Annotated in this window: 40 protein-coding genes (1 of these 40 only partly in view); 13 read left to right on the top strand and 27 right to left on the bottom strand. The window is 74.1% G+C overall.

The window, feature by feature from the left end:
- Window positions 1-73: 73 nt before the first annotated feature.
- The 3 genes from AC1WTP_RS09420 to AC1WTP_RS09410 form a co-directional block, all read right to left on the bottom strand.
- Window positions 74-1,741, bottom strand: coding sequence for a fumarate hydratase (locus AC1WTP_RS09420; RefSeq protein ID WP_447134106.1), 1,668 nt, complete (start codon window positions 1,739-1,741; stop codon window positions 74-76).
- A gap of 67 nt (window positions 1,742-1,808) precedes the next feature.
- Window positions 1,809-3,254 (bottom strand): outer membrane protein assembly factor BamB family protein, encoded by a 1,446-nt coding sequence (locus AC1WTP_RS09415; RefSeq protein ID WP_481648825.1) that lies wholly within the window; start codon window positions 3,252-3,254, stop codon window positions 1,809-1,811.
- Window positions 3,255-3,330: 76 nt separating this feature from the next.
- Window positions 3,331-3,819 (bottom strand): Lrp/AsnC family transcriptional regulator, encoded by a 489-nt coding sequence (locus AC1WTP_RS09410; RefSeq protein WP_481648824.1) that lies wholly within the window; start codon window positions 3,817-3,819, stop codon window positions 3,331-3,333.
- Window positions 3,820-3,963: 144 nt separating this feature from the next.
- Between AC1WTP_RS09410 and hppD the strand changes: the two genes are divergently transcribed.
- From hppD to hisC, 4 genes are read left to right on the top strand one after another with little or no spacing between them, the layout of a single operon-like run.
- Window positions 3,964-5,169 (top strand): 4-hydroxyphenylpyruvate dioxygenase, encoded by a 1,206-nt coding sequence (gene hppD, locus AC1WTP_RS09405; RefSeq protein ID WP_481648823.1) that lies wholly within the window; start codon window positions 3,964-3,966, stop codon window positions 5,167-5,169.
- 10 nt (window positions 5,170-5,179) lie between these two features.
- Window positions 5,180-5,971, top strand: a complete 792-nt coding sequence (locus AC1WTP_RS09400; protein ID WP_481648822.1) for an RDD family protein — start codon at window positions 5,180-5,182, stop codon at window positions 5,969-5,971.
- Window positions 5,968-6,897, top strand: a complete 930-nt coding sequence (locus AC1WTP_RS09395; protein ID WP_481648821.1) for an RDD family protein — start codon at window positions 5,968-5,970, stop codon at window positions 6,895-6,897. The genes AC1WTP_RS09400 and AC1WTP_RS09395 overlap by 4 nt, the downstream gene beginning before the upstream one ends.
- On the top strand, window positions 6,894-7,997 hold the full coding sequence (hisC, locus tag AC1WTP_RS09390) for a histidinol-phosphate transaminase (RefSeq protein ID WP_481648820.1): 1,104 nt from the start codon (window positions 6,894-6,896) through the stop codon (window positions 7,995-7,997). Before AC1WTP_RS09395 ends, hisC begins: the two co-directional genes overlap by 4 nt.
- Window positions 7,998-8,058: 61 nt before the next feature.
- Here the strand turns inward: hisC and AC1WTP_RS09385 are convergent, their stop codons facing one another.
- From AC1WTP_RS09385 to AC1WTP_RS09360, 6 genes are all read right to left on the bottom strand, one after another.
- Window positions 8,059-8,202 carry a hypothetical protein gene (locus AC1WTP_RS09385; protein ID WP_481648819.1) on the bottom strand — a complete coding sequence of 48 codons (144 nt, stop codon included), beginning with the start codon at window positions 8,200-8,202 and terminating at the stop codon, window positions 8,059-8,061.
- A 59-nt stretch (window positions 8,203-8,261) separates the two neighbouring features.
- Window positions 8,262-9,515 (bottom strand): outer membrane protein assembly factor BamB family protein, encoded by a 1,254-nt coding sequence (locus tag AC1WTP_RS09380; RefSeq protein WP_481648818.1) that lies wholly within the window; start codon window positions 9,513-9,515, stop codon window positions 8,262-8,264.
- Between the two features lie 95 nt (window positions 9,516-9,610).
- Entirely contained in the window at window positions 9,611-10,093 is a 483-nt protein-coding gene (locus AC1WTP_RS09375; RefSeq protein ID WP_481648817.1) for an SRPBCC family protein, read from the bottom strand.
- 161 nt (window positions 10,094-10,254) lie between these two features.
- Window positions 10,255-10,455 (bottom strand): DUF397 domain-containing protein, encoded by a 201-nt coding sequence (locus AC1WTP_RS09370; RefSeq protein ID WP_481648816.1) that lies wholly within the window; start codon window positions 10,453-10,455, stop codon window positions 10,255-10,257.
- Between the two features lie 178 nt (window positions 10,456-10,633).
- Window positions 10,634-11,833 (bottom strand): fumarylacetoacetase, encoded by a 1,200-nt coding sequence (fahA, locus tag AC1WTP_RS09365; RefSeq protein ID WP_481648815.1) that lies wholly within the window; start codon window positions 11,831-11,833, stop codon window positions 10,634-10,636.
- 151 nt (window positions 11,834-11,984) lie between these two features.
- Window positions 11,985-12,854, bottom strand: coding sequence for a hypothetical protein (locus AC1WTP_RS09360; protein ID WP_481648814.1), 870 nt, complete (start codon window positions 12,852-12,854; stop codon window positions 11,985-11,987).
- Window positions 12,855-12,949: 95 nt separating this feature from the next.
- Between AC1WTP_RS09360 and AC1WTP_RS09355 the strand changes: the two genes are divergently transcribed.
- Entirely contained in the window at window positions 12,950-14,116 is a 1,167-nt protein-coding gene (locus tag AC1WTP_RS09355; RefSeq protein WP_481648813.1) for a homogentisate 1,2-dioxygenase domain-containing protein, read from the top strand.
- A 298-nt stretch (window positions 14,117-14,414) separates the two neighbouring features.
- Here AC1WTP_RS09355 and AC1WTP_RS09350 read toward each other — a convergent pair whose 3' ends face one another.
- The 4 genes from AC1WTP_RS09350 to AC1WTP_RS09335 are packed head-to-tail and all read right to left on the bottom strand — an operon-like array spanning window position 14,415 to window position 17,187.
- Window positions 14,415-15,440 (bottom strand): tetratricopeptide repeat protein, encoded by a 1,026-nt coding sequence (locus tag AC1WTP_RS09350; RefSeq protein WP_481648812.1) that lies wholly within the window; start codon window positions 15,438-15,440, stop codon window positions 14,415-14,417.
- Between the two features lie 10 nt (window positions 15,441-15,450).
- Entirely contained in the window at window positions 15,451-15,933 is a 483-nt protein-coding gene (ispF, locus tag AC1WTP_RS09345) for a 2-C-methyl-D-erythritol 2,4-cyclodiphosphate synthase (protein ID WP_481648811.1), read from the bottom strand.
- A gap of 16 nt (window positions 15,934-15,949) precedes the next feature.
- Window positions 15,950-16,645: a 2-C-methyl-D-erythritol 4-phosphate cytidylyltransferase gene (gene ispD, locus AC1WTP_RS09340; protein WP_481648810.1), complete on the bottom strand. Its 696-nt coding sequence runs from the start codon at window positions 16,643-16,645 to the stop codon at window positions 15,950-15,952.
- Between the two features lie 56 nt (window positions 16,646-16,701).
- Window positions 16,702-17,187 (bottom strand): CarD family transcriptional regulator, encoded by a 486-nt coding sequence (locus AC1WTP_RS09335; protein ID WP_007073334.1) that lies wholly within the window; start codon window positions 17,185-17,187, stop codon window positions 16,702-16,704.
- 328 nt (window positions 17,188-17,515) lie between these two features.
- Between AC1WTP_RS09335 and AC1WTP_RS09330 the strand changes: the two genes are divergently transcribed.
- Window positions 17,516-18,178, top strand: a complete 663-nt coding sequence (locus tag AC1WTP_RS09330) for a hypothetical protein (protein ID WP_481648809.1) — start codon at window positions 17,516-17,518, stop codon at window positions 18,176-18,178.
- A gap of 25 nt (window positions 18,179-18,203) precedes the next feature.
- Here AC1WTP_RS09330 and AC1WTP_RS09325 read toward each other — a convergent pair whose 3' ends face one another.
- The 4 genes from AC1WTP_RS09325 to AC1WTP_RS09310 form a co-directional block, all read right to left on the bottom strand.
- The gene (locus tag AC1WTP_RS09325) at window positions 18,204-18,839 is read right to left on the bottom strand and encodes a hypothetical protein (protein WP_481648808.1); all 636 of its coding nucleotides are present in this window, start codon (window positions 18,837-18,839) and stop codon (window positions 18,204-18,206) included.
- Between the two features lie 38 nt (window positions 18,840-18,877).
- Entirely contained in the window at window positions 18,878-19,930 is a 1,053-nt protein-coding gene (locus AC1WTP_RS09320; RefSeq protein WP_481648807.1) for a type III polyketide synthase, read from the bottom strand.
- A gap of 85 nt (window positions 19,931-20,015) precedes the next feature.
- Complete coding sequence (locus AC1WTP_RS09315) at window positions 20,016-21,185, bottom strand: acyl-CoA dehydrogenase family protein (protein ID WP_481648806.1); 1,170 nt, start codon at window positions 21,183-21,185, stop codon at window positions 20,016-20,018.
- A 44-nt stretch (window positions 21,186-21,229) separates the two neighbouring features.
- Window positions 21,230-21,979, bottom strand: coding sequence for a methyltransferase domain-containing protein (locus tag AC1WTP_RS09310; protein WP_481648805.1), 750 nt, complete (start codon window positions 21,977-21,979; stop codon window positions 21,230-21,232).
- Between the two features lie 46 nt (window positions 21,980-22,025).
- On the opposite strand from AC1WTP_RS09310, the gene AC1WTP_RS09305 reads away from it, so the two are divergent.
- The 4 genes from AC1WTP_RS09305 (at window position 22,026) to disA (ending at window position 26,631) form a co-directional block, all read left to right on the top strand.
- Entirely contained in the window at window positions 22,026-22,865 is an 840-nt protein-coding gene (locus tag AC1WTP_RS09305) for a UbiA family prenyltransferase (protein WP_481648804.1), read from the top strand.
- A 139-nt stretch (window positions 22,866-23,004) separates the two neighbouring features.
- Window positions 23,005-23,766, top strand: coding sequence for a hypothetical protein (locus AC1WTP_RS09300; protein ID WP_481648803.1), 762 nt, complete (start codon window positions 23,005-23,007; stop codon window positions 23,764-23,766).
- An 89-nt stretch (window positions 23,767-23,855) separates the two neighbouring features.
- On the top strand, window positions 23,856-25,307 hold the full coding sequence (gene radA / locus AC1WTP_RS09295; protein ID WP_481648802.1) for a DNA repair protein RadA: 1,452 nt from the start codon (window positions 23,856-23,858) through the stop codon (window positions 25,305-25,307).
- A gap of 142 nt (window positions 25,308-25,449) precedes the next feature.
- Window positions 25,450-26,631, top strand: a complete 1,182-nt coding sequence (gene disA, locus AC1WTP_RS09290) for a DNA integrity scanning diadenylate cyclase DisA (RefSeq protein WP_447134079.1) — start codon at window positions 25,450-25,452, stop codon at window positions 26,629-26,631.
- Window positions 26,632-26,673: 42 nt separating this feature from the next.
- On the opposite strand, the gene AC1WTP_RS09285 is transcribed toward disA, so the two are convergent.
- The 3 genes from AC1WTP_RS09285 to AC1WTP_RS09275 form a co-directional block, all read right to left on the bottom strand.
- Window positions 26,674-27,381 (bottom strand): hypothetical protein, encoded by a 708-nt coding sequence (locus AC1WTP_RS09285; protein ID WP_481648801.1) that lies wholly within the window; start codon window positions 27,379-27,381, stop codon window positions 26,674-26,676.
- Between the two features lie 162 nt (window positions 27,382-27,543).
- The gene (locus AC1WTP_RS09280) at window positions 27,544-28,128 is read right to left on the bottom strand and encodes a peptide deformylase (protein ID WP_481648800.1); all 585 of its coding nucleotides are present in this window, start codon (window positions 28,126-28,128) and stop codon (window positions 27,544-27,546) included.
- A complete protein-coding gene (locus AC1WTP_RS09275) occupies window positions 28,125-28,637 on the bottom strand; it encodes a glycine cleavage system transcriptional repressor (RefSeq protein ID WP_481648799.1) in 513 nt (170 codons plus the stop codon). Before AC1WTP_RS09275 ends, AC1WTP_RS09280 begins: the two co-directional genes overlap by 4 nt.
- Before the next feature lie 96 nt (window positions 28,638-28,733).
- On the opposite strand from AC1WTP_RS09275, the gene AC1WTP_RS09270 reads away from it, so the two are divergent.
- On the top strand, window positions 28,734-29,636 hold the full coding sequence (locus AC1WTP_RS09270; RefSeq protein WP_481648798.1) for an HhH-GPD family protein: 903 nt from the start codon (window positions 28,734-28,736) through the stop codon (window positions 29,634-29,636).
- 308 nt (window positions 29,637-29,944) lie between these two features.
- On the opposite strand, the gene AC1WTP_RS09265 is transcribed toward AC1WTP_RS09270, so the two are convergent.
- The 3 genes from AC1WTP_RS09265 to lysS form a co-directional block, all read right to left on the bottom strand.
- On the bottom strand, window positions 29,945-32,476 hold the full coding sequence (locus AC1WTP_RS09265) for an ATP-dependent Clp protease ATP-binding subunit (RefSeq protein WP_481648797.1): 2,532 nt from the start codon (window positions 32,474-32,476) through the stop codon (window positions 29,945-29,947).
- Window positions 32,477-33,053: 577 nt separating this feature from the next.
- The gene (locus tag AC1WTP_RS09260; protein WP_481648796.1) at window positions 33,054-33,398 is read right to left on the bottom strand and encodes a histone-like nucleoid-structuring protein Lsr2; all 345 of its coding nucleotides are present in this window, start codon (window positions 33,396-33,398) and stop codon (window positions 33,054-33,056) included.
- A 112-nt stretch (window positions 33,399-33,510) separates the two neighbouring features.
- On the bottom strand, window positions 33,511-35,019 hold the full coding sequence (gene lysS, locus AC1WTP_RS09255) for a lysine--tRNA ligase (RefSeq protein WP_481648795.1): 1,509 nt from the start codon (window positions 35,017-35,019) through the stop codon (window positions 33,511-33,513).
- Between the two features lie 91 nt (window positions 35,020-35,110).
- Between lysS and AC1WTP_RS09250 the strand changes: the two genes are divergently transcribed.
- The gene (locus AC1WTP_RS09250; protein ID WP_481648794.1) at window positions 35,111-35,851 is read left to right on the top strand and encodes a class I SAM-dependent methyltransferase; all 741 of its coding nucleotides are present in this window, start codon (window positions 35,111-35,113) and stop codon (window positions 35,849-35,851) included.
- A 16-nt stretch (window positions 35,852-35,867) separates the two neighbouring features.
- Here the strand turns inward: AC1WTP_RS09250 and AC1WTP_RS09245 are convergent, their stop codons facing one another.
- Window positions 35,868-36,626, bottom strand: a complete 759-nt coding sequence (locus tag AC1WTP_RS09245) for a type III pantothenate kinase (protein ID WP_302920649.1) — start codon at window positions 36,624-36,626, stop codon at window positions 35,868-35,870.
- Between the two features lie 119 nt (window positions 36,627-36,745).
- Here AC1WTP_RS09245 and AC1WTP_RS09240 point away from each other — a divergent pair, with 119 nt between their 5' ends.
- Entirely contained in the window at window positions 36,746-37,837 is a 1,092-nt protein-coding gene (locus AC1WTP_RS09240) for a hypothetical protein (RefSeq protein ID WP_481648793.1), read from the top strand.
- 71 nt (window positions 37,838-37,908) lie between these two features.
- Here AC1WTP_RS09240 and nadC read toward each other — a convergent pair whose 3' ends face one another.
- The 3 genes from nadC to AC1WTP_RS09225 form a co-directional block, all read right to left on the bottom strand.
- Window positions 37,909-38,805 (bottom strand): carboxylating nicotinate-nucleotide diphosphorylase, encoded by an 897-nt coding sequence (nadC, locus tag AC1WTP_RS09235; protein ID WP_481648792.1) that lies wholly within the window; start codon window positions 38,803-38,805, stop codon window positions 37,909-37,911.
- Window positions 38,802-40,511 (bottom strand): L-aspartate oxidase, encoded by a 1,710-nt coding sequence (locus tag AC1WTP_RS09230; protein WP_481648791.1) that lies wholly within the window; start codon window positions 40,509-40,511, stop codon window positions 38,802-38,804. The genes nadC and AC1WTP_RS09230 overlap by 4 nt, the downstream gene beginning before the upstream one ends.
- A gap of 103 nt (window positions 40,512-40,614) precedes the next feature.
- Window positions 40,615-41,445 carry the 3' portion of a septum formation family protein gene (locus AC1WTP_RS09225; RefSeq protein WP_481648790.1) on the bottom strand. The gene runs 66 nt beyond the window's last position, so 831 of the gene's 897 nt are visible here — the last part of the coding sequence; the start codon falls outside the window, past its right edge; it ends in the stop codon at window positions 40,615-40,617.

The following is a 41,445-nucleotide window of genomic DNA, read 5'->3' as shown; positions in this document are numbered from 1 at the left end:
TTGCGTCACAACATGATCCTGGATGCCCTCTCTTCATACCCAGACATCGACCCCTGACATCGGAACTACTCGTCTAGCGGCGGCCGACCGTCAGCACCGGCTTGGTGACCTCGGCGAAGAAGTCGTTGCCCTTGTCGTCGACCACGATGAAGGCCGGGAAGTCCTCGACCTCGATCTTCCAGACCGCCTCCATGCCGAGCTCCGGGTACTCCAGGACCTCGACGTGCTTGATGCAGTCCTGGGCCAGCCGGGCGGCCGGGCCGCCGATCGAGCCGAGGTAGAAGCCGCCGTGCTGCTGGCAGGAGCGGGTCACCTGGGCCGACCGGTTCCCCTTGGCCAGCATCACCTGGGAGCCGCCGGCGGCCTGGAACTTCTCCACGTAGGCGTCCATCCGCCCGGCCGTGGTCGGGCCGAACGAGCCGGAGGCGTAGCCCTCCGGGGTCTTGGCCGGGCCGGCGTAGTAGACGGCGTGGTCCCGCAGGTACTGCGGCATCGGCTCACCGGCGTCCAGCCGCTCGGCGATCTTGGCGTGCGCGATGTCCCGGGCCACCACCAGCGGGCCGGTCAGCGAGAGCCGGGTCTTCACCGGGTACTTGGACAGCTCGGCGCGGATCTCGTCCATCGGCCGGTTGAGGTCGACCCGGACCACCTCGGTCGCGTCCAGTTGCGCCTCGGTGACGTCGGGCAGGAAGCGCGCCGGGTCGGTCTCGAGCCGCTCCAGCCACACGCCCGACGGGGTGATCTTGGCAACCGCCTGGCGGTCGGCGGAGCAGGAGACGGCGATCGCCACCGGGCAGGACGCGCCGTGCCGGGGCAGCCGGACCACCCGCACGTCGTGGCAGAAGTAGCGGCCGCCGAACTGCGCGCCGATGCCGAAGTTGCGGGTCAGCTCCAGCACCTCGGCCTCCAGCTCCAGGTCCCGGAAGCCGTGCGCGGTCATCGAGCCGGAGGTGGGCAGCGCGTCGAGGTACTTGGCGCTGGCGTACTTGGCGGTCTTCAGCGCGTACTCGGCGGAGGTGCCGCCGATCACGATGGCCAGGTGGTACGGCGGGCAGGCGGAGGTGCCGATCAGCCGCAGCTTCTCCTCCAGGAACTGCATCATCCGCGTGGGGTTCAACAGCGCCTTGGTCTCCTGGTAGAGGTACGACTTGTTGGCCGAGCCGCCCCCCTTGGCCATGAAGAGGAACTTGTACGCGTCCGGGTGGCCGTCCGGGTCCTCGGCGTAGAGCTCCACCTGCGCCGGCAGGTTGCTGCCGGTGTTGCGCTCCTCCCACATGGTCAGCGGGGCGAGCTGCGAGTAGCGCAGGTTCAGCCGGGTGTACGCCTGCCAGACACCGCGGGAGATCGCCTCGGCGTCGCTGCCGTCGGTGAGCACGTGCCGCCCGCGCTTGCCCATCACGATCGCGGTGCCGGTGTCCTGGCACATCGGCAGCACCCCGCCGGCGGCGATGTTGGCGTTGCGCAGCAGGTCGAGCGCGACGAACCGGTCGTTCGGCGAGGCCGCCGGGTCGTCGATGATCGAGCGCAGCTGGGCCAGGTGCGCGGGGCGCAGGAAGTGCGCGATGTCGTGCATCGCCTCGGCGGTCAGCGCGGTGAGCGCGGCCGGCTCCACGGTGAGGAACCGGCGGCCCCCCGGGCCGTTGACGACGTCGACGCCCTCGTCGGTGACCAGGCGGTACTCCGTCTGGTCCGGACCGGTCGGCAGCAAGGGAGCGTACGAGAACGCGGCGGCACTGCTCATGACCGGCAAGCCTAGGGCAGAGCGGTCGATCGGTCCCACCCGCCGGGTAGGTGCTGGGACGCCGCTCTCACCCGTCCTTGCCGCGGTCCGGGTCCGGGCAGAGTTCCCGCTTCGGGCCGCAGCTGTCGGCCGGCTCCGGGCCCACCTGACCGGTGCTGCCCGGGCCGGGGATGCCGCCGTCCCGGGTCGGCGGCGGTGCCCCCGCCGCGCCGCTGAAGCGCACGTATGCGATCTCCCGTCCCTCGCCGACGATCATGCCGTTCGGGCCGACCGCCAGCGCGTTCGCGGCGGTCCGTAGGACGGCCAGTTCCCGCCCGGTCCGCGGGTCGAGGGCGACCAGCCGGGACGGCTTCTCGTCGGCGACCAGCGCCGCGTACGGGGTGAGCGCGGCACCGGCCTTCGCGCCGGCCGACCGCCGCCACTGCACCTTGCCGCCGGCCAGCTCGCGGGCGACCACCGCGCCCTTGTCGGCCGTCCGGGCCAGCGCGTAGCGGTCGTCGACGGCGAGCAGCTTCTCGCCCCCGGCGCCGACCCAGAGCAGCCGACCGTCGTACCCGTCGAGGACCGCCTCCCGGCCGTCCGGGGCCACCCCGATCAGCACGTTCCGCGCCCCCTGTGGATCCTCCCGCTGCGCGCAGCCGGCGCTGTCGGCGGTGCGCAGGTTGATCCCGGAGCGGTGCCAGGTCTCCTGGCCGGTCGCCGGGTCCCGGCCGGAGATGGCGAAGTAGCAGCTGCCGTCCTGCGACCGGGCGGTGATCCGCAGCAGCCGGCCGCCGACCACGGAGAGCCGCTCGTCCCGGCCGGGTTCGACATTCTGCAGCACCCGGCCGGTGGCGGTGTCCACCACGTGCACCCGGCCGTCCACCGGGAAGCCGAGCAGCGGCGGCACCGGCTCCGGCCCGGCCACCTCCTCGTCGATCCGCACCGCGTCCAGCCGGCGGGTGCCGAGCAGACCGGGATTGTCCCCGAGCAGCCCGCTGCGCACCCCGGGCATGAAGGCCGTCCAGAGCGGGGTGGTGCCGCGCGGGTCCCAGGCGCTCAGCGTGCAGTCGGTGGCGTCTGCACAGTGCGCGTCCAGCAACAGGTTGCGGTACGTCCACACCGCCACCGCGTCGTCGTCGCGCCGGCGGGTGGCCCCGGTGACCGGGTCGAGCACCTCGTACCCCTTGACCAGCAGCTTGCCCACGACGACGACGGCGTCCCGGTCGCCGCCGGCCACCGCCGACCAGTCCGCCTTGCGCTCCCACAGCTGCGCGCCGGTGGCCAGCGCGCGGGCCTCGACCCGGGTGCGCTGCTCGACCACCACGGTGTCGCCGGCGAAGGTGACGCTGCGCGGGGTACCGCCGATCCGCTGCTGCCAGACCACGTCCGGCTCGGCGATCGGCTCGCTCCGGTCGACCCAGTCCCACAATCCGGGGAACGGGTTCCACACCCCGGTCGCGGCGAGGACCACGACCGCGATCAACGCGAGCAGCAACCCGCCGCGCACGCCGAGGCCGCTCCCCTTCGCCACACCGGACACGGTAGCCACGATCACGGAACTCCCGGGTCCCCGCGCCGCGTGTCGCCGGGCTTTCTCGACCGACCGGTCAGCGGCGGGCGGCGGAGCGGACCAGCGGCAGGGTCCGGTAGGGGATCTGCTCGGCCAGGGCGATGATCGTCGAGGCGCGGGTGATGCCCTCGTAGGAGACGATCTGGTCGATCACCCGCTGGAGGTCGGTGTTCGAGCGGGCCACGATCCGGCAGAGCAGGTCGCTGGACCCGGTGATGGTGTGCGCCTCCAGCACCTCGGGGATCGCGGCCAGGTGCGCGGCGACCGGGTCGTGCCCGTGCCGCTGGCTGATCTCCAGGGTGACGAAGCTGGTCACCGCGAACCCGATGGCGGCCGGTGAGATGTCCGGCCCGAACCCGCCGATCACCCCGCGCTCGACCAGCTTGTCCAGCCGGGCCTGGACGGTGCCGCGGGCCACGCCGAGCCGCCGGGAGCACTCCAGCACCCCGATCCGGGGCTCCTCGGCGAACAACTCGATCAACCTGGCGTCCAGTTCATCTAGCTGTACACCCTGACCATCATTCATGGGTTAGCACCCTACTGAATGCGCAACCTGACCAGCGTTCCCGTCGCCAGTTGCCCAGTGACGCCGGCCACCGCGATGCTCGGCGGAGGAACCATCAGTACGGCGACGGCCCACGAGGCCGGCCGGTACGCAAGGGAGGCCACCATGACCCAGGCGATCGACCGACCCGCCCCGACCGAAGAGGTCGACGTCGACGCGCTCGTCGGCGCCGTCGACCACGACATCAGCCGCGACCCGTTCCCGGTCAAGGGCCTGGACCACGTGCACTTCCTGGTGGGCAACGCCAAGCAGGCCGCGCACTACTACTCCACCGCGTTCGGCATGACCTGCGTGGCGTACCGCGGCCCGGAGCAGGGCTACCGGGACCACGCCCAGTACGTGCTGACCAGCGGCTCGGCCCGGTTCGTGCTGACCGGCGCGGTCCGTCCGGACGCCGAGGGCGCCGAGCACGTCGCCCGGCACAGCGACGGTGTCTCGGACATCGCGCTGGAGGTGCCGGACGTCGACGCCGCGTACGCGCACGCCACCGCGCAGGGCGCCACCGGCCTGGTCGAGCCGCACGACGTCAGCGACGAGCACGGCACCGTCCGGCTGGCCGCCATCGCCAGCTACGGCGACACCCGGCACACCCTGGTCGACCGGTCCCGCTACCGCGGCCCGTTCCTGCCCGGCTTCGTGGCCCGCGGGCCGATCGTGGACCGGCGGCCGATGATCGAGGCCGGCCTCCAGCCGAAGCGCTTCTTCCAGGCGGTCGACCACGTGGTCGGCAACGTCGAGCTCGGCCGGATGGACGAGTGGGTGGAGTTCTACAAGCGCGTCATGGGCTTCACCAACATGGCGGAGTTCGTCGGCGACGACATCGCCACCGACTACTCGGCGCTGATGAGCAAGGTGGTCGCCAACGGCACCCGCAAGGTGAAGTTCCCGCTGAACGAGCCGGCCGTCGCCCGCAAGAAGTCGCAGATCGACGAGTACCTCGAGTTCTACCAGGGCCCGGGCGCCCAGCACATCGCGGTGGCCACCAACGACATCCTGGCCAGCGTCGACGCGATGCGGGCGGCCGGCGTGGAGTTCCTGGACACCCCGGACTCCTACTACGACGACCCGGAGCTGCGCGCCCGGATCGGCGAGGTGCGGGTGCCGATCGAGCAGCTGAAGGCCCGCAAGATCCTGGTCGACCGGGACGAGGACGGCTACCTGCTGCAGATCTTCACCAAGCCGGTGCAGGACCGCCCGACCGTCTTCTTCGAGCTGATCGAGCGGCACGGCTCGCTCGGCTTCGGCAAGGGCAACTTCAAGGCGCTCTTCGAGGCCATCGAGCGGGAGCAGGAGAAGCGCGGCAACCTGTAACACTGTCGGCGTGACGCAGCCTCCGACGTACCCGATGCCGCCGGCGGGTGGGCCCGTGCCCCCCGCCGGCGGCTTCGCGCCGCCCGCCGGTCCCGCCAGTCAGGGGTACCCGGCGCCGCCGCAGTTCGCCCCGCCGGGACACCCGCCGCCGGGCTGGGCGCCGCCGCCAGGCTGGGCGCCACCGCCGGGCTGGGCGCCACCGCCGGGCTGGGCGCCACCGCCGGGCTGGGCGCCGCCGCCGGGCTGGGTGCAAGCGCCGGGTCACGCCGGGCCGCCGCCGACGCTCACCCCGGCGGGTCAGCCGCTCGCCAGCTTCAGCGACCGCCTGCTGGCCATGCTGATCGACACCGCGGTCTTCTACGTGGTCGGCCTGGTGCTCGCCGTGCCGGCGTTGATCATCTTCTTCGCGGTCGTCATGCCCGACCTCGTCCGGATCGAACCCGACGGCAGCGTGCCGCAGCCGGATGTCGTCAAGGACCTCCTGCTGCCGTTCCTCTGGATGGAACTCGCGATCATCGCGATCTCGTTCGTCGTGGCCTACGTCTACCACGTCGAGATGATGTTCCGGACCGGCCAGACCTACGGCAAGAAGGTCATGAAGCTACGGGTGGTGCCGCTGGATCCGGCCCGTACCCTCGACCGCCGGATCGCCGTCCGGCGGTTCCTGGTGCAGAACGTCGTCGGTCTGGTGCTTCTCGGCTTCAGCTACCTCGACGGGCTCTGGCAGCTGTGGGACAAGCCCTGGCAGCAGTGCCTACACGACAAGTTCGCCGGCACCGTCGTCGTTAAGGTTGCTCCGTGAGCGTCGAACCCGGCTGGTACGTCGACCCCGCCGACCCCGAGACCCGGCGGTACTGGGACGGGGAGGGGTGGATCGGCGCGCCGATCCCTGTCGACGCTGCGGTCCCCGAGGGTCCGCCGCCGGCCGAGCCGGCTCCCGCCGCGCCGCCCATCCCGGCCGCCCCGGTCAGCGCGCCGGGTGCGCCGGTCAGCGCGCCGGGTGCGCCGGTCTCGGCGCCGGGCACGCCGTCCGGCGTGCCGCATCCCGGGCCGGGACACCCAGGGCAGGCCTACCCCGGCGCCGGCCTGCCGCCGGGCTGGGGACCGGGACACTGGCCCGGCCGGCCGCCCGAGCCGCGCCCGCACGGGCTGCCGCTGGCCGGCTTCGGCTCGCGGCTGGTCGCCCGGCTGATCGACTTCGGCATCGTGTTCGCGCTGAACGCGGTGGTGAACGGCTGGTTCGTCTGGCGGCTGATCGAGGAGGTCACCCCGTACTGGCGGGAGGTGTTCCGGCGGGCGGTGGCCGGCGACACCTCGACCGAGGGACTGCCCCAGCCCAGCGAGCAGGCGGGCGGGTTGCAGATCGTCATCCTGCTGATCGCCACCGCGCTCTGGCTCGCCTACGAGGTGCCGACGACGGCCTCCGGCGGGCAGACCTTCGGCAAGCGGGTGATGGGCGTCAAGGTGGTGCCGCTGGCCGGCGACGAGCCGCTCGGCTTCGGCCGGGCGCTGCGCCGGTGGAACACCCTGGGCCTGCCCACCCTGCTCTGGTACTGCTGCGGCCTCGGTCTGCTGCTCCAGCTCGTCGACGCGCTCTCCCCGCTCTTCGACCACCCGCTGCGTCAGGCGCTGCACGACAAGCGCGCCCAGACCGTGGTGGTCCAGGTGCCCCACGCCCCCCGCCCCACCCCGAACGACCGCACCACACCCCCGGGAGACACCCCATGACCGACACCGGACGCCGCCAGCCGGCGGTGCGACTGACCCGCGCCGACCTGGACGCGCTGCCCAACTACGTACCCGGCCGCAGCCCGGCCGACCTGGCCCGCGAGCTGGGGCTGCCCGAGGCGATCAAGCTGGCCAGCAACGAGGTGCCGTACGGGCCGCTGCCCGGCGTGGTGGAGGCGGTCACGGAGGCCGCCGCCGGGGTGCACCGCTACCCGGACATGGGCGTGGTCGCGCTGCGTGAGGCACTGGCCGAGCGGTACGGCGTGGCCGCCGACCGGATCGCCACCGGCTGCGGTTCGGTGGCGCTGGCCGAGCACCTGGTCCGGGCCACCTGCCTGCCCGGCGACGAGCTGCTCTACGCGTGGCGCTCGTTCGAGGCGTACCCGATCATCGCGGCGACCAGCGGCGCGACCAGCGTGCGGGTGCCCAACGACGCCGGGCACGGGCACGACCTGGCGGCGATGGCGGCGGCGGTGACCGACCGGACCCGGATGATCCTGGTCTGCAACCCGAACAACCCGACCGGCACCGCGGTCCGCCGGGCGGAGCTGGACCGGTTCCTCGACGCGGTCCCGGACGACGTGCTGGTGGTGATCGACGAGGCGTACCGGGAGTTCGTCACCGACCCCGAGGTGCCGGACGGGCTGAGCTACCTCGACCGGCCGAACGTGGCGGTGCTGCGCACGCTGTCCAAGGCGTGGGGTCTGGCCGGCCTGCGGATCGGCTGGTTGGTCGCCCAGCCCGAGGTGGCGGCTGCGGTGCGCAAGGTGGTCACCCCCTTCTCCACCAGCATGGCCGCGCAGGCCGGCGCGCTCGCCGCGCTGGCCCAGGCCGCCGAGGTGGAGCGGCGGTGCGCCCTGGTGGTGGCCGAGCGGGACCGGGTCACCCAGGCGCTGCGCAAGCTCGTCCCGGACGTCCCGACCAGCCAGGCGAACTTCGTCTGGCTGCCGCTGGGCGACCGGGCGGTGGACTTCGGCAAGGCGTGTGAGGCGCGCGGGGTGATCGTCCGGCCGTTCCCCGGCGACGGGGTCCGGGTGACCATCGGCACCCCGGCCGAGAACGACGCCTTCCTCGCCGCCGCGGAGTCGGCGCTGGCCTGAGCCCGGGGCCGGTCCGGTCCGCCATCCCCCCGCGGACCGGACCGGACGTCCCGGCCGGCCGTCACCGGCTGCCGCTCTCCGGCACCGTGATGTCGGCCCCGACCGTCCGGGACGACTCGACCGTCCGGGCCGGTGCCGCGGCATCGACCGGCGACGGGGTGAGCAGGATCAGGATCGCGCCCAACAGGGCAGCCAGCAGTCGCACGAGTGGGACTATAAATAACTTATGTCCGTTTTGTCGAGTAGCCGGGAGGCTTCGGCGGGTCACGTCGCGGCGAGGATCACCGGCTCCGACGTGAGAAAGTAGCGCTGGTCGTCGCCGTCCGGGTCGACCGGCCTGCGGAGCCGCTCGACGGCCACCCAGCCGTCCACCGCGTACGCCGCGCCGGGCGCCCAGCCGGTGCCGTCGGCACCGGCGGTCATCGGGAACCGGGACAGCTGCACCCCGGTCGCCGAGTCCAGCGTCACCAGGTCGTTCGCCTCGGTCAGGAAGTGCACCCGCAGCGGCTCGACCGCGATCACCCGGCCCGGCCCGAGGTCGGGCCGGCGCCACAGCTCGGCGCCGCTGCGGGCCGGCCGGCCGACCAGCACCCCGTCGACCACCGCCACCGCCTGCTCCCCGACCAGCTCGGCGTCCGGCCGGTCCAGCTCGGGAGCGGCGACCGGCTCCCCCGCCCCGAGCAACCAGCCCCGCCCGCCGCCGTCCCCCGGCCCGGCGGTACGCAGCCCGGTGCATCCGGACCGGCCGGTCCGGCAGCCGAGCGGCGTCACCACCAGCCGCTCACCGGCTCCGGCCGGACGCCAACGGCTGGCCACCGCCCCGGTGCCGGCGTCCCGGAACTCGACCGCGGCGGGCCCGGCGCAGGCGTCCACGGTGACCAGGTGGCCGCTGGCGGTCGCGCCCACGAAGTCCCGGCAGCTCGGGTCGACCTCGGCCCGCCACAGCTGCCGGCCGTCGGTCAGCCCGACTCCGCGTACCGCGCCGTCGCCCGAGGCCACCACCACCTCGCGGCCGTCGGCGGCGCGGGTCACCACCAGGCCACGCGGGTTCCAGACCACCGCCGCCCCGGTCCGCCGGACCGTGTGCTCCCCCACCGGCTCCGGTCCGTCGGCGCGCCAGATCACCCGCCCGGTACGCGCGTCCAGCGCCACCAGCCGCCCGTCCGACCAGCGGCTGACCACCGTGGTCCCGCTCGCCACCACCCCGTCCAGCTCGGCCGGCCAGCGCCGGTACGACCAGAACGGCGTGGTGCGGTGCCGCCCGTCGACCGGGCGGTCGGCGTAGACCTGCCGGTGGCCGGCGTACACCCGGAGCCGGCCGTCCACGATCAGCGGGGCGACGGGCAGCCGGCCGACCACCCCCACGGTCGGCCCGGGGGGCGGCGGATAGTCGGCTCGGGCGACCGTACTGACCTCGGCGGGGGCGAGCACCCGGTAGACCGTCACGGCGACCGCGGCGACGACGAGCAGCGCCGCGACCACGATCACGATCCGCCGCCGGCCCTTCGCCAACCCCATGCCGCACCTCCGCCCGGCACCCTACCCAGCGGAGCTGGTGGCAGCCTGGTCAGGTTGCCGGCCGGCGACGACCACAGCACTCGGCCCGGTCGGCGTCAGGCGGCCTCGGCCGAGCCGGCGGTGGCCGCCGCGGCGGCGAGATCGGCGAGGTCCCGCCGCAGCGCCCCCTCGACCGCCCGGGCGGCCAGCCCGCCGAGGAGCAGCGCGAGCACCCGGCCGTACGGCGCGGTCGGCACCGCCTCCTGCTCGACGGTGACCGCGGTGCAGCCCCGGCGGCGCCGCTCGACCTCACGCAGCGTCCAGGTGATCCGGTAGTCGACCCCGGCGCCGGGCGAGCTGAGCACGAGCCGGCGGGGCGGCTCCGCCTCGACCACCACGAACTCCTCGACCAGCGCGCTGCCGTCGGGCTGGCGGCGGGACTCCCGCCAGGCGGTGCCCGGCCCGAACCCGCCGGAGGTGAGCAGCTCGACCGGACCGGCGGCGCCGGTGCGGGCGGTCCGCAGCCGCAGGTCGGTCAGGAGGCGCCAGACGTCGACGGCGTGCGCCTCGATGAACTCGGTAACCGCCACCGTCGACATGCCAACCTCCCGTGGCGTCGACGGTACGCCGGGTGAGCGCGGAACGGGGACTCCCCGGCGAAACTTTCACCACCCGCGGCCCGGACGGCCGGATCAGGTCGATGTCGGCGACCCCGCCGGCGGCCCGGCCGGCGCGGCCACCCGACCCCGCGGTCCGCCGGTCAGGGCCGGAACTGGCCGGCCCGAATCGCCTCGACGAACGCCGTCCACCCCGGCGGGCTCACCGCGAGCGTCGGCCCGGCCTGGTCCTTGGAGTCGCGCACCCCGACCACGCCGACCAGGTTGTCGGCCACCTCCACGCAGAGCCCCTGGTCGTTGGAGCGGCTGCTGGTCCGCCAGACCGCGCCCGCGAACTCGTTCATCGTCGTCATCTCCCTTGCCTCGACGGGACGCCGTGCCGCGCCGGGACCGGGGCCGGAAGGGGGCGCCGGCCCGGCCCGGCGCGGCACGGCGACGGAATCCGGGACGATCAACGCGACAGTGACGGGCCCCGGTCGCACACTCGGTGCGACCGGGGCCGGGAAAGATCGAGAGGGCCGGTCAGCGGGCCGGGAGGATCGTCCCGGTCACCTCGCCCAGCGCCACCGTGGTGCCGTCCGGGCCGGGCGCGGTGGCGGTGACGGTCACCGTGTCCCCGTCCTCCAGGAAGGTCCGGGTCTCGCCACCGGCGAACTTCACCGGCTCCGCGCCGCCCCAGGTGAGTTCCAGGAACGAGCCGACCTGGTGCCGCTCCGGGCCGGAGACGGTGCCCGAGGCGTACAGGTCGCCGGTGCGCAGCGAGGCGCCGTTGACGGTCAGGTGGGCCAGCTGCTGGGCGGGCGTCCAGTACATGGTGGCGAACGGCGGCTCGCTGACCTGTTCGCCGTTCCACCGCACCGACAGCCGCAGGTCGAGCCCCAGACGCGGCACGTCGCGCAGGTAGTCGGCGACCGGCGGGTCCTGGTCCGGGGCCGGCACGAACGCGTCGCCGAGCGCGTCCAGCGGGGTGACCCAGGCGGAGACGGAGGTGGCGAAGGACTTGCCCAGGAACGGGCCGAGGGGCTGGTACTCCCAGGCCTGGATGTCCCGGGCGGACCAGTCGTTGACCAGCACCACGCCGAAGACGTGGTCGGCGAAGTCGTCGACGCCCACCCGGCTGCCCAGCGGGCTCGGCACGCCCACCACGAAGCCGACCTCGGCCTCGATGTCGAGCCGGACGCACGGGCCGGTGACCGGCCCCTGCGCGCTGGCCCGCTGGCCGGTGGGGCGGACCACCGGGGTGCCGGAGACCACCACGGTGCCGGCCCGGCCGTGGTAACCGATCGGCAGGTGCTTCCAGTTCGGCAGCAGCGGCGGCTGGCCGGGACGGAAGATCTGCCCGACGTTGGCCGCGTGGTGTTCCGAGGAGTAGAAGTCGACGTAGTCGGCCACCTCGAACGGCAGCTGCATCCGCGCCTCGTCCAGCGGGACCAGCAGCGGCTCCACCTCCGGCCGGTGCGCGGCGTCGGTGAGCAGCTCGGTGACCCGCTGCCGGACCGCCGTCCACTGCGGACGTCCGAGCGCCATGAACTCGTTGAGGGTGGGCCGGCCGAGCGCCCCGGCGGCCAGCACCAGGCCGGCCGCCTCCGCGCCGGCCAGGTCCAGCACGAAGTCCCCGATGCGTACGCCGATCCGCGGCTCACGCCCGTCGTGGCGGAACACCCCGTACGGCAGGTTGTGCACCCCGTACGGCGAGCCGTCGGCACCCGTCACCCAGCTCATGCCGGCCCTCCGCTGCGCCGAACGGTCCGAGTCCCGGCCGCGTCGGTGGATGCCGCAGCATCGACACGGCCTCGGCCGGGGGTCGGACTGTGAGCAGTGCCGCCATGAGGCACCACCGGCCTGCGACGATCGTTCGCTCGCTGACGCTCGCTCATGCGTCGATGCCCCCGTTCACCAGCCCCAGCCGGATCAGATCGGTCAGTGGTTCCAGGATGCTGCACGATCCGTAGCCGATCCACAGCGGACGCGCGGTGTCCAGCCGCGCCTCGGTCCACTGCACCAGCGGGCGCGGGTCGGCGGCGGTGAGCAGCTCGGCGACGGTCCTCGTACCGGCGCCCTCGGCCGCGGCGAGGGTGGCGGCCAGCACGTTGCCGAAGCCGTGGTGGGTGAAGCCGGTCTCCGGGTCCAGGTGCCGGACGGCCTGGTGCAGCCCGGCGGTCAGCTTGAACGGCAGCTGGCGGTCGCGGCAGGCGCAGATCACCGCGGCCAGCTCGGCCGGGGTGGGGAACAGCTCGGCGGCCAGCCCGCCGGTGCGGAACTTGGCGGCGATCGGCACCCCGTCCGCCCGGGCCGCGGCGAGCGCGTCCAGCGCGTCCATCAGCCCGAACGTCAGCGGCAGCTCGGCGTAGACGGCGTCCACGCCGGCCAGCTCGTCCGTGACCCGCAGCAGGTCGGTCAGGCCGGGCAGTGGGTCCTCGCCCCGTTTGGCCACCGCCACCTCGACCTGGCGGGCCGTCACGCCGTCCGGTGCCAGGAACGACAGCGCGAAGGGGAGGCCCTCGATCCCGGTGTCACCGATCACCCCGACCACGAAGCCCTCGGCCGGATCGACGAGACCGCTCAGCTCGCCCGCCGCGACGGCCGAGGCCGGGACCAGGAGCGGGCCGACCAGGTCGGCGTACCAGGAGGCGCGGTGCCGCCGGTGCGCGGCCACGGCGTCGGGCAGCGACGCGCTGCCGGGCGGGAAGACTGCGGCGTCGTCGACCAGGCCGTCGAGGAGCGCGGGCACCTGCGTTGACACGAGACAAGAATGTACGGGACGCTACAAGGAACGGACAACAGCGTCCGATTATCGGACGCTGACCGGCCGGTGAACGGACGAATCCGGGAGGCGAGATGCCGTACTACCGCAGCGTCGGCGAGGTGCCGCGCAAGCGCCACACCCAGTTCCGCCAGCCCGACGGCAGCCTCTACGCCGAGGAGCTGATGGGCCAGGAGGGCTTCTCCTCCGACTCGTCCCTGCTCTACCACCGGCACGCGCCCACCGCGATCGTGGCCGCCGAGGAGTTCACCCCGCCGGCGTTCACCCGCACGCCCAACCTGCCGCTCAAGCCCCGCCACCTGCGCACCCACAAGCTCGACGGCACCGGCGCCGACCCGGTGCTCGGCCGGCAGTACCTGCTGGCCAACGACGACGTCCGGATCGCGTACGTGCTGGCCGACCGGCCGTCGCCGCTGTTCCGGGACGCCACCGGCGACCACTGCCTCTATCTGGAGTCCGGCGCGCTGCGGGTGGAGTCCACGTTCGGCGTGCTCGACGCGGTGGCCGGCGACTACGTCATCATCCCCACCTCGACGGTGCACCGGCTGGTGCCGACCGGCGACGAGCCGGCCCGGCTGCTCGCCATCGAGGCGGCCGGTCACATCGGTCCGCCGAAGCGCTACCTCTCGGTGCGCGGCCAGTTCCTGGAGCACTCGCCGTACTGCGAGCGGGACGTCCGCGGACCGGACGCGCCACTGCTGGTCGACGGCGAGGAGGCGGAGGTGCTGGTCCGGCACCGCCGGGGCTGGACCCGTCATGTGTACGCCCACCACCCGTTCGACGTGGTCGGCTGGGACGGGCACATGTACCCGTGGGCCTTCTCCATCCACGACTTCGAGCCGATCACCGGCCGGATCCACCAGCCGCCGCCGGTGCACCAGACCTTCCAGGGCCCGAACTTCGTGATCTGCTCGTTCGTGCCCCGCAAGGTCGACTACCACCCGGACGCCATCCCGGTGCCCTACAACCACCACAACGTCGACTCCGACGAGATGCTCTTCTACACCGGCGGCAACTACGAGGCCCGGCGCGGCTCCGGCATCGAGCAGGGCTCGATCTCGCTGCACCCGTCCGGCTTCACCCACGGCCCCCAGCCCGGCGCGGCCGAACGCTCGATCGGCGTCGACTACTTCGACGAGCTCGCCGTCATGGTCGACACCTTCCGCCCACTCGACCTCTGCGACGCCGGCCGGTCCTGCGAGGACGACGGCTACGCCTGGACCTGGGCGCGCCGCGGCTGAGGCACACCCGTCAGCCGCCAGCCGGCGTGATCGCGGCCTGACCACCGGGCCACGATCACGCCGGCCGCGCTGACGACCGGCCGCCGGCGACATCCTGCCGCGCGTCGCCGCCGTCCAACTGGGCGGCGTCCTACGGCTGCGGCTCGCGGAGACGCTGCGCCTGACGCTGGCGGGTCACGGCAACGACGAGATCGCGCGGACCGTCACCGCAGACGTCCGCACCGCCTTCGCCGACTGGAGCCCTCCCTCGGCGACTACGCCGTTCGTCCCGCCCCTGACCCGGCGGGGCCATGGGGGTTCAAACCTGGGTGCGGGTGAAGACGGCGAACACGGCCGCCGCGGCGGTGGCGATGGCGAGGACCAGCGGCCACGGGGTGCCGACCAGGGCGTAGAGCAGGATCAGCAGGGGCGCGCCGGCGGCCGCGTAGACGGCGAGGGCCAGCATCCGGTCGGAGCGGAGCAGGCTGGGCAGGATGGTGCGGGTCAGGCCGGGCAGCTTGGCGGCGAAGCGCCAGACGACGATGCCGCCGCCGGCCGCCGCCAGCACCGCCGCGAACCGGGAGAACCCCTCGCTGCCCGGGGCGAGGCAGGCGATCGCCACGGTGGCGATCATCGTCCAGCCAGCCCCGTAGAGCACGAGCCGGCGTACGCCGGCCGAGATCGTGCGGCCGGAGTCGACCCGGCCGGGGCTTATCGCGGCCGCCTCGGCCAGGTGCTCCAGCGCGTCGCTCCAGCGCCGCTGCTCCAGCCGCAGCACGCCGATGTCGTGCCGCGCCTCGGCCAGCTGCGGGTCCAGCCGCAACGCCTCCCGGTAGGCCCGCTCGGCCAGGTCGAACAGCTGCATGTTGGCGGCGACCAGACCGAGCACCAGGTGCGCCTGCGGCTCCTCGGGAGCCAGCTCCACCCCGCGCCAGGCCGCGTTCAGTGCCGGCTGCCCGTTGCGCGAGCCGGCCAGGATCGCCGCCGCGCTCCGCTGGGCGTACGCGTCGTCCGGGCCCAGCGACAGGATCTGGTCGGCGGTCCGCGCCGACTCGGCGTACCGCTCCAGGTCGCCCAGCGCCAGGCCGCGGGCGACCAGCGGCGGGACGGCGTTCGGGGCGGCGGCCGCCGCGGCGTCGGCGGCGGTGAGCGCCTCGGCCGGCCGGCCGGCGGCGAGGTGCACCCGGGCGAGCATGGTCAGCGCCGCGGGGTTGCCCGGTTCCAGGGCGACCGCGTAGGCGATCTCCGCGGCGGCCTCGTCGTAGCGGCCGAGCTCGGCGAGGAGCTGGGCGCGCTGGAGGTAGCCGTCGGCGGCGGACTGGTCGGAGGCGGCGTCGCTGGACATCGCGGCGAGCCTAGGCGGCCGACGCCGGGTACACCAGGGCCACCGCGATACCGGTGAGCCCCTCGCCGCGGCCGGGGAAGCCGAGGCCGTCGGTGGTGGCGGCGGAGACGCTGACCGGCGCGCCGACCGCCGCGGAGAGCACCTGCTCGGCCTCGGCACGGCGCGGCCCGATCTTCGGCCGGTTACCGACCACCTGCACCGAGACGTTGCCGATGGCGAACCCGGCGGCCCGCACCCGGCGGGCGCTCTCGGTGAGCAGGGCGACGCCGGACGCGCCGGCCCACTCCGGCTCGGCCACCCCGAAGTTCGACCCGAGGTCGCCGAGTCCGGCGGCGGAGAGCAGCGCGTTGCAGGCGGCGTGCGCGACCACGTCGGCGTCCGAGTGGCCGGCCAGGCCGTCCTGGTCGGGCCAGAGCAGGCCGGCCACCCAGCACGGCCGGCCGGGCGCGAAGGCGTGCACGTCCGTGCCGATGGCCACCCGGGGAACGATCATGGAAAGAGGGTACGCGTCAGCCGCCGGTGGCCAGCAGGTGCTCGGCCAGCGCCAGGTCGAACGGACGGGTGATCTTCAATGCGTACTCGGAGCCGGGGACGCAGCGCACCGGCACGCCCTGCTTCTCGACCAGGCCGGCGTCGTCGGTGAGCGGGTCGCCGGCGGCGGCGTGCGCGGCGGCCAGCACCGCGCGGCGGAAGCCCTGCGGGGTCTGCACCGCCCGCAGGGCGGAGCGGTCGACGGTGCCGAGGACCACCTCGTCGGCGCCGACCTCCTTCACCGTGTCGACCACCGGGAGCACCGGGATCACCGCGTCGTGGCCGGCCCGGACCGCCGTCGCGACGGATTCCACCAGCTCGGGCGGGGTGAGCGCGCGCGCCGCGTCGTGCACGAGGACGATCTCGGGACCGGCGGGCACCGCGGCCAGCGCGGCGGCCACCGAGGCCTGCCGTTCCGCGCCGCCGGGCACCACGGTCACCGGGGCGACCGGAGCGAGCAGCGCGCGGACGGCGTCCACCTCGGCGGCCGGGGCCGCCACCACGATGGTGTGCACCGACGGCGCGGCGGCGAGCCGGCGGACCGCGTGCACCAGCAGCGGCTCCCCGGCGAGCGGGCGCAGTGCCTTGGGCCGGCCGGGACCGAGGCGTACGCCGGCACCGGCCGCAGGCACGAGGACCGCGACGTCACCGCGCGGATTGAGCTGCGCGGTCACGTCGCGGTCCTCGGTGGTTTCTTCGCTACGAATCGGGTACGACGATGCTGTGGGGACTAGGCCTCGGTGAGCACCTTGTCGAGCAGCGTCTCCGCCTCGTCCTTGGTGCTCTTCTCGGCCAGCGCGACCTCGCCGACGAGAATGTCGCGGGCCTTGGCGAGCATGCGCTTCTCGCCCGCGGAAAGACCCCGCTCCCGCTCCCGGCGCCACAGGTCGCGGACGACCTCGGCCACCTTCAGCGGATTGCCGGAGGCCAGCTTCTCCAGATTCGCCTTGTAACGCCGCGACCAGTTGGTCGGCTCCTCGGTGTGCGGAGCCCGGAGAACGTCGAAGACCTTGCCCAGGCCCTCTTCGCCGACCACCTCGCGCACACCCACGATCTCGGCGTTCTCAGCGGGTACCCGGACCGTCAGGTCACCCTGCGCGACCCTCAGGACGAGGTACTGCTTAGGCTCGCCCTTGATGACCCGAGTCTCGATTGCCTCGATGAGTGCGGCCCCGTGGTGGGGGTAAACAACGGTCTCGCCGACACTGAAAACCATAGGTTCGAAACCCCTTTCGCTGTGTCTAGGGTAACACGCTCAGGCACCGATGTCTCACCGCTGTCCTGACCGTTGGCGCAGCTCAGGGGCCCTGTGAGAGGTATTTCTTCAGCTTGACAGGCCGTCAAACCGATGGTTTGAACACGCTCCGTGAGGTGTGGATGACGTCCCGGTACGGATGACGCGAACGTCGAGATCAAGGGCTATGCGCTCGTCCCATGGTATCCCGCTGGGCCCCGGCGCGCCCAGGTGTAGCGGCAGGAGGCCCGGTGCGGGACGCTGGAGGGACGAGCCGCTGTCCGCTCCCGAGCCGTTTCAGGGGGGTCCGATGGGCAAGCCTGACGCCGAGGGCCCCGGGCTGCCCGACCTGCCCCCGGAGTGGGGCCGGGTGGTCGTCCCGGACGACGCCTCCGCGCTCGCCGAGGAGGCCGCGCGGATCCGCCGCGAGCTGCGCCGGGCCGGCCGCGCCCACCCCCCGCTCGCCTTCCCGCTGCTCGTCCTGCTGGTCGCGGTGCTCACCACGGTCGCCGGGCTGTTCGTCGTGACCTGGCCCCGCTCGGCCCGCACCGACCAGCCGACCGTGGCGCCCCGGCCGACGCCGGCCGACCTGACCGGCCGCTCCCTGCCGGCGCTGGACCTGGTCGACGCCGGGCAGTCACCGGTGCCGCTGCGGGGCCTGCTGCCCGCGGCGATCGTCCTGGTCGACGGGTGTGCCTGCCCGGACCGGGTGGCCGAGGCCGCGGCCGCCGCGCCGGCCGGGGTCACCGTGGTGAGCGTCGCCGGCGGCCTGGCCGGCACCCCGCCGCCCGCCCCGGGCGTCCGCCCGCTCGCCGACCCGGCCGGCGGGCTGCGCTCGTTCCTGCATCTGCCGGCCCGCCCCGGCACCGCCAGCGTGCTCCTGGTGGACCGTTCCGGCGTGCTGGTGCGGGTGGTGCCCGAGGTCCGGTCGGTCGAGGACTACCGGGCCGACCTGGCCCGCCTCGCCCGCTGACCGCTCCCGGCCGGTCGGGCGCCGGTCAGGGCACCACGACCAGTCGCGCCTCGACCCGGACCGGTTCGGCGCCGGCGGTCGAGAGGGTGACCCGGAGCGGCCCGCCCCGGCCGGTCACCTGGGTGGTGACCAGCGAGCCGTCGCAGCCGCTGGTCAACGGGTCGCCAGCCCGTGCGCCGATGACCGAGACCAGCAGCTCGCCCGGCCCGGTGCAGCGGAACTGGAGCACGTGGCGGGCGCCGTACTGGCCGGCGGTCTGCCGGGTGACCGGGCGCTGCGGGGTGAGGGTGGCCCGCTCCCGCCAGACGAGGTCGTCGGGCCGGTCGAGCCAGCCGTCGTCGTCGTAGCTCGGGAAGGGTTCGACGGGGCCGACGGCCGACCGGCGGTCGACGGGTAGGGCGGCGCCGGTGGCCGGGTCGACCCGGAAGGTGAGTGCGCGGTCCGAGTCCCGGACCACCACCTGACGGCGGGAGTCGGACGCGGCGGCCGGCGCCGTGGCCGGCGCGGGGTTGGCCGGCTCGTTCGCCCGCCACCACCAGGCGCCCGTGATCAGGGCGGTCACCGTCAGACCGGCCAGCACGCCCGTCCGCAACCGGTCGCCGAACCCGGCCGGGGGCCGGTGGCCACCCTCCGCCGGCCGGTGCTCCGCCTCGGCGTCCATGCGGCGAGGGTAACCGTCGCCCGCCCGGCTCGTCGCGCTCAGTCCCGCCGTTCGAGCAGGGCGGCGTAGAGGGTCAGGCCCGGTCCGAACGCCAGCATCAGCACCCGCCCCGGCGGCACCGCCGCCCGGTGCAGCCGGTCCAGGATCAGCAGGACGGTCGGGGACGAGCAGTTGCCGTGCTCGTCCAGGGTGGCCCGGGAGGCGGCCAGCCCCGCCGGGGGCAGCGCCAGCTCGCGCTCCACCACGTTGAGGATGCGTGGCCCGCCGGGGTGCACGGCCCAGCCGTCCACCCCGGACAGCGTCGCGCCGTGCCGGTCCAGCAGGTCGTCGACCAGCCCCCGGACGTGGGTGGAGAGCACCTGCGGCACCTTCGGCGACAGCCCCATCCGGAAGCCGGTGTCGGTGACGTCCCAGGTCATGTGGTCGGCGGTCGAGGTGTCGGTGACCGAGGTGACCTCGCGCACCGCGTACCCCCGGCCGTCGGGCACCACCACGGCGGCGACCGCCGCGTCCGAGAAGAGCGCGTGCGAGACGATCTGCTGGGTGTCCACCCGGGCGCTGGAGGGCTGGATGTGCAGGCTGGTCAGCTCGGCGCAGAGCAGCAGCGCCGGCCGGCCCCGGGCGGTGACGAAGTCGCTCGCCGCGCCCAGCCCGGGCAGGGCGGCGTAGCAGCCCATGTGGCCGACGAACATCCGCTGGGTCTCCGGCGCCATGCCCAGGTCGCGGGCGAGCAGGATGTCCAGCCCCGGGGTGGCGTAGCCGGTGCACGAGCAGACGATGAAGAGCCCGACGTCGCCGGCGGCGAGCCCGGCCGCGGTGAGCGCCCGCCCCACCGCCTCCTTACCCAGCGGCAGCGCCTCCACCTGGTAGCGGCGCATCCGGCGTTCGGTCGGCCAGTCGGAGACGTCCTCGAGCAGCGGGTTGACCGCGGCCTGCCGCCGGCTCACCCCGGAGTGCGCGAAGATCCGCTGCGCCAGCGCCCGGGTGGTGCCGGTGAAGTGCCGGGAGAAGAACCCGTCCCACAGCTCGTCCTGCGCGGCGGACGGCGGCTGCGCCGTACCGAGACCCGCGATCACTGGCACGGCCACCATGCTCCACCTCTCGTCGTGGTCCCCTGCACGTCCACCATGGCGTCCCCGGTCCACGCCGCGCGCCGGGCCGGTGAACTCCTCGTGTTCACCAACGAGGCGCCGACCCGTCGCGGTCCGGGTCGCCGCCGAGCGCCGCGATGCCGAGCCAGTCGGCGCACACGTCGGAGGTGGCCGGGTGCAGCGACCCGCACCGCGCGTCCCGGTAGAGCCGCTCCAGGGGATGGCCGCGGCGGGTGGCCGAGGTGCCGGCCGCCTCCAGCATGGACGCCGCGACGTCGGCGGCCGTGGTGCCGGCGAGCAGCTTGGCCCGCCACACCCAGCGGTTGGTCTCGGCGTCGCCCGGCGCCTCGTCCACCCGACGGGCCGCCTCGGCGACCACCAGCTGCGCCGCCGCCACCGCGGCGTCGGCCCGGCCGAGCCGGGCGCGGACCGCGGGCAGCCCGGCCAGGTTGCGGGCGTTGAGGTGCTCGGCCGCCGCCTCGACCGCCGCCCGGGCCACCCCGACGTAGACCGCGGCGTAGCTGGCCACCAGCCAGTGCGGCATGAGCTGGGCGACCACCAGGGCCAGCCCCTCCACGCCGCCGAGCAGCCGGTCGGCCGGCACGGTCACGTCCAGGTGCAGGTCGTGCGAGGCGGTCGCGCGCATGCCGAGCGAGTCCCAGCTCGGCTCCACGGTCAGGCCGTCCGGCCCGGCCGGCACCAGGAACTGGGAGACCACCGACTGGTCCCCGACGGCGCGCGCGGCCACCAGGTAACCGTCGGCGTGCCCGGCGCCGGAGCAGAACGTCTTGCTGCCCTTGATCCGGTAGCCGCCGTCGACCGGCTCGTAGACCGTGGCCAGCTGGGAGAGGCGGGCCCCGGCGCCGCGCTCGCTCATCGCCACCGCGTACCAGGAGCTCTGGGCGGCGGCGGAGAGCAGCCGGTCGCGGGCGGCCAGCGCCTCGTCCGGCACCCCGAGCGCCGCGGCCAGCTCCTCGGTGACCGCGCCGAGCGCGCCGGTGACCGAGGCGTGCATGTTGAACACCAGGGCGGTGGCGCCGTTGCCCCGGGCCAGCTCCGTGGCGACCGCGGCGTACTCGGCGAACGTGGCGCCCATCCCGCCCAGCTCGCGGGGGACCATCAGGCCGAAGAGCCCGGCCTCCCGCAGGTCGTGGAAGTCCGCGACCGGGAACGAGCCGTCCCGGTCGTGCTCCCCCGCCCGAGCGGCGAACCGCGGCGCCAACCGCCGGGCCGCCTCCAGCGCGTGCAGCGTCATACCGCCCCCTCCTCGGCCCTGTCCATACCCCCGTACGGACCGGGCTACCCGCTTCGTGTTCCACGCCCCTGGTAGAGCACCGCCGTGGACCAGGTCGGCACGATCCGGGGCGGCCGACCGGCGTCCGTCGCGTCCGGACGGTCGCCGGCCCGCATCCGCCGCAGCAGCCAGCCGAGCAGGCCGCCGATCGCCGGCCGGACGCCCCGCAGCCGCAGCGCCACGCCGTGCCGGGCGCACTCCGCCACCAGCGCGCGGGCGTCCACGAACAACCGTGGGTCGTGGATCCCGCGCGGCACCGTGGGCAGCCGCTCGGCGATCCGGACGGCGAGCAGCCGGCTCAGCGCGGTGTCGTTCAGGGTGTCCAGCACCAGCAGGCCGCCGGGCCGGAGCAGCCGGCAGGCCTCGGCCACCGCGCGCCGCCAGTCCGGCACGTGCTCCAGCAGCTCACCGGCGGCCACCACGTCCGCGCAGCCGTCGGCCAGCGGCACCGCCGTCGCGTCCCCCTGGACCACCGTCACGCCGTGCTCGGCGGCCTGCGTCAGGGCGGAGCGGGTGAGGTCCACCCCGACGTGCCGGTAGCCCTTGCCGGCCAGGTGCGGGGCGAGCAGCCCGGCACCGCAGCCCAGGTCGACCAGGAGCGCGCCGGACCGGGCCGCCGGCGGCACCAGCGCGGCCCGGGCCTCGGCCAGCCAGTGCAGCATGGCGAACGCGCCGTCCGGCCGCCACCACTCGCCGGCCAGGTCGTCGTACTGGCGCGGATCGTTGCGCGGCAGGGTCCGACCCGCGTCTCGCATGGCTCCGAGCGTGGCACGACTCACCGGTAACGACCAGACTTCCGTTATGTCGTCAACGGTGTTAGGGCTGGTCAGGGCGAGCCATCCGGAACCGGCCGCGGCGGTCACCACAGTGGCCGGTCTGCTGGCCGCCGGGGTCGGGCACCGGCCGTCCGGGGTGGTCGCGGTGGTGCTCACCGTGCTGGCCAGCCAACTCGCGGTCGGCTGGGCCAACGACGCGCTCGACGCCGACCGGGACGCCACGGTGGGGCGTACCGACAAGCCGGTCGCCGCGGGCGCGGTCGGCCGGCGCGCGGTCGCCCTGGCCGCGACGGCGGCCGCGCTGGCCACCCCGGCGCTGGCCCTGGCCACGAACCCGGTGGCGGCGCTCTGCGCCACCGCCGGCCTGGTCTCCGCGCTGCTCTACGACTGGCCGTTGAAGTCCAGCCCGCTCTCGGTGCTGCCCTACGCGGTCTCCTTCGGGTCGCTGCCCGCCTTCGTGGTGCTGGCGCTGCCCGGCGCGCCGGCGCCGCCGGGCTGGCTGGTCGCCGCCGCGGCCTGCCTGGGCGCCGGCGCGCACTTCGCCAACGTGCTGCCCGACCTCGCCGACGACGCCCGGACCGGGGTGCGCGGGCTGCCGCACCGGCTCGGGCCGGCCGGCAGCCGGGTGGCCGCCGCCGGGCTGCTGCTCGCGGCGACCGCCACCCTGGTCGTCGGGCCGCCCGGGCCGCCGTCGGGGGTCGGCCTCGCCGCGGTCGCGGCCGCCGTCGTGGTGCCGCCGCTGAGCTGGTACGGCGGGCGCGCCACGGCCCGGGCCGGCGGCCGCCCGGTGGCCGCCTTCCGGGCGGTCATGCTGGTGGCCCTGATCGACGTGGTGCTGCTGGTCAGCAGCGGTCGGGTGGTCTGAGGATCCGCCCGGCAGGTGGCATCCCCGGGTCGGCGTGCGGGCCTCGATCAGCCCCAACTACCCTGGAGCGCGGTCTGCGCGGGCAGGGCCACCGTGCCCGGGCACAGGACCGGGTGGGATCGTGACGAGGAGGACCGACGTGACGCGCTCGATCAGGGGTTCCCGGCGGGCGGCCCTGCTGCTGTCCGGGATGGCGGCGGCGACCGGACTGCTGCTGTCCGGGTGCGGCGCCGGCCAGGTCTCCGAGACCGCCAACAAGGAGCCGTCGGTCCAGGGCGTCAACCTCTCGGCCGGCAACGGCGAGTACGCGGTCCGTGGCCTGCTGGTCGAGTACCCCGGCGTCGAGGGCTACAAGGCCGGCGCGAACGCGCTGCTCAACGCCGTGATCTACAACGACTCGCCGAACCCGGTCACGGTCACCGTGCACAGCCAGGACGCCCGCGAGGTGGTGATCACCGGCGACGGCGCGGCGGCCAGCCCGTCCGCCACCCCGTCGGAGGAGGCCCACCCGACGGCCACGCCGTCGGAGACCGGGTCGGCCAGCCCGTCCGGCTCGGCCAGCCCGTCCGGCTCGGCCTCGCCGTCGGAGTCGGCGTCGCCGTCGGCGACCCCGTCCGCCCCGGCCGGCCAGCCGGCCCGGATCGAGATCCCGCCGCTGAGCTATGTGCAGCTCAACACCGAGGCGGACCAGATCCTCCAGCTCATCGGGCTGGACGAGGCGCTCCGTTCCGGGCAGAACGTCTTCGTCACCTTCGACTTCGGCAACGGCGTCGCCATCACCGGCCCGGCGCCGATCGCCGTGCCGCTCACCCCGGCGGCGCCCCCGTCGCCGATCATCGAGCGCGAGGGCGGCTACGAGGGTCAGGAGAACGGCGGCGGTCACGGCGGCTCCGACCACTGACCGCTCCCAGCAGGATCGCCGGACACCGGCGGCGTGGCGACCACCACGCCGCCGGTGTTTTCGTCGTACGGGGGGACTAACGTCCCGGTGTGACCACCTCCCGATCGACCTCACCGCGCGCCGGGGCGGCCGGGCGCGGCCGCGGGGCCGCCCGTGAGCCCCGCCCGGCCTACGAGTGCGACGCCTGCGGACACCAGCCGCCCAAGTGGGTCGGGCGCTGCCCGGAGTGCGGCGAGTGGGGCTCGGTGGTCGAGTGCACGGTGACCGGCCCGACCGTCTCCGGGCGGGTGGTCAGCTCCCGGATGCCGGCCGAGCCGGCCCGGCCGATCGCCACCATCAGCGCCGCGCCCGCCCGGGCCCGGCCGACCGGCGTGAGCGAGCTCGACCGGGTGCTCGGCGGCGGCCTGGTCCCCGGCGCGGTGGTGCTGCTCGCCGGTGAACCGGGGGTCGGCAAGTCCACCCTGCTGCTCGACGTGGCCCAGCAGTGGGCGGCCGGCGCGGGCAGCCCGTCGCTGGTGGTCAGCGGCGAGGAGTCGGTCAGCCAGGTGCGGCTGCGGGCCGAGCGGATGGGCACCCTGCACGACCAGCTCTACCTGGCCGCCGAGAGCGACCTGGCCGCGGTGCTCGGGCACCTCGACGCGGTGCAGCCCGGCCTGCTGGTGCTCGACTCGGTGCAGACCATCTCGACCACCGGCACCGAGGGCGTGCCCGGCGGGGTGACCCAGGTCCGGGCGGTCACCGCCGCGCTGGTCGCGGTCGCCAAGGAGCGCGGCATCGCCACCGTGCTGGTCGGCCACGTGACCAAGGACGGTCAGGTCGCCGGCCCCCGGGTGCTGGAGCACCTGGTCGACGTGGTGCTGCACTTCGAGGGCGACAAGCACTCCTCGCTGCGGATGGTGCGCGGCGTCAAGAACCGGTTCGGCGCCGCCGACGAGGTCGGCTGCTTCGAGATGCACGAGGGCGGCATCAGCAGCCTGGCCGACCCGTCCGGGCTCTTCCTGACCCGCTACTCGGAGCCGGTGCCGGGCACCTGCGTGACGGTGGCGATGGAGGGGCGGCGGGCCCTGGTCACCGAGGTGCAGGCGCTGATCGGCGCGACCGTCGCCGGCTCCCCCCGGCGGACGGTCTCCGGGCTCGACTCGGCCCGGCTGGCGATGGTGCTGGCGGTGCTGCAACGGCGTACCGAACGGCTGACCCTGCACGACCGGGAGGTCTTCGCGGCCACCGTCGGCGGCATCCGGGTGGTGGAGCCGGCGGCCGACCTCGCCGTCGCCCTCGCGGTCGCCTCCGGCGGCCTCAACCTGGCCATCGCCCCGCACCTGGTGGCGATCGGCGAGGTCGGGCTGACCGGCGAGGTCCGGCGGGTCGGCGCGGTGCCCCGCCGGCTGGCTGAGGCGGCCCGGCTGGGCTTCCGACACGCTCTCGTGCCGCCGGGTTGCGGCCCGGAGAGCACCGGCGTGGGCCCCGAGCAGATGCGCGTGACAGAGGTCACGGACGTCCGGGCGGCGCTCCAGGCGGCGGCCCGGGCGTCCGCGGAGTGATCGGCGGCGCCCGGCGGGCGGGGCGGCCGGGGCGATACCGGGCATGCCGCGCCCGTTGTCCCGCACCACGCGCACCGGACATCGCGACACATCACAGTAACCACGACAGCACCCACCGCAGGGCAGTCCGTAGACTGTGCCCGTGCCGATCGACCGCGATACCACCAAGCCTGCCGGCGCGACGCCCCACGCCCGCACCGGCGCCGTGGGCTCGCCCGCCCGTCCGATCAGCGTCAACGTGACCGGGGGCGGCAGCTCCGCCGGCGATCCGCTCCGGGCCAACCTCGCACTCATGGCGCCCGGCACCGCGCTGCGCGACGGGCTGGAACGGATCCTGCGCGGCCGGACGGGCGCGCTGATCGTCCTCGGCTACGACAAGGTCGTCGAGGGGCTCTGCACCGGCGGGTTCCCGCTGGACGTCGAGTTCTCCGCCACCCGGGTCCGGGAGCTGTGCAAGATGGACGGCGCCGTCGTGCTCTCCAGCGACGGCACCCGGATCGTCCGGGCCGCGGTGCACCTGATGCCCGACCCGACCATTCCCACCGAGGAGTCCGGCACCCGGCATCGCACCGCCGAGCGGGTCGCCCGGCAGACCGGCTACCCGGTCATCTCGGTCAGCCAGTCCATGCGGATCATCAGCCTCTACGTCAACGGCCAGCGGCACGTGCTGGACGACTCGGCGGCGATCCTGTCCCGGGCCAACCAGGCGCTGGCCACGCTGGAGCGCTACAAGCTGCGGCTGGACGAGGTCTCCGGCACCCTCTCCGCGCTCGAGATCGAGGACCTGGTCACCGTGCGCGACGCGGTGGCGGTGGTGCAGCGGCTGGAGATGGTCCGCCGGATCGCCGACGAGATCGCCGGCTACGTGGTAGAGCTGGGCACCGACGGCCGGCTGCTGGCCCTCCAGCTCGACGAGCTGATGGCCGGCGTGGACGCCGACCGCACCCTGGTCATCCGGGACTACCTCCCGGTCGGCCGCAAGTCCCGCACCCTCGACGAGGCGCTGGTCGAGCTGGACCTGCTCGGCGCCACCGAGCTGATCGACCTGGTCTCGGTGGCCAAGGCGATCGGCTACCCGGCCGCTTCCGACGCCCTGGACGCCGCGGTGAGCCCGCGCGGCTTCCGGCTGCTGGCCAAGGTGCCCCGGCTGCCGGCCGCGGTGGTGGACCGGCTGGTGCTGCACTTCGGCAGCCTCCAGCGGCTGCTCGGCGCGACGGTGGAGGACCTCCAGGCCGTCGAGGGGGTGGGCGACGCCCGCGCCCGCGGCGTCCGCGAGGGGCTGTCCCGGCTCGCCGAGGCGTCCATCCTGGAACGCTACGTCTGACCGGTCCGCGTCCCCGGTCGGGGGTCGTCGGGCGGGTGCGGATCAGCCGGTGAGGGTGAGCTTGACCGGTTCGCTGAGCTTGCTGCCGACCCGGGCGAAGACCTGGTACGTCCCGGCCGGCGGCGCCTCGCCCGCGGCCACCCCGTTCGCGCACCGGCTGGACGCCTTGCCGTTCCAGCCGACCTGGTAGGACCGCTCGAAGCCGGGCGTGAAGGACTGCACGTCCGAGCCCTTCCCGGTGCCGCAGGTGTCGGACGACCAGATCTTCTCGGCCCCGGACTTGATGAACAGCTCCTGCACGTCGGCGCCGACGTCACGGCTACAGGTCCGCTCGGACCGGTTCTTGATCTTCAGCTGGAGGTCGACGGTCGCGCCGCGGACCGCCGTCGCGGGCCGGGCCACCGGGGTCACGGTGATCTCGGCGTCCGTGCAGGTGCCGTCGTCGACCACCGGCGCTCCCGGGACGGGGCCGTTGGTGACGGTCGGCTCGACCGACGGGTCGGCCGAGCCCGCGTCACCCGACGGCGGTGCGCCGGTCTGCGGGGTGAGCACCGACCCGCTCGGTTCCGGCGTGGCGGCGGACGACGTGGCGCCGGCGGTCGGCTGGGCGTCGCCGGTCGACCGCGGGTCCGGGTCCGAGCCGGTGCACGAGTAGAGCAGGACAATCAGGAAGAGAAGCCCCGCTCCGAGTACGACGGCGCGACGCCGCCAGTAAACGGCGGGTGGCAGGGGGCCGACCGTCAGACGCATGATGCCCCCACCGTAGCGGCGTACCGCACCACAGCCCGCCGCGACGCGCCGGGGTGTCGACTGCTCACCGGATCAACCCTCCACTCACGACAGTGCCGTCCCGCGCGGTGTGGCCGGTCCGCGCCCCGTCGCGCCCCGCCGGGGCGGCCGCCGGCATCCGGCTCAGAGATAGACCTTGCGCTGGTAGACGGCGTGCGCACCGGCGACCCGGTCGAGGAAGAGCAACCCGGCGCAGTGGTCGATCTCGTGTTGCAGGGCCCGCGCCTCGAACCCGTCGGTCACCAGCCGGACGGGCGCGCCGGTGCCGGGCAGGGCGGCCTCCACCACCAGCCGGCTGGCCCGCTTGACGTCGCCGGTCAGGTCGGGCACGGACATGCACCCCTCGCGTCCCGGCTTCCACCGGGTCGCCTCGACCACCCGGGCGTTGCAGAGCACGAAGGTGCCGTGCACGGTGACCGCCTTCGGATGGCCGGTGACGTCGACCGCGAACACCTGCGCACCCACCCCGACCTGCGGGGCGGCCAGGCCGACGCAGCCCGGCGACACGCGCATGGTGGCGATCAGATCGGCGGCCAGCCGCACAGTCTCCGCGGCGGTCGGGTCCACCTCGCCGCCGGCCCGGCTCAGCACCGGGTGCGGGGCGGCCACCACCGGGCGCACCTCGCCCGGCACGGTCAGCGCCTCCGGGGTCCAGTCGCCCAGGCCGGCGTACCCGTCGACGTCCGGGCCGCGCTCGTCGCCGGTCACAACAGATCCGGGTCGGCCGGCCGGAGGGTCACCTCGACGCCCAGCTCGGCGGCGGCCTCGGCCAGCCGGCCGGCGAGCGTGTCGGCGGTTCCGGGCGGCAGGTCCACCTCGGCGACGACCACGTAGAGCGTCCCGGCCAGCCGGGTGCTCAGATCGGTGACGTTGCCGCCCGCGTCGGCGAGCACCCGGGTCATCGCCGCGACGATGCCCATCCGGTCGGCACCGTGCACCGCCATCACGTACGGCTCACCGCCCGGGGCCAGCTCACCGTCCGGGGTGACCGCCCGGACGGTCGCCAGCAGCTGGCCGTCGGCGGCGAGCGGGGCCAGGGCGGCCTCGACCTCGGCGGCGGCCGGGCCGACGCAGATCAGGGTCATCGCGAAGTGCCCCCGCAGCCGGGTCATCGTGCTGTCGGTGAGGTTCGCGCCGAGCCGGGCCAGCACCTCGGCGACGTCGGCCACGATGCCCGGCCGGTCCCGGCCGATGACGGTGATCGCGAGCTCGTTCATCCGGGCATTCTGCCCGATCCGCCCGCGGCCGCCGCGCCGCCCCGCCCGGGCCGCCCGATCGGCGGGACCACCGCGCGTGACATCATCGGCCCCGCGATGACTGCACCCACTTTCACCACCCTGGTCAGCCGGTGGTACCAGGAGAACGCCCGGGACCTGCCGTGGCGCGGACCCGACGTGAGCCCGTGGGCGATCCTGGTCAGCGAGGTCATGCTCCAGCAGACCCCGGTGGCCCGGGTCGTCCCGGCCTGGCAGGCGTGGCTGGCGCGCTGGCCGGAGCCGGCCGCGCTGGCGGCGGACACCCCGGCCGAGGCGATCCGGATGTGGGGGCGGCTCGGCTACCCCCGCCGGGCGGTACGACTGCGTGAGTGCGCGGTGGCGATCGTGCAGCGGCACGGCGGCCGGGTGCCGGACCGGCTGGATCAGCTGCTGGCCCTGCCGGGCATCGGCACGTACACGGCCCGGGCGGTGGCCGCGTTCGCGTACGGTCAGCGGCACCCGGTGGTGGACACCAACGTCCGGAGGGTGGTCTCCCGGGCGGTGGCCGGCGAACCGGACGCCGGACCGGTGACCCGGCCCGCGGACCTGGTCGCCACCGAGGAGCTGCTGCCCGCCGAGCCGGCCGCCGCGGCGCTGGCCAGCGCGGCCTTCATGGAACTCGGCGCGGTCGTCTGCACCGCCCGCGCCCCCCGCTGCGACCGGTGCCCGGTCGAGTCGGCCTGCGCCTGGCGCGCCTCCGGCCAGGCCGCGCCGACCGGCCCGACCCGCCGCCCCCAGCGGTACGCGGGCACCGACCGCCAGGTCCGCGGGCTCCTGCTCGGGGTGCTGCGGGAGACCACCGGACCGGTCCCGCGCCAGCGGCTCGACCAGGTGTGGACGGACGACGCGCAGCGGTCCCGTGCGCTGGCCGGGCTGGTGCAGGACGGCCTCGTGGAGCCCGTCGGCGCCGACTCGTTCCGCCTCACCGGCGACGACCCGCTTCCCGTCCCCATCATCTGACCCGCCCGATGACCTGAGCCGGCGAGCGGGGCGAGCCGGGTGGGGCGAGGGGCAAGCGGGCCAGGCGCGGAGCGGGCCGGGCCGAGCGAGCCGAGCCGGACGCGGAGCGGGCCGGGCCGGGCGAGCCGAGCCGGGCGAGCCGAGCCGAGCGAACAAGCCAGCTTGGGCCAGGGCGAACCAGTCGGGCGGGGCGGGCCGGTGGTCGAGGGCGGGCGGGCGCCGGGGGTGGGTACGGTGGCTGGGCAAGCGGAAAGGGCGACGGCCCGGTGGCGGGTGCCACCGGGCCGTCGCCCTCGTGCTGTCGAGCCTTACTCGTCCGCGCCCGCGGCGGCGGTGCCGCCGAGGTCGGCCGGGACCGCGTCCGGCACTTCGACCGGCTTGTCGGCGCCCCGGAAGACGAGCTTGGACTTGTCGATGTTGCTCGGGTCGCCCTCGCAGTCCACCACCACGATCTGACCCGGGGTCAGCTCGTTGAAGAGGATCCGCTCGGAGAGGTTGTCCTCGATGTCGCGCTGGATCGTGCGACGCAGCGGACGCGCACCGAGCACCGGGTCGAAGCCCTTCTTCGCCAGGTACTTCTTGGCGTTGTCGGTCAGCTCCAGGCCCATGTCCTTGTTCCGCAGCTGCGTCTCGATCCGCGCGATCATGATGTCCACGATCGAGAGGATCTCCGACTCGCGCAGCTGGTGGAAGACGATGGTGTCGTCGATCCGGTTCAGGAACTCGGGCCGGAAGTGCTGCTTGAGCTCGTCGTTGACCTTCTGCTTCATCCGGTCGTAGTTGGACTCGGAGTCCTCCGACGCCTGGAAGCCGAGCGACACCGCCTTGGCCACGTCGCGCGTGCCCAGGTTGGTGGTCAGGATGATGACCGTGTTCTTGAAGTCCACGATCCGGCCCTGACCGTCGGTGAGCCGACCGTCCTCCAGGATCTGGAGCAGCGTGTTGAACACGTCCGGGTGGGCCTTCTCGATCTCGTCGAAGAGAACCACCGAGAACGGCCGACGCCGCACCTTCTCGGTCAGCTGCCCGCCCTCGTCATAGCCGACGTAGCCGGGAGGGGCACCCACCAGCCGGGAGACCGTGTAGCGGTCGTGGAACTCGGACATGTCCAGCTGGATGAGGGCGTCCTCGCTGCCGAACAGGAACTCGGCCAGCGCCTTGGAGAGCTCGGTCTTACCGACGCCGGACGGGCCGGCGAAGATGAACGAGCCCGAGGGACGCTTCGGGTCCTTCAGCCCGGCGCGGGTACGCCGGATCGCCTTGGACACCGCCTTGACCGCGTCCTCCTGGCCGATGACGCGCTTGTGCAGCTCGTCCTCCATGCGCAGCAGGCGCGAGGTCTCCTCCTCGGTCAGCTTGTAGACCGGGATGCCGGTCCAGTTGCCGAGCACCTCGGCGATCTGCTCGTCGTCGACCTCGCTGACGACGTCCAGGTCACCGGCCTTCCACTCCTTCTCCCGCTGGGCCTTCTGGCCGAGGAGCTGCTTCTCCTTGTCGCGCAGCTGGGCGGCGCGCTCGAAGTCCTGCGCGTCGATCGCGGACTCCTTGTCGCGGCGCACCTGGGCGATGCGCTCGTCGAAGTCGCGCAGGTCTGGCGGCGCGGTCATCCGGCGGATCCGCATCCGGGCACCGGCCTCGTCGATCAGGTCGATCGCCTTGTCCGGCAGGAAGCGGTCGGAGATGTACCTGTCGGCCAGAGTCGCGGCAGCCACGAGAGCCGCGTCCGTGATCGAAACCCGGTGGTGCGCCTCGTAGCGGTCGCGCAGCCCCTTGAGGATCTCGATGGTGTGGGCCAGCGACGGCTCACCCACCTGGATCGGCTGGAACCGGCGCTCGAGGGCGGCGTCCTTCTCCAGGTGCTTGCGGTATTCGTCGAGGGTGGTGGCGCCGATGGTCTGCAGCTCGCCACGGGCCAGCATCGGCTTGAGGATGCTCGCCGCGTCGATCGCGCCCTCGGCGGCACCCGCACCCACCAGGGTGTGGATCTCGTCGATGAACAGGATGATGTCGCCGCGGGTGCGGATCTCCTTGAGCACCTTCTTGAGGCGCTCCTCGAAGTCACCGCGGTAGCGGGAACCGGCGACCAGCGCACCGAGGTCGAGCGTGTAGAGCTGCTTGTCCTTCAGCGTCTCGGGCACCTCGCCCTTGATGATCTTCTGGGACAGCCCCTCCACCACGGCGGTCTTACCGACGCCGGGCTCACCGATCAGGACCGGGTTGTTCTTGGTACGGCGGGAGAGCACCTGCATGACCCGCTCGATTTCCTTCTCGCGCCCGATGACCGGGTCGAGCTTGCCCTCGCGGGCGGCCTGGGTCAGGTTGCGGCCGAACTGGTCCAGCACGAGGCTGGTCGACGGCGCGGCCTCGCCCGGCGCGGCGCCCGCCGCGGCCGGCTCCTTGCCCTGGTAGCCGGAGAGCAGCTGGATCACCTGCTGGCGGACCCGGTTGAGGTCCGCACCGAGCTTGACCAGCACCTGGGCGGCGACGCCCTCACCCTCGCGGATCAGACCGAGCAGGATGTGCTCCGTGCCGATGTAGTTGTGGCCGAGCTGCAGCGCCTCGCGCAGCGACAGCTCCAGCACCTTCTTGGCCCGCGGCGTGAACGGGATGTGCCCGCTCGGCGCCTGCTGGCCCTGGCCGATGATCTCCTCGACCTGCTGGCGGACGCCCTCGAGGGAGATGCCGAGGCTCTCCAGGGCCTTTGCCGCGACACCCTCACCCTCGTGGATCAGGCCCAGCAGGATGTGCTCCGTACCGATGTAGTTGTGGTTGAGCATCCGGGCCTCTTCCTGGGCCAGGACGACAACCCGTCGCGCTCGGTCGGTGAACCGCTCGAACATGCCCTCGTGCTCCTCACGTGCCGTGCGCCTTGATGGTCAAAGATCTTGGCGGGGCCGGTGCGCGGACGCCCGGGACGGGCGTCCTTGCCTCATTACTCTATCGCCGCGGACCGACTCAGCTGAGGTCGTGTGTCTCCGGCAGGAGCCGTGTACGCGTCGTTTTGCACAACCGTCCGCGCTCAGGAGGTGTTCCGGTACCCCCGGCGCTACGCGCAGAGCGAAATTCTCCTCGCCGTGCGACACCCTTCCGGACGGCCCGCGCGGGCCCCGATGGCACCCGCACGACCGGGTATGACGTCGGCGCGGCCGGCGCAGGAGGCCACCCGACTGTCATCCACAGGTTGTGGAAAACTTCTCCACCGGCTGTGGACAACGCCCGCCCCACCGGGATTCTTCCCGGCGGCGCCGGGTCCGGTTCGGCGCGACCCGGCGGTCCGGGCCGTCGCCGAGGAAACCAGCCCGTCCGGTTTGACGGTTATCGCGCATCCGGTCCCGGATGCGACGGATGGGCGGATACGGCGACGCCGGCCCGGAGTCGTGCTCCGGCCCGGCGTCGTGTCGCCCGGTGACTGCGGGGTCAGCGCGTGGCGTGGTACTCGTCGACGATCTCCTGGGGGATCCGGCCCCGGTCGGAGATGTCCTTGCCGGCCTTCTTGGCCCACTCCCGGATCGCCTTGTTCTGCTCCCGGTCGGCGGTGGCGCCGCCCCGGCCGCGCGCGGCCCGGCCGCCGACGACCACGCCGCCCCGGCCCACCTTGGTGCCGGCCGCGACGTACGGCGCGAATACCTCACGCAATTTCTCTGCGTTGGAACCGGACAGGTCGATCTCGTACTGAACGCCGTCGAGCGCGAACTTGACGGTCTCGTCAGCGTCCCCGCCGTCCAGGTCATCGACCAGCTTGTGAATGATCTGCTTGGCCACGTCCCACATTCCTTTCGAGCAGGGTGCACCTGCAAACTCGCAAGAACAATAGCCCGTACGACGCGCGCGGCGTCAATAGGATGCGGTATCGGTCCGGTCGAGGGTGTTGCGACTACTCCTGGCGCACCAACGGGAACAGGATCGTTTCCCGAATTCCCAGGCCGGTGAGCGCCATCAGCAGTCGGTCGATTCCCATTCCCATACCCCCGGCCGGCGGCATTCCGTACTCCATCGCGCGGAGGAAGTCCTCGTCGAGCCGCATGGCCTCGTCGTCGCCCCGGGCGGCGAGCTGCGCCTGGGCCACCAGCCGTTCCCGCTGCACCACCGGGTCGACCAGCTCGGAGTAGGCCGTGCCGAGCTCGAAGCCGAGGACGTAGAGGTCCCACTTCTCGGCCAGCCCCGGCTCGGTGCGGTGCGCGCGGGTCAGCGGGCTGGTCTCCTCCGGGTAGTCGCGGACGAAGGTGGGCGCCTGCAGGCCGGGGACGACCAACTCCTCGAAGAGCTCCTCGGCCAGCTTGCCGGGCCCCCACTTCGGGTCGACGGCGAGGTCGAGCTTGTCCGCGTATTCGACCAGCCGGGCCCGCTCGGTGCGCACCGTGACCTCTTCGCCGAGCGCCTCGGAAAGCGCCCCGTAGAGGGTCACCGAACGCCACTCGCCGCCCAGGTCGAACTCCCGCCCGTCGGCGTGGGTGACCACCGTCGAGCCGCCGACCGCGGTCGCCGCCCGCTGCACGAGATTGCGGGTCAGCTCGGCCATCGTGTCGTAGTCGCCGTACGCCTGGTAGGCCTCCAGCATCGCGAACTCCGGGGAGTGCGAAGAGTCGACGCCCTCATTACGGAAGTTGCGGTTGATCTCGAAGACGCGCTCGACACCACCGACCACGGCCCGCTTCAGAAACAGTTCCGGCGCGATTCGCAGATACAGATCGGTGTTGAGCGCATTGCTGTGGGTCACGAATGGGCGGGCCGCCGCGCCGCCGTGCAGCAACTGCAGCATCGGCGTCTCCACCTCGAGGTAACCCTGCTCGTGCAGGGAATCCCGGAGGCTGCGTACGGCCGCCGCCCGGGTGCGCACCATCTGCCGCGCCTGCGGGCGGACGATCAGGTCGACGTAGCGCTGCCGGACCCGGGCCTCCTCGCTGAGCGGCTTGTGCGCCACCGGCAACGGGCGCAGCGCCTTGGCGGTGACCGCCCACTGCTCGACCAGCACCGACAGCTCGCCCCGGCGGCTGGTGATCACCTCGCCGGTCACCCCGACGAGGTCGCCGAGGTCCACCAGGCGCTTCCAGTCCTCCAGCCGCTCCGGGCCGACCCGGTCGAGGGAGAGCATCGCCTGCAGCTCGGTGCCGTCACCGTCGCGCAGGGTGGCGAAGCAGAGCTTGCCGGTGTTCCGTACGAAGATCACCCGCCCGGTGACCGAGACCCGGTCGCCGGTCGCGGTGTCGGTGGGCAGGTCGGCGTAGCGCTCGCGGATCTGGGCCAGGGTGCTGGTCCGCGGGTAGCCGACCGGGTACGGCTCGACGCCGTCGGCGAGCATCCGGTCCCGCTTCTCCCGGCGGACCTTCATCTGCTCGGGAAGGTCGTCGGCGGGGTCGACTGGCACGGGCTTCTGCTCGGTCACGGCACGCTTCCTCAGGAGGAGATGTTCGGCGGGGTCAACCCCCGAGCGTACTCAAGCACCCAGTTGCCGGTTACCGGATAACCTGCCCGCCATGACCGACCCCACTCAAGCTCTCTCGTTCGGTGCCGTGGCGGCCGACTACGACCGGCTCCGGCCCCGCTATCCGCGGGAGGCGGTCCGCTGGGCACTCGACGGGTTGGGCCGGTCCGCCCGGGTAGTGGACCTGGGCGCCGGCACCGGCATCCTGAGCCGCGAGGTGCTGGCCCTCGGCCACCAGGTGGTGCCGGTGGAACCCGACCCCGGAATGCGGGCCCAGCTCGAGGCCGCGACCCCGGGCACCGTCGCCCTGGCGGGCAGCGCGGAGTCCGTACCGCTGCCCGACGGCGCGGCCGACGCGGTCGTCGTCGGCCAGGCGTACCACTGGTTCGACCGGGAACGGGCGCACCCGGAGATCGCCCGGGTGGTCCGCCCGGGGGGCGTCTTCGCGCCGATCTGGAACGTCCGGGACGAAGGGGTCGCCTGGGTGGCGGAGCTGAGCCGGATCGCCCACCTCGGCGACAACGCCGGGAACGTGACCGAGAAGTACGCCGACTTCGGCGCCGCCTTCGGCCCGGTCGAGCTGGGCGAGTTCACCCACGCGACCACGCTCACCCCCGACGGGGTGATCGGGCTGCTGCACACCCGCTCGTACTGGATCACCGCGCCGGCCGAGGAACAGGAGAAGATCGACCGGGACCTGCGGGAGCTCTTCGCCACCCACCCCGACCTGGCCGGGCGGGAGACCGTCGAGCTGCCGTACCGGACGCTGGTGTTCCGGTCCCGACGGCGCTGAACCACCGACCGCCGGATCAGACGTTGCGCTCGTAGACCATCCGCAGGCCGATGAGCGTGATCATCGGCTCGTGGTGGGTGATCGTCCGGCACTCGTTGATCACCAGCGAGGCCAGGCCGCCGGTGGCGATCACCGCCCGCACCTCGCCCAGCTCCTCGGTCATCCGCTCGACGATCCGGTCCACCTGGCCGGCGAAGCCGAAGTAGAGGCCGGACTGGAGGCACTCGACGGTGTTCTTGCCGATCACCGAGCGGGGCCGGGTGGCCTCGACCTTGCGCAGCTGGGCCGCGCGGGCGGCGAGCGCGTCGAAGGAGATCTCGATGCCGGGGGCGAAGGCGCCGCCGAGGAACTCGCCCCGGCCGCTGATCACGTCGAAGTTGGTGGTGGTGCCGAAGTCCACCACGATCGACGGCCCGCCGTAGAGGGTGTACGCGGCCAGCGTGTTCACCACCCGGTCGGCGCCCACCTCCTTGGGGTTGTCGATGGCGAGCTGCACCCCGGTCCGCACCCCGGGCTCGACGATCACGCTCGGCAGGTCCGCGTAGTAGCGGGACAGCATCGTGCGCAGCGAGCGCAGCGCGGCCGGCACGGTGGAGCAGGCGGCCACCCCGGTGATCTCGACGGCGTCCCCGGCGAGCAGCCCCCGGAACTTCAGCCCCAGCTCGTCCGCCGTCGACCGGGCATCGGTCTTGATCCGCCAGGAGTGCACCAGCTTGTCGCCGTCGAAGGTCGCCAGCACGGTGTTGGTGTTTCCGATGTCGATGCAGAGCAGCACGCACGCAGCCTAGACAACCAACGTACGGGCGGGCGCGCAGCGGCCGGCGAACCGTATCCTGAACGGCATCGCGACATGAACATAGGTCTATCCACGGCGGGGCCGGACGGGGAGCGGACATGTCGGGGATGTGGTGGGCGCGCGGGCGCAACACGTTGCGCCGGCGCCGCCGGCATGTGCTGGTGCTGGCCGCGCTGGCCGGCGGTGCGCTCTGGATGATCGTGCAGGCCTGGCGTTCCGGGCAGACCTTCCGCGGCGACCTCTACCTCAACGTCGGCGCCGCCCTGATCATGACGCTGCTGACCTACGTGGTGCTCAACCCGCTCTTCCGCGAGCTCCAGACGGTGAGCATCATCGAGCACCCCCGGCTGGACCGGGACGCGCTGATCGAACGGGTGGCCAACTCCCGGGAGATCGTCGCGATCCTGGAGACGTTCACCAGCATGCTGGAGGGGCCGTACACCAACCGGTTCCTCTCTGCGCTGCGGGTGGCGCTGGCCAACGGCGCGACGGTCCGGGTGCTGCTGCTCGACCCGGACTCGCCGGCGGTCCGGCTCCGCGCCGAGGAGCTGCGTCGCTCGGACGCGGCCATCGCGATCATGAACAACCTCTACCACTTCGGCCGGCTCCAGCAGCAGCTGCCGCCGGCCTCCCGGTCCCGGCTGCGGGTACGCCTCTACAGCACCGCGCCGTCGGTGCAGATGTACCGCTGGGACGACAAGGCGTACATCTCGTTCTTCCCGGTCAGCGGCAAGACCTTCGACGCCCAGCAGATCGAGGCGTTCGTCAACACCCCGCTCGGCGAGTTCGTGGACGACCGGTTCACCGAGCTGTGGGAGACGGCCCCGCTGCGCGACCTCGACTCCTGCCTGAGCCTGCAGCTCTGCCTGCGTCAGGACGGGCGGGACCTGGAGACCTGCGAGGCGCGCTACGTGCGGGTCGACGGCACCTGGTACATCGCCGGCAGCGACCTGGTCCGCAACGTGGCCCGGCACGGCCTGGCCGGGCTGAGCGTGGTGCTCCAGCGGCCGGAGGCCACCGGCCAGACCTTCACCCTGGGCGAGGCCGACGAGCTGGAGCCCGGCGTCTACCACCGGGCGCTCCAGCTCTTCCGGGCCAAGTACGGCCTGGACCACCGGGACGACACCGAGAGTCAGGTGATCTTCAACCTGGTCGGCCCGACCGCCCTGCCCGCCCGGGCGGCGGCCTGACCCGCGGAGGCTGAACGCACCACCCCGCCCGACCGGTGCCGCCGAGCCGACTCCGGCCACGCGCCGCGGCGTCACTCGGTGCGCAGGTCCATGGCGATGTCGAGGATGGGCGAGGAGTGGGTCAGCGCGCCGACCGAGAGGAAGTCGACGCCGGTCGCCGCGTACCGGGCGGCCACCGCCAGGGTCAGCCCGCCGGTCGCCTCCAGCTCGGCCCGGTCGCCGACGGCGGCGACCACCTCGGTCAGCGTCTCCGGCGTCATGTTGTCGCAGAGCAGGAAGCCGGCGCCGGCCTCGACCGCCTCCACCGCCTCGGCCAGCGTGGTCACCTCCACCTGCACCGGCACGTCCGGGAACGCCGCCCGGACCCGCTGGTACGCCGGGGTGATGCCGCCGGCCGCCAGCTTGTGGTTGTCCTTGATCATCGCGACGTCGTGCAGGCCCATCCGCTTGTTGGTGCCGCCGCCGGCGCGGACCGCGTACTTCTCCAGGGCGCGCAGGCCCGGGGTGGTCTTGCGGGTGTCGAGCACCATCGCCTTGGTGCCGGCCAGCGCGTCGGCCCAGGCCCGGGTGTGGGTGGCCACTCCGGACATCCGGCAGAGCAGGTTGAGCGCGGTGCGCTCGGCGGTGAGCAGCAGCCGGGTCGGGCCGGTCACGGTGGCCAGCACGTCGCCGCGGGCCACCCGCTGGCCGTCCCGGGCCACCGGCGACACCTCGACCGTACGCGCGCCGCCGGTCACCTCGCCCACCAGCTCGAACACCGCGGCCGCCACGGCCAGCCCGGCCACCACGCCGTCGGCGCGGGCCACCAGGTCGGCGGTGTCGTTCTGCTCGGCCGGGATGGTGGCGACGCTGGTGACGTCGAGGAAGTCCGGGCCCAGGTCCTCGACGAGGGCGTCCTCGACCACCCGGCGCACCCGGGCCGGGTCCAGGCCGGCCGCCCGCAACGCCCGCTCCGTCGACTCCGTCATCGCGTCTCCTCCCACTGCTGCGCCAACCGGCCCTGCGCCCCGATCGCGCCGACCAGGTGGCCCAGCCACCGCTCGTCGGCCGTCGGGAAGTCCTCCCGCCAGTGGCAACCCCGGGTCTCCCGGCGGGCGTACGCGGCGGCGACCAGCGTCGACGCCACGGTGACCAGGTTCGTCGCCTCCCAGTCGGCGGTGCGCGGGGTGCCCCGGCCGGAGCCGAGCTCGCCGAGGGTGGCCGCGGTCCCGGCCAGCGTCGCCGCCGAGCGGAGCACGCCGGCGCCCCGGGTCATCGCCCGTTGCAGGACCGGGGTCGTGGCGGCCGGCACCACCCAGCCCGCACCGCCGACCCAGGCGCCGGTCGGCGCCGGCTGCGCCTGCTCCGGCAGGCCGGTGGCGATGTGCTCGGCGATCCGCCGGGAGAAGACCAGCCCCTCCAGCAGCGAGTTGCTGGCCAGCCGGTTCGCGCCGTGCACGCCGGTGCAGGCGACCTCGCCGCAGGCGTACAGCCCGGGAATGGAGGTGCGGCCGTGCAGGTCGGTGCGGACGCCGCCGGAGGCGTAGTGGGCGGCCGGGGCGACCGGGATCAGGTCGACCGCCGGGTCGACCCCGATGGCCAGGCAGGACGCCACGATGGTGGGGAACCGCTTGGCCAGCCAGTCCCCGCCGAGGTGCCGGGCGTCGAGAAAGACGTGGTCGGCCCCGGTGGCCAGCAGCACCCGGTGGATGCCCTTGGCCACCACGTCGCGGGGCGCCAGCTCGGCCAGCTCGTGCTGGCCGACCATGAACCGCTTGCCGTCGGCGTCGACCAGGTGCGCGCCCTCGCCACGCAGCGCCTCGGAGACCAGCGGCTGCTGGGCGTGCCCGGCGCCGGGCACCCGGGCGTGCTCCGGCACGATCAGCGCGGTCGGGTGGAACTGGACGAACTCCACGTCGGTGACCGCCGCGCCGGCCCGCATGGCCAGCGCCACCCCGTCGCCGGTCGACACCGCGGGATTGGTGGTGGCCGCGAAGACCTGCCCCATCCCGCCGGTGGCCAGCACCACCGCCCGGGCCAGGATCGCGCCCACCCCGTCCTCGCTGCCCTCGCCGAGCACGTGCAGGGTGATCCCGCAGGCCGGGCCGAGCCCGTCGGGGCCGTCACCGGGCGCCCGGAGCAGGTCCAGCACCAGGGCGTGCTCGACCAGCCGGATCCACGGGTCGCGGCGCACCGCCGCGTGCAGCGCCCGCTGCACCTCGGCCCCGGTCGCGTCGCCGCCGGCGTGCACGATCCGGTTGGCCCGGTGCCCGCCCTCCCGGGTGAGCATCAGCGAACCGTCCGGGTTGCGGTCGAACTCGGCGCCGATCCGCATCAGCTCGCGCAGCCGGGTCGGTCCCTCCTCGACCAGCACCCGCACCGCGGCCGGGTCGCAGAGACCGACCCCGGCGACCTCGGTGTCCACGGCGTGCGCGGCCGGGGTGTCGTGCGGGTCGAGCACCGCGGCGATGCCGCCCTGCGCCCAACGGGTCGATCCCTCGTCGATGTTGACCTTCGTGACCACGGTGACGTGCAGCCCCGCCTCGCGCAGGTGCAGCGCGGCGGTGAGCCCGGCCACCCCGGAGCCGACCACGAGCACGTCGGTGGTCTCCACCCAGCCGGGCGCGGGCGCGGCCAGCAGCGAGGGGAGAGCCGGGAGGTCGACGGCCGGCAGGTCGACGGTCGGAAGGTCCATGCCCCCAGTCAACCCGAACGTTCCTCGCCCGGGGCGGCGGGGGCGGGACGAGTGGTTTGGGCTACGGCGTCCCGGCCCCGGCGGCACGAGTGGCGGTCGCCGGCTATCTCGTGCGCACCGGCAGGCCGGGCGGGCCGGCGCCCTTCAGCGAGCCGGTCACCGTACGGTCGCTGAGCCAGAGGTGGCAGCGGACCCCCCGGTCACCCACCCGCCACCGCCCGGCGCCCGGCGGGCGGACCACCACCCCGCTGCGGAAGCGCAGATCCGCGTCGTCCGGCACGCCGACGTACCGGGCGAGGACCGCGCGGCAGCCGGTGTAGAGCGGCGCCCAGTCGGCGTCCCGGGTCGGGTACGGCACGTCCGGCGCCCGCCACACCCCGACGAACTCGGCGTCGTGCCGGGTGGCGCAGTCCACCGGGAGCAGGGTCTGCACGCCGCCGCCCCGGCCGGACCGGGTCTGCTGGCAGCCCAGCCGCAGCGGGGACGGCCCCCGGAGCGCGTCCCGGAGGCTGCCGGTGCGGGTCACCACGGTGGCCGCCGCCTCGACCGTAGTCAGTTCCGACAGGTCGCAGCGGAACCAGCGGGAACCGGCCGCCCAGCCGGGGCCGGAGGGCACCGCCACCGCCAGCCGCAGCCGCCCGGCCCGCCACTCGTCGCCGACGTAGCCGGTGGCGCGGGCGTCGCACTCGGCGAACGCGCCACGCAACTCCGGCGATCCGCTGGCCGGCGGGGTCGCCCGCGCGGGCGGGAACGCGCCGACGTGCACGGTCTCCACCCGGTGCGGAGCGGCGCAGTCCACCGGCTGGTACGCCGACAGCGGCACCACGTCGGTGAAGTCGGCCTCGTGGCAGACCCCGGCCGCCGGGGTGAACGGCCCCGGCGGGGGCAGGGCGGCCCAGTCGTCGGCCAGATCTCCGTCCAGGCCGCCGGCGCC

Source organism: Micromonospora sp. R311 (genome assembly GCF_056780015.1).
The sequence above is the reverse complement of the archived record's forward strand: the minus strand, read 5'-3'. Positions and strand labels throughout refer to the sequence as shown.

Excerpts from the sequence above, each read along its gene's own strand:
- AC1WTP_RS09420 (WP_447134106.1), bottom strand. The coding sequence starts at position 1,741 with ATGAGCAGTGCCGCCGCGTTCTCGTACGCTCCCTTGCTGCCGACCGGT.
- AC1WTP_RS09410 (WP_481648824.1), bottom strand. The coding sequence starts at position 3,819 with ATGAATGATGGTCAGGGTGTACAGCTAGATGAACTGGACGCCAGGTTG.
- hppD (WP_481648823.1), top strand. The coding sequence starts at position 3,964 with ATGACCCAGGCGATCGACCGACCCGCCCCGACCGAAGAGGTCGACGTC.
- hisC (WP_481648820.1), top strand. The coding sequence starts at position 6,894 with ATGACCGACACCGGACGCCGCCAGCCGGCGGTGCGACTGACCCGCGCC.
- AC1WTP_RS09380 (WP_481648818.1), bottom strand. The coding sequence starts at position 9,515 with ATGGGGTTGGCGAAGGGCCGGCGGCGGATCGTGATCGTGGTCGCGGCG.
- AC1WTP_RS09375 (WP_481648817.1), bottom strand. The coding sequence starts at position 10,093 with ATGTCGACGGTGGCGGTTACCGAGTTCATCGAGGCGCACGCCGTCGAC.
- AC1WTP_RS09370 (WP_481648816.1), bottom strand. The coding sequence starts at position 10,455 with ATGAACGAGTTCGCGGGCGCGGTCTGGCGGACCAGCAGCCGCTCCAAC.
- fahA (WP_481648815.1), bottom strand. The coding sequence starts at position 11,833 with ATGAGCTGGGTGACGGGTGCCGACGGCTCGCCGTACGGGGTGCACAAC.
- AC1WTP_RS09355 (WP_481648813.1), top strand. The coding sequence starts at position 12,950 with ATGCCGTACTACCGCAGCGTCGGCGAGGTGCCGCGCAAGCGCCACACC.
- AC1WTP_RS09350 (WP_481648812.1), bottom strand. The coding sequence starts at position 15,440 with ATGTCCAGCGACGCCGCCTCCGACCAGTCCGCCGCCGACGGCTACCTC.
- ispF (WP_481648811.1), bottom strand. The coding sequence starts at position 15,933 with ATGATCGTTCCCCGGGTGGCCATCGGCACGGACGTGCACGCCTTCGCG.
- AC1WTP_RS09335 (WP_007073334.1), bottom strand. The coding sequence starts at position 17,187 with ATGGTTTTCAGTGTCGGCGAGACCGTTGTTTACCCCCACCACGGGGCC.
- AC1WTP_RS09330 (WP_481648809.1), top strand. The coding sequence starts at position 17,516 with ATGGGCAAGCCTGACGCCGAGGGCCCCGGGCTGCCCGACCTGCCCCCG.
- AC1WTP_RS09325 (WP_481648808.1), bottom strand. The coding sequence starts at position 18,839 with ATGGACGCCGAGGCGGAGCACCGGCCGGCGGAGGGTGGCCACCGGCCC.
- AC1WTP_RS09320 (WP_481648807.1), bottom strand. The coding sequence starts at position 19,930 with ATGGTGGCCGTGCCAGTGATCGCGGGTCTCGGTACGGCGCAGCCGCCG.
- AC1WTP_RS09315 (WP_481648806.1), bottom strand. The coding sequence starts at position 21,185 with ATGACGCTGCACGCGCTGGAGGCGGCCCGGCGGTTGGCGCCGCGGTTC.
- AC1WTP_RS09310 (WP_481648805.1), bottom strand. The coding sequence starts at position 21,979 with ATGCGAGACGCGGGTCGGACCCTGCCGCGCAACGATCCGCGCCAGTAC.
- AC1WTP_RS09305 (WP_481648804.1), top strand. The coding sequence starts at position 22,026 with ATGTCGTCAACGGTGTTAGGGCTGGTCAGGGCGAGCCATCCGGAACCG.
- AC1WTP_RS09285 (WP_481648801.1), bottom strand. The coding sequence starts at position 27,381 with ATGCGTCTGACGGTCGGCCCCCTGCCACCCGCCGTTTACTGGCGGCGT.
- AC1WTP_RS09275 (WP_481648799.1), bottom strand. The coding sequence starts at position 28,637 with ATGAACGAGCTCGCGATCACCGTCATCGGCCGGGACCGGCCGGGCATC.
- AC1WTP_RS09270 (WP_481648798.1), top strand. The coding sequence starts at position 28,734 with ATGACTGCACCCACTTTCACCACCCTGGTCAGCCGGTGGTACCAGGAG.
- AC1WTP_RS09265 (WP_481648797.1), bottom strand. The coding sequence starts at position 32,476 with ATGTTCGAGCGGTTCACCGACCGAGCGCGACGGGTTGTCGTCCTGGCC.
- AC1WTP_RS09250 (WP_481648794.1), top strand. The coding sequence starts at position 35,111 with ATGACCGACCCCACTCAAGCTCTCTCGTTCGGTGCCGTGGCGGCCGAC.
- AC1WTP_RS09240 (WP_481648793.1), top strand. The coding sequence starts at position 36,746 with ATGTCGGGGATGTGGTGGGCGCGCGGGCGCAACACGTTGCGCCGGCGC.
- nadC (WP_481648792.1), bottom strand. The coding sequence starts at position 38,805 with ATGACGGAGTCGACGGAGCGGGCGTTGCGGGCGGCCGGCCTGGACCCG.
- AC1WTP_RS09230 (WP_481648791.1), bottom strand. The coding sequence starts at position 40,511 with ATGGACCTTCCGACCGTCGACCTGCCGGCCGTCGACCTCCCGGCTCTC.